Origin of the sequence: Cognatishimia sp. SS12, from assembly GCF_028369055.1 — a bacterium.
Taxonomy (GTDB): domain Bacteria; phylum Pseudomonadota; class Alphaproteobacteria; order Rhodobacterales; family Rhodobacteraceae; genus Cognatishimia.
This window is the reverse complement of sequence record NZ_JAQNCZ010000003.1, coordinates 390,979-446,577: the sequence shown is the minus strand read 5'-3', so window position 1 is coordinate 446,577 and position 55,599 is coordinate 390,979. Positions and strand designations below refer to the sequence as shown.

Here is a 55,599-nt window from a genome sequence, read left to right as displayed (position 1 = left end):
CCTCCTGCAGGTCGTGCGTGACCATAAAGACCGTCATGTTGGTCTCGTCCCGCAGTTCCAAAAGAAAATCGTGCATCTGTAGACGTGTGCCCGGGTCCAGCGCCCCAAAAGGTTCGTCCAGCAATAAAATGCGCGGCTTGGCCGTCATGGCCTGACCGATGGCGAGCCGCTGCTGCATGCCGCCCGACAGCGCGGCCGGGTATTGATCGGCCACATGATTGAGGCCAATGCGCTCCAGCATGGCGTCGGCACGCTCTAGCGCAGCTTTGCGTTTCGCGCCGGACAGGCGGCCAAATCGGGTGTCAAAGCTTTCGGCGGCCACAAGGTTTTCGCGCACCGAGAGATGCGGGAAAACCGAATATTTCTGAAACACCACCCCGCGTTCGCGGTTGGGTTCTTTGGCGGTGGGACCGCCATCAATACTGATCGTGCCGCGGTGGGGGCGTTCCTGCGCCAGCAGCATCCGCAGAAAGGTCGACTTCCCGCAGCCTGACGCCCCGACGATTGAAATGAACTCCCCTTCGTGGATTTCAACATTCACGCGCTCTAGGATCGATCGATTTCCGTATTTCTGCCAGACATTTGAAACGCTTACAAAACTCATAGCCCGGCCTCCATCCAAGGAAAGGCTTTGCGCGACAGTGTCTTGAGCAGCCAGTCGATCACAAAAGCCAGCAGCGTAATCCAGATGACGTAGGTCAGAATGACATCCATCGCCAAATATCGCCGCACCAGAAAAATGCGGTACCCAAGACCGACGTTTGAGGCGACAGCCTCGGCGGCAATCAGGAAGAGCCAGGCCGAACCAAGCGACAGGCGCACATTTGAGATCAACCGTGGCAGAACCTGCGGCAGTGCTACGCGCAAGGCGATCACCCCCGACGAGGCACCGAGGGTCTGCGCTTTGACGATTTGCTCTTGCGGGATTTCAAGCACCCGCTGTGCCAAATCACGTGTCATAAAGGGTGTGATCCCGATGACGATCAGGACAATTTTTGAGGTTTCGCCAAGCCCAAAAACGATGAACAGGATCGGCAGCAACGCCAGTGGCGGCACCATCGACAGCACCGCTATGAAGCTGGAAAAGGCCGAGCGCGAATAAGGCAGCAGACCAATGGCGAGGCCGATCATCAGCGACAATGCAGCCGAGATGCCGACGCCGCCCAGCAAGCGCGTCAGGCTTGCAAATGTGTCTTTCCAGAGCAGAATTTCTTTTGATCTTCGGTCTGGCTCGGTGAACAAACGCTGCGCAGTTTCGGCAATTGTCGAGGGGGCAGGAAGCAGTTTGTCTTGTGGATTGGCTTCAAGCCGGATGTCAGAGCCGATTGCATAGGCGATGAACACCGCAACAAAGGGCAGCGCGGCCAAGAGGACGACCAAAGGGCGAGCCGGTATTTGGTTGATCAAGCGCATTCTGGGCCTCCTGATAGGAGGAAGGGCCGCACAACCGGCCCTTCCGCTTTGCGAAATGGGCCTACAGCGCGCCGTCTGCGGCCATCTGCATATAGGTGGTGTCAAAGCGGAACTTGACGTTGCCCGCATCCCCCGTGGTGGTGCCATCCGGATAGGCGATGCCGACGAAATCCGCGCTTGGCGCGCCTTCGCCCAGAATGCCTTTGTCAAACAGGAATGCGGCGACATTGGTCATGGTGCCCGGCAGGTCCGCCGCGCTGGCCTGAGCGACCGCAGCGGCCGGGTCAAAGAACATTTCGGTCGCGGCCAATTGCGCTTTGTAGCCGGCCAGATCGGTGCCGGAGGCTTCGGCCATGGCGGTCAACGCCGCCTCGTCGCCTGCGGCCATCAGCGCCATCAACTCATACCATGCGCCTGCCACGGCCTTGCCAAAGGCCGGGTTGTCGGCCAGCGTTTCGGTGTTCACCACCATCAGGTCAAGGATCTCGCCCGGTATGTCCGCGCTGTCAAACAACACGTTTGCATCTGCGTTCGAGCCGGTGATTTCAGAGACCAATGGGTTCCATGTGACGACAGCTTCGACATCATTTGTGGCGTAAGCGGCGATCATGTCGGCATCGGAAGTGTTGATCACCCCGGCCAGATCGGATTCTTCCATGCCCACGGTGTCGAGCGCCCGTGCTAGCAGGTAATGCGACACAGAAAGTTCGACCAAATTAACCGGCTTGCCCTTCAAATCCTCAATGCCACCCGCACCTTTCAGGATCAGCGCGTCGTTGCCATTGGAATAATCGCCGACGATCAAGGCCGTGGTATCAACGCCGCCGCCTGAAGGAATGGACAGCGTGTCCATGTTTGTCGCCGACACACCGTCAAAGGCACCGGCGGTATATTGGTTGATTGATTCAACGTAGTCGTTGAACTGCACGATCTCGACGTCGATGCCGTATTTATCGGCCCATTTGTCCATGATCCCGCTGTCTTCCAGATAGCCCCAGGGCATCCAGCCAACGTAGATGGACCAGGCCAGTTTGAATTCTGTCTTTTCTTCTGCTGCGACAGGGGCGTAACCCCCGGCCAGAACACCCATCGCCAGGGCGGTGGCGGACATCAGTTTGGTGATCTTCATGTCTTTCCCCGTTGTTGCGTCCCGCCGAGGTCTTGGGTTTTTGGGCCGCTGGCGGAACAAAGAGATCGGGCGCGGACAAACCTGCGCAGTAGTCTCCCGGGATTTTGCCCCGCCGTGTGCCTTGCTGGAGTTTGCCAACAAAGTGACGCTTCTCGGACCTGGCCTGCGGCTAAGCAGCGGAACCCTAAGCGTCCTGCACCTTTATGCTGCGACCTGAGCCGATCGCATTTCAATCTTGATGGATAACATAAGTCGCGCCGCTCAAGAGATTCGCCCAATTAATGCCCGACATTCGGCGGATTTGATGAAAATATAGACGAATATTCGGTCGAACTGCGGTGCGCCGGGCCTTCTGCCGCTTGCGTTGCCCGGCGAGTTTTCAGCGTTTATTGCGGCGCTGAGGCGCAATTGTCCGGATGTGCGGCCACAAAGGCCGGATGCGCGGCGAGATTCGCGGCGATACTCGTGAGTTTCGGCATGGCATGCATGTCGACGCCCCAACGCTCTGCATTATAGATCTGCGGCATCAGGCAAAGATCGGCCAGCGTGACGCGCGTGCCAAAGCAATAGCCATTGTCACCCACCATCTGTTCCACCGCGCGAAGGCCCTTGCTGATGAAATGCTGCATCCAGTCTTTGGTTTCGATGGCACTGCCAGAGGCCTGCACAGCATATTTCGCGACATTCAAGTTGCAGATCGGATGGATGTCCATCGCAACGGCGTGTGCAATGGCCCGCACGCGGGCGCGGTCAATTGCGCTGCTGGGCAAGAGGCCCAGACTGCGGGTTTCATCCAGATATTCGATGATCGCCAGCGATTGGGTCAACGTCACTTCATCAATGGCCAGCGCCGGCACATAGCCTTGGGGGTTGCGCGCCAAATGCTCTGGCGCACCCTGCGCGCCTTCCACCAGATTCACGATTTCCGTGCTCCACTCATCACCGCAAAGGGCCAGGGCAATGCGAACGCGGTAACTCGCGGAGGACCGCCAATAGTCAAACAGTGTGGTCATGGGTCAACTCGGTCTTAAGGATGCCTAGGGTGTCGCTGAGCTGGTCAAGGTCCGCGCTCAGGCGGCGTTTTAGGGCCGCTTGGAAGGATTGGGCGATCGGCACCAATTGGGCGACCAGCGCCCGACCTTCCGCTGTCAGTTCGAGGTCAAGCAGGCGCTTGTCCGATGCTGAGATGCTCTTGGTCAGAAGCGCACGTGATTCCAACCGCGCAACCGCGCGGCTGACCTTGGGTTTGTCCAATGTCACCCGTGCCTGAATGTCTTTGACAGAGCTGCGCTGCGCATTTTTGTCGGCATAGGCCAGATTGATCAGAATGCGCCATTCAGCGGTGCCCAAGTCAAACTGTGCGCGATATCTTTTCGCCAATTCCTTGCTAAGCTGCTCTGCAATAACAGAAAATTGATAGGGCAGGAATGTTTCTAGGTCAAAGTCGGGCAGGGTCATCAGGGGCAACTTCTATCGCTAACTGGCGGCATCCTGCGGTATGAACGTTGCATTTGCAACAAATTTCTTGACTTCATTTCATTTGCAACGAATATTCACCGGGACAGTGCCCATCGCGGCCAACGACGAAAGTGGAGGAACGCATGCGTGACATGACATTGACCCAATCGCAGAATACGCAAGGGACGACACCTGGGTATATGCCGGGCTTCGGCAATGACTTTGAAACAGAGGCTTTGCCCGGGGCCCTGCCGCAGGGCATGAACAGCCCGCAACGATGCGCCTATGGGCTGTATGGAGAGCAACTGACCGGGACGGCCTTTACCGCGCCGAGCCATCAGAACGAGCGCACCTGGTGTTATCGCATCCGCCCGTCGGTCAAACATGTGGGCCGCTTTCAGAAGATCGACATTCCGTTTTGGAAATCGGCCCCCAATGTTGTGGAGGATGTGATTTCTCTGGGGCAATACCGTTGGGATCCCGTCCCCCATACCGACGAAAAACTGACATGGGTCACAGGGATGAAAACCATGACCACGGCAGGTGATGTGTACACGCAGGTCGGCATGGCAACCCATGTCTACTTGGTGACGGAAACCATGCAGGATGAATATTTCTTCTCGGCTGATTCAGAACTGCTGGTGGTGCCACAGGAAGGACGCCTGCGTTTTTGCACCGAATTGGGTGTGATCGACATCGAACCGAAAGAAATTGCCATCCTCCCGCGCGGGCTGGTGTATCGCGTTGAGGTGCTGGATGGCCCGGCGCGTGGGTTTGTCTGTGAAAACTACGGTCAGAAACTCGAACTGCCCGGGCGTGGCCCGATTGGCGCAAACTGCATGGCCAACCGCCGGGATTTCAAAACCCCCGTCGCGGCGTTCGAAGATCGCGACGCCCGCTCGCGCATTGTCATCAAATGGCAGGGTCAATTCCACGAGACCTTTATTGATCACTCGCCGCTAGACGTTGTCGCCTGGCATGGCAACTACGCGCCCTGCAAATACGATCTGCGGGATTATTGCCCGATTGGCGCCATTCTGTTTGACCACCCCGACCCCTCAATTTTCACCGTTCTGACCGCCCCATCGGGGGTGCCGGGCACGGCAAATATCGACTTCGTGCTGTTCCGCGAGCGTTGGATGACGATGGAAGATACCTTCCGTCCGCCGTGGTACCATAAAAATGTGATGTCCGAGCTGATGGGCAATATCTATGGCGAATATGATGCCAAGCCTCAGGGCTTTGTGCCTGGCGGAATCAGCCTGCACAACATGATGCTGCCGCATGGGCCTGATAAGGCGGCCTTTGACAAGGCAAGCCATTCCAACCTTGGGCCGGAAAAGCTCGACAATACAATGTCGTTCATGTTCGAAACGCGCTTTCCGCAGCATCTGACGGAATTTGCAGCAAAAGAGGCCCCGTTGCAGGATGACTACATCGACTGTTGGGATGACCTTGAAAAGAATTTTGACGGCACGCCCGAAGGCAATTGGACGCGATAAGGAAACACCATGACATTGTTACAAAGTTGGGTCGAGAGCGCAAACAGCGCCGACACAGATTTTCCGCTGAACAACCTGCCCTATGGCGCCTTCTCCACGGGTGGCCCACGCCGCTGCGGCGTGGCGATCGGCGCGCAGATCCTTGATGTCACCGCATTGGAAGCGGCGGGCATCTTAACATTGGAGAACGGCCCCCTGCTGCAAGCCGGGGATTGGAATGCCGTGATGTCTGCAGGGCCAACGGTATGGGATGCGCTGCGCGGCTGGCTGCAAACTGCACTGGCGGCCGGCTCAGGCCAACAGGCCAACCTGGCACCGCATTTGGTGGATCAGGCCAATGCCCAGATGCATCTGCCCATCACCGTTGCGGAATACACTGATTTCTATGCTGGCAAGAACCACGCGGTCAATGTCGGGACGATGTTCCGCGGCGCGGAAAACGCTCTGCCTGCCAACTGGCTGTCTATCCCGATCGGGTACAATGGCCGCGCGTCTTCGGTCGTGGTGTCCGGCACCGATGTGGTGCGCCCCAACGGGCAATTGAAAGCCCCGGATGCCGAGCTGCCGCGCTTTGCGCCGAGCGCGCGCTTTGATCTCGAATTGGAGATGGGGGCCATCGTTGGCCAACCCTCCGAGGGGATGGTTTCGGTACAGGAAGCCGATGACATGATCTTTGGCTATGTGCTGCTGAATGATTGGTCGGCCCGCGACATCCAAGCCTGGGAATATCAGCCGCTTGGCCCGTTTCAGGCCAAAGCGACAGCAACCTCAATCAGCCCCTGGATCGTGACCAAGGCCGCGTTGGAGCCGTTCCGCACCAGCACGCCCGAGCGTGAGCGCCCGCTGTTGGCCTATCTGACCGAACCTGGCCCGATGCTTTATGACATTGACCTTGAAGTCGGCCTGACACCTTCTGGTAAGGGCGAAAGCATCATCGCGCGCACCAATTACAATCAGATGTATTACTCAGCAGCGCAGCAATTGTGCCATCACACCACGTCGGGCTGCGCCATGCGGGTGGGTGATCTGCTTGGCTCCGGCACAATTTCCGGGCCGAGCAAAGACAGCCGTGGCTCAATGCTGGAACTTAGCTGGGGCGGCAAAGAGCCTTTGACATTGGACAGCGGCGACAGCCGCAGCTTTCTGGAAGATGGCGATCGGTTGACCCTGCGCGGCGCGGCCCTCGGCGATGGCTATCGCGTTGGGTTTGGCGAATGCACCGGCAAGGTGCTGCCCGCGAAGCCTGTGCCAGACTGGGCACAATAAACGATCTGTGGCGCCCGCCGTGTCCGGCGGGCGCGCACCCGGCGCGGGCGTGGGTTTAGAACCGAAACTCGTCGCGCGCCAGCAACCCTTGTAGCAATATTTCGTCCTCTTGCGGGCTTGGCCGCTGCGGCGCGACATGTGGGGGGCTGCGTTGCCCTGCCGGGGCGGACGCAATCATCTGCTGTAGACCCGCGCCGTGCAGGCTTTCTTGAACGGCGCGTTGAATCAGGGTTTCCAGCTGCGCTGGCGCAGCGGATTTTGCCAGGTTCTGGCTGCGCAGGATGGCATCGCGCATCGCATCCGCGGTCATATCCTCTTTGTTGATGACATCATGGTAGCCGCGCCGAAATGCCGAAACCGCAATGTCCAGGCGCTGGTTGCCCGTCACCATGATCAGCCCGGCACCCGCCTGCGCGGGACTGGATTTGATGAGGTTCAGCGCGCTGAGCCCATCACCATCCCCCAGCTGATAATCCAGCAAGATCAGATCAAAAGGCCGCGCCGCGAGCAGCGGGCGCATGGCGCTGATTGAGGGCACATCTGTGACATCAATGGGCAGCGCGGCGCGCTGGCTGATCCGGCGGATACGTTGCCTGTCAAAATCGCTGTCATCGACAAGTAACGTCTGCAGCGGCGCGTGCAGCTGCGGCATGTCCGGGCTGAGGGTTTGCATCATTCTGGCCTTTCTGGGCATCCACTCGGCGTGCGTGCGGCGCGCCGTGGCGCCGGGTTACACGGCGGGGTCTGCGCGGGGCAGCAGCACGTCGATCTGCAACCCGCCGGTTTCGGCGTGCCGGGCACGCGCGGTGCCGCCATAATGGGTTGCGATCCGCCTGACCTGCGCCAGACCCATCCCGCTGCCGGCGGCCTCGTCGCGCCGTTTGGAGGTGAACATGAGATCGAAAATCTTTTCATGATGCGCTGTCGGGACACCGGGACCATTGTCGACAAAGCTGAGTTTGGCGTGCTCGCGTTCCTGGGTGATCGCGACATGCAGGTGTTTGTCTTCCGCTGGATTGTGGGCGGCCGCATTGCTGATCAACGCATCAAACAGCAGCGCGAGGTCCCGTTCGCTGATTTTGCTGTGCACTTCCTTGCCTGCGTCGCTGAGGGCGAGCCCTTTGGGCAAGCCACATTGTTTCAAATGAGTTTGGAAGGCTTCGTAGAGGGCAAGACGGCGGGCCCCTTCAAGCCGCCCGACCCGCGAATAGGCCAAGAGATCAACCAACATCTGGTCCATACGCGCGCTGTGTGATTTCAGGAATTGCAGGTTGCGACGCATATCTTTGTCAAGCGCGATGCCCGCCTCTTCAAGGTCCTCCTCAATCCAAAGAGGAACCTCGGTCAGTGCCCGCAATGAGGCGCGAATGTCGTGGGTGAGCACATAGATAAACTCATCCAGCGCATCCGGTGGGGCAAGCCTGAACTGATCAGTCATCTGCGGCACCTGCTTGCGCTTTTGCGCGCGGCACTTGCGCCAGTAGGCCACAGATATCGGCCAGCGCCGCCTCGGTCAGCGGTTTTTCCTGAAAGGCGATGATTTGGCCAAAACCGTCTGCCTCAGCCTGCAGTTTTGGCGGCAATTGCGCCCCCAACATCAGAACAACGGGCAGGCTGCGCGCGTTTTCGGGCAGCACTTGCAGGCGGGTGAGAAACGCAAAGGCATTCATGCCGGGCATATTGACATCCAGCAGGATCAGGTCGGGCAGATCCGCATCGCGGGCCAGCGCCACGAGGGCCTGTTCCGGCTCGGCGAATTCGCTCACAGCCTTCACACGGCCCGAGCGGGTCAGTATGCGGCGGGTCTGAAACAGATCAAGATCGGAATCATCCACCACCATAATTTTGGGCAGCGGATCTGAAGCCGCAGCAGGTTGCGCGACCTCAGCCATGGTTGCGATACTCCGGACTGGGGTTTTCGCATTTGGCCCAGAAGGCATAAAGCGCGTCCAGTATACTGGTCAGATCTTTGGAATTGCTGGGCTTTTTGATATAGCCGCTGGCGTGTTGCGCATAGGCTTTGGAGACATCCACCGGGTTGTCCGATGTGGTGAACACAAAGACGCGGGCGTCGGCGATCAACTCTGTTTTGCGCAGCTCTTCCAGAAATTCATGCCCGTTCATGCGTGGCATGTTGATATCCAGTAGCACGACGAAAGGCGAAGGCAGGGCGCGCCGCAAGTCGTCTGATTGGAGGATATCCAGCGCCTCGAGCCCATCCTGCGCGCGCACCATCGTGCCGGGCATCCCCATTTTCTTGCGCGCCCGATGAAGAATTTCAACATCCAGATCGTTGTCTTCGACCAGCAGTATGTTCATGATTTCTTTCATCTTATGCCGCCTGATGTTCCATATGAAAGGGGGCCTGCGCTGTCAGCGGCCAGTCAAAGCAAAACTCTGCCCCGGCACCGATATCTGATGTGATCCGCACGGTGCCGCCGTGCAGTTCGACCGACTTTTTGACAATCGCCAGGCCAATTCCGGTCCCGTCCTGCCCCTCGCCAGACTTGAGGCTTTGGAACATGTCAAAAATGCGCTCATGAAAGCGCGGATCAATGCCCGGGCCGTTGTCTTTGACCGAAACGCTGCACATATCACCCTTGCGGTGCACCGTGATGGTGACAAAGAGTTTGGACAGATCTTCATGATATTTCACCGCGTTTGAGACGAGGTTTTCGACCACGCGGCGGAAATTCATCGGATCAAAGGTGATCTCTTCGATATCGCTGATCAGCAGGATCTGGTTCTTGCTCAGGCTGAAATCACTCAGCAGCGTGTCTACGAAATCCGGCAGAGAAAACGGGTCCGCATGTTTGGCGCTGCGCCCGATACGCGAGAATTCCATGACCCCGCGCGTCAGTTCATTCATCCTGTCGACGCGGTTCATGATGCGGTTGAGGTTGGTCTGCACATCGGGGTTGGCCTTTGGCGAGGCGAAGTATTCTTCCAGATCCTCTTGGATCATTTCCGTCAGCCCGCCGATCCCACGGATCGGTGTCTTAAGGTCATGGGAGGTGACATAGGCGAATTGTTCAAGCTCTTCGTTGATGCGCGCGAGCTTGTCTTTCTTGTGCCGCAAGTCGGCAGAAACTTCGGCCGCATAAGAAATGGCGCGGCGATTGGCGCGGGCAAGCAGGACAATCAGCAGGATCACCAATACCTCGATCACGAGCCCCCCGGCCAGAATGAAATAAGGCTGGGCATAGGTGTTTTGGTCGCGAAAATGCAGGTTGGTGCGCACGTCCAATGTCCAGACGCGCCCATAAATACTGATCGAATATGTGCCCTCATACATCGGATTTGGGTCAAGGCTATCGTCGGTATCAGAAAACTCATCATAGATGGCCTGCCCGGCGTCGGTGATATTGAACCGCAGTTGCCTTTGGGTTTTCTCCAGCAGACCTTCCATCAGTTTTCTGACGACAAATGGGGCATAGACAACGCCAATCCCGTTTTCCCGCCGCTCCGCAAGCGTGGTGCTTTCGGCGGCGTAAAAGGGGGCGTAAAACAAGAAACCGGCTGTGCTGCCTTCGTCCTGCACCAGAACGATCGGGCCCGTGATACGCGCTTTCCCGGTGTCGCGGCTGGACAGCGCGGCGAGACGGCGGTTTGCTTCATGCGCCACATCCAGGCCCACCGCTTTCGCATTGGGTGCCCTGGGCTCGATGAAGGTGATCGGCATAATTTCGGGGTTCTCGTGCGCCGGAAAAATCGTGAAATTCGGATTTTCAGCCCGTTGCTTTTCAATAAATGCCGGGACCTCTTCAGGTGCCAGAAAATAGATCACGCCAATACCGTTGATTCCCGGGTATTTCTGCGGCAGGGCCAGGCTGTTTTCGTAGGCGCGCCATTCTGGTCCGGAAATGTCACCCTCTTTCACCGCAAGCAGCGCCACACCCGCCCAGAGCGCATCTTCATAGTTTTCCATGCGGTCTTCTAACAGGCCAATGGTACGTTCCACCGCCAGCTCAAAACGCTGTAAGGATCTGTTCTTGATCTGTTGTTCGGAAAATTGCCAAGCGGCAATTGTCATCGCGAGCGAGAGCACAATAATGAGGATGTGCAAGATCGACAGCCTGGCCCCAAAGGCCGTCAGGCCGCGCCGACCCGCCTCTGCGGGAAATGTTTGAATCGTTTCCATACCCGCGATTTTTGCGGATATTCCTTAACGTTTGGTTGCGCTCGCTGGCATTGCAACTGCCCAAAGAAACGCAAAACGCGCAAGGCGGGACCCTGCGCGTTTCACGATTGTTTTGTTGTGCCCTCTTAAGAGTGAGAGCCGTCGATCTTGCCAATATTCTTGAAGATCGTTTCACCGGAGTGGTCATCCACGCCGTCGTTGTCGGTCGAGAAATAGGCGGTGCCGTCCTCAAAGATCGCAAGACCTTCGACTTTGTCCAGCACGTAACCACCGGTTGCCGTCAGATCTGGCAGCAGGTCGCGGACCAGTTCCTTTTTGACGACAGGCAGCTCGCCACCCAGCGGTGCGGGGGTCATTTCAGACAAAGCAACCTTATAGATCTTTTTGGTCACGGCGCGGGCGTCATGCTGGTTGTCACGTTCGATGATATAGACGTGCTCGCCATGGGCAACGATCTCAGACAGGCCAACCCAGCCTGTGTCCGGCGCGGCTTTCGGATAGTGGACCGCACCCCATTCCTGGGTGTCCAGATTGTAGGCAACCAGTTTCACGTGGTTCTTGGGGTCGTCTTTCCATTCACGCTGCACGGCCATCCACAGGGTGTTGCCAACCTTGGTGATCCCTTCAAAGCCAAAGCGTTTTTCAACGGCGGCCAGCTCTGGCGGAATGCCGATCTCACCCTTGAGGTTCTTGATCTTGCCTTCGGCGGAGACATGGTAAATTGCATGCGGGATCAGGCGTTCGGTCCGACCTTCGGAGGCCACATAGAACCCACCTTTGCCGTCCAGCGTGATGCCCTCAAGGTCCAGTTTTTGCGCTGGGCCAGAAGTGCGCTCAATGCGGATCACATCGACAATTTTGGCCGGGGTGCTGTTGGTGTCGATCTTAAAGATCGACGGCTGGAAGCCATAGAAGCTGTCGTTGACCGCCCAGATGATCCCGTCTTTGTCAGCAACCATGCCGGAAATTGCGCCCCAACCGATCAGCTCATCTGCGCCAGCAGAGGTCAGATGCGGATAGGCCGCCGGGGCCTCCTGACGTTCAAACAGCATGACATGCGCACGGGCACCGCCATCTTCGATCAGGTCTTTTTCGTTGGCGGAAACCAAGAGGTTGCGCTCTGGGACAACGGCATAGCCTTCTGGGCCAACGCCCGATGGCAGCAGTTGGGTCAGCACAGGGGCCGCCGGGTTGGTCACATCATATACGCCCACCACTGAGGCACGTTCTGCGCCGACGAACACGTAAGGTGTGCCGCCAAATTCACCGAAGGTGACGGATTCAGGCTCAACCCCTTTGGCGTCGGAGCGTTTGTCAGGGTAGTGGCCGATTTCGATGATGGCTTTTTCGAAATCTGTGCCGGATTCATAAACGACAGTGCCGTTTTTATTGAAGATCGTCCAACCGCGGGAGCCGCCATTATAGTCGCCTTCGTTGGCCGTTGCGAAGTGATCTTCGTCAATCCAAGTCACGGCGTCCGGTTCGCGCAACCGGCCCATTTGGTTTTCAGTAAAGAGCAGCGCGCCACGTTCGTCGGTGGCGTCGATGCCGTAAAGATCCACGCTGCCTGCAGAGAAATGGTTCAGGATGTCGCCTTTGGGCGACACCACCACAAGGTGGTTGTTTTCCTGCAGGGTCACAACGGTTTCACCGCGTGCGTTGATCGAGACATATTCCGGCTCTGGGTCGGATGGCGCGATCTCGGCGAGGCCTGTCAGATCCACCATTTTCATTGAGCCGCAATCCAGACCGCCTTCATTGGTGTTGACCAGGATGAGGTTGCCGGCGGGCAATTGTGGGATCACACCGTCGTTCAGGTCTTCGTCGCGTTCGTTTTCAATGGCGACCGCGATGAAGGCCCCATCTTTAGAGGCGGCGATGGAATCTGGCTGACCACCCAGATCGCAAGATGCGGTGATCTCGCCGGTGGCAACGTCGATGGCTTGCAGCAGGCCGGATGGGGCGGTGTAGCTTTCGGAGGTGTTTACACCGGCATAGGCCGTGGCACCCACGATCGCGACAGATGTCGGCTCACCCGCCAGGGCGATGTTGCCCAGTGGCTTTGGGTTGGCGGCGTCTGTGATATCAATGCGCCCCAACGCGCCCAGCGGGCTATCTGTGTATACCAGCGTCATGCCGTCCGCAGTGGCGGCGATGATTTCTGGCGATGTTTCGCGGGTCGTATCTTCGCCTGCGGCCATGTTCAGCGGCGTCGCAAAAGAGGCGATACGGTTAAAATTCATTTCGGCGTTGGCCAGACCAGCGGTCAGGGCACATACCGATGTCAGGCAGATCAAGCGCGCAGACATCCTTAGCTCCTTTATCAATGGGTGCTGGGGACATGGCGGCTCGGAGTGACCGGCGCGTGACAGTTGCGCTTCAGTTTTGTGACAAATCTCCAAAGCGCGTCTGGTAGGTCGGCAGGCTGTCGCCGGGGGCGGGGGTTGCGCAATACACACCGCGCGCAATCGCGCGGGCGAGGCAGGTTGCGGCGGCGTGCCCCAGATAAATAGGGTCTAACACTGGGTCTTTGAGTGGTTTGGCATTGGTGCTGGCGGCAAAGACAAGATCGCCGTCCATGGGGGTGTGGCTTGGCATCAAAGCCCGCGCCATGCCGTCGTGTGCTGCAGTGGCAAGGCGGGTGCATTCGGCCTGCGTGAGATCAGCGTCGGTTGCGACAATGGCGATGGTGGTATTCTGACCGCCAAATTTGGTGGCCGGCCAGTCAGGCGGTGCGCTGGGCGCTGGGCCAAATCCGCCAAACTCAGCATTGATCTCATGGGCGGCGGCCCAGAAATGGGGCGTCTCCCCGACGATGGCATCCCCCAGCGCGTTGACCGCCACCAATGCGCCGACTCTGTGGCCGCTGGGCGTGATCACCGACGCCGACCCAAGCCCACCCTTGAGGCTGGCGGTGGTGGCACCGAACCCGGCCCCTGCGGACCCCAGTGAAAAATGCGTTTTGGCCTGTGTTAGAGCCTGTTGCCCAAGGTCATAGTAGGGGCTGCGCTGCCAGGATTTGTCGCCGCCGTTTGTCAGATCAAACAGAATGGCCGCCGGAACGATGGGCACAATCTGATCCGCCACCGCAAAGCCGCGCCCTTGCTGGCGCAGTAGATCGGCAACGCCGGACGCGGCATCAAGCCCAAAAGCCGAGCCGCCCGACAAGACCAGCGCGTTCACCTTTTGCACGGTTTTGTCCGGCGCAAGCAGGTCGGTTTCGCGTGTGCCCGGCGCGCCGCCCATGACATGCACCGCAGCGGTGAAGGCGTCGGGTGCTGTCAGCACTGTGGTGCCAGATTTCACCTTTGCGTTCTCGGCATTGCCGACGCTGAGGCCGGTGATATCGGTGATCAAGTTTAGGGGGCCTGTCTGCATATCTGCGTCCCTTTCTGTTGGCACCGCGTCACTTTAGAAGATGTAAATTTTGTTTACACGCCCCATATTAGGGCATGGGTGCGCCGTAACCGCCGGAGGGCATATGTTTGGATTGATGCGATTGTTGGTGATCGGGTTTCTTGTGCTGACGGTTGTCTACTTCTGCCTGTTGCTTTATTCGCGCGCCGTGCGCCGCGAAAAACTGGAGGCGGACTGGGAGGCGGGCAATCAGGAATTGGATCGCGACAATTTTGTGCGCACCGGCCTTGAGGACTACGATCACAGCTTGCGCCGCAAGTTGATCTGGGGTGTGTATGTCGTGCCAACTGGGCTGATGATTTTGATCATCTATCTGACGAATTTTCACTGAGGGGGCCAGACATGGCGTTATTCAAATGGGTTTTCTGGGGCACCTTCTGGCTGCTGATCGGGGCGTTCTTGCATTATACTTTGCCGCAAACCGATATCGTGCGGATTGCAGATACCTATGAAAAGCGCATTGATTTCGGTGAGAATTCGATTTTCTGGGCCTCTGCGGACAGCGGCAATGCCACCGGGCCGGTCAACCGCGATGTGTTTTTCATCCAGACCTTCCGGTCCAATGACAAACCCATGGTCTACCGCAATGAAGATACCGGCTGGGGCTGGCCGCCTTATTTCAAGTTTGACACCTCAAATCTTCAGGCAGAGGCGGGCGATTTGAAGTCCACCAAAACGGCCCCGCAATGGGTGGCCGTGCGGCACTATGGCTGGCGCAATGAATTCCTGTCGATCTTCCCAAATGCGGTCAGCGTTCGACCCGTTGAAGGACCGGATGTGCGGATTATTCCATGGATCAAAATCATCTTTCTTGTGCTTTTTCTGGCCTTGGCCTGGGCGATCCGCGTGCGCTGGGTCCGCTTTCGCGAGGCCCGGATTGATCCGGTGGTTGAAGATGTGGGCGATAGCCTCGCGGAGCGCCGCAGCCGCATCGGCCGCTGGCTGGATCGCCGTCGCTCAAGGTGAGCGTGGTGCGCGCGCAAAGGCGCGGGTGATCGGGATTACGGAGACCCCGTGCAGCACGGCACTGATCCACACTGCGTTGGCGGCGAAATCCACCACATATTGACCCATGTCACCGGGCAGGCGGTCGGCGAGGATCAGTGCAAAGAGCGCTGTCGCAAGACCGCGCGGGCCGAACCACCCGAGCAACAGCTTGGTGCGCATGTCCGCATCACTGCCGGTAAACGCGGCAAGGATGCTGGCGGGGCGCACCAGACAGAGACTGACCAGAATGGCCAACGCCATCGGCAGCGTCAGGGCGCTGAGCGCCTCGGGAACTAACAAAGCCCCGATCAAGAAAAACGCGGCCCACGACAGCAGTTGCCCGTCACCGTCAAGGAACTCATAGACAAAGCTGCAGCGCCCCGCTGCGACATACCCAAACCCCGCCCCGCAGCAGAACGCAGCAATCAGCCCATTGCCGCCAACCGACGTCGCCGCCAGATAGGCGCAGGCCGCCAGCGCCAACGTTGCGATGCCTTCGTATAGCTCTGAGGTATAGCCTTGGCTTTGGGCCCAAAGCATGACGCGCGCCATGGCCACACCCAGCGCCGCGCCGACAATCGGCCCAATCAACAGCTGCGAGGCCACAAAAAGCCCCCAGCCGCCGTGCTCCGCCGGGGCATGTGCCGCCAATGCGGCGCAGATCAGGATCGCTGGCAGGGCAATGCCGTCGTTCAGCCCACTTTCCACCACAAGGGCGCGCCGCGTTCGTTTGGGCAGCGCTTCGTTTTCAACCAGAGACTTGCCCAAAGCGGCATCCGTGGGCACCATCAATGCAGCGAGCAGCATCACGAGGCCGATCTGCGCATCGGGCAGCACGACCCAAAAGGCCGCTGTTCCCAGCAGAAAGCTCAGCGGCATGCCCAAAACTATCGCGCGCAGGGGCCAGACATGTTTGCTGAGAAGCCCGCGGACATCGGTGCGCGCCGCATCGAGAAACAGCAACACGACCAAGGCCACTTCGGCAAAAAGATGAAGGTGATGCAGCTGCAAACTAAGCGGCGCTGCCCCCGCATAGGAGAGGCCTGCTCCGGCGGCCAGCATGACGATGGGGGCGGTCAAGACTGCGCGTGTGACCAACCGCGCCACCAGCGCGAATGCCATCAGCCCGGCGGCAATGATCAGGAAATGAATTTCTTCGCTCATGAATGCGGGCTCAGTCTTTCTATGCTGCCGTCGCTGCTTTTGTACCTATTCAAACCCGGTCGTCAGGGTTTTCATAGTCAAATCAGCAGCCCGCCTTCCACGCAGTGCGGTTGTTGCCTTCCTTCGGCAGCCCCCGATACTCCACCATGGCCATTCCTTTCTCAGTCTGGGGCAGCTGGTTGAAAGCTAGTGCAAAAAGCCACACAGCCCAGAGCGCGTGGCGGATGCGCATTATGACTTTAGTGGGGGAAGCGTGCAGAAATGGGTGTCGCGTGGGCTCTTGGGGGCTTCGTTGAAGTCAGCGGCGTCGGGAATGCGGCCAAAGACAATCTTTGCCCCCAGATAGCCGCCGGGTATTTCGGTGCGCGGCCCTAGGGAAATCACTTCGGGGCCATGCCGCGCGCGCAGCAGATCGAGCGTTTCGCTCACCCGTTCCCATTGCGCGCGGCGCTGCGCGGGGGCGGTGCCTGCGACCGGGTGCTGGTCAAACAGATCGTCCGTCATTTCATCTGCATGTCGCAAGCCGTGCAGCATTACGGTCACGCTGCGCGGCCGAAACCCGAGCGCCCGCCGCGCTTGGGCCAGTCCCGACCTGAGCGCGGTCAAAAACGCCTGATCGTCTCGGGCCGGCAAAAAGTGTTCCTGGTGATCCCACCGCAGGTATTCCTCACCGCGCCGGGTCTGCGGGGCCGGGCGGCGGCCGCTGAAGCTGAGGGTCAATTTTGTGGCGGACATATCGGTGCGGCGCAAACGGCGCGCGGCACTCAGGCACAGCTGTCGGGCGCAATCACCGGCCTTTTGAGGATCCTGCCAATCATGGGGCAGGTTGCGGCTGTGGCCGAACATGCCTTTGCGCTGGGCTGGCCGTTTCACATGATAGCCATGCAGACCATTCCAGAAGCGTTCGCCTTCGACATTGCCCCAGAGTGCGCGGGCCTGCTTGGGGGCGAGGGACCAGAGATCGCAGAAGTCTTGCACCCCCGCGGCCGCAAGCCGTTTGCTCATGCCCCGCGAAATTCCGGGCAGATCATCCAGCGAAAGCTGCGCGAAACGTTCCGGCAATTCCTGCGCCTGCACCAAGGCAAACCCATCAGGTTTGCTGGCCTCAGCGGCGATTTTGGCGAGGAGTTCGGTGGGGGCCATGCCAATGGAACAGGTCAGCGCCGCGCTGAACCGCTTGCACAGGGCGCGTTTGATCCGCGCCGCCAAGGCGGCTCCTTCTGCGGCTTCGCTGGGCAGCAATTCGCACACCAACTCGTCGATAGAACGTACCTGCGAGATGGGCAGGCAGCTTTCGATCACCTCGAGAATGTCGTTGTGAAGGTCGACGTATACATCGTGACGCGCGACCACAAAAATCATGTCGGGCACCCGCGCCCGTGCCTCTGCAATGGACAGATGCCCCGACAGACCCAGCGCCTTGGCCTCACGGCTGATGGCGATGCAGCTGGTGTGCGGGCTGTCCAGCGGCACGACTCCCAGCGGCTTGCCCCGCAGCGCCGGGTTGAAATGCTGCTCTGCCGAGGCAAAGAAACTGTCGAAATCCAAGAACAGTCGTTCCACACCCCGGGCGTGCCCGCGCATATGATCTTGCTGTGCGTCCTTCATGGTGTGAACATAACAAGAACATAAGCCGAGTCGCTATAGGCTATGACATCGTCGGGGTCGAAAAAAAACGGGCCGAGAGGCCCGCTTCGTTGATGTGGTGCACAGATGTGTCAGCGCGCGCCGTAGTAAATGCCGACCGTGTGCTCCGCCTCAGCAAAGAAAAGCCAACGAGATGCGGCAACACCTGCGATATGGCTCAGGACCGCGAGCAGGGCAAAGACGTGCTGAAACGGCAACATCAGCAGCACAAAGGGGGCGACCGCCATCAGCAGAAAGGAGATCACCCGCAGTTTTTGCGCGTGTTTGCGCCCGATGACATGGATGAACTCGCGCATCAGATAATTGGGTGAGGTGTGCGGATGCGCAACAGAGCGCACGGTGCCCCGCGCGCCCAGGCCGGTCGCTGTGCCCAGATCAGAGCCCCGCGCGGCAAAGGCACCATCGCCATTTTTCCACCAGACCAGCTGCACCAAAGCCGCCACCAGCAGCAGCACGAGCGCTGCGGTGACGCGGCCCGAAAGCAGGGCCCCCCCGGTGACGGCGTAGGTCAGATAGAGCAGTGAGGTCAGCGGCGTGTTCCAACGCGGAATGGTCGCCAGTTGCGCGTAGATCATCGAGGTTGTGAACACGGTCAAAAGGCTCAACGCGGCCCCGGCCCACCCCAGCAGTGGGATGTGGGCACCAAAGAACACCAGCGCCGCCGCATAAAGCCCCATGATGATCAGCGCGGCCACGGCGCAGACCCCTTCGCGGCTGAGCCAGCTGGTGCGCCATTGGCTAAAGGCTTTCATGGCGCGTTCGGGATGGCCAAGGTGAAAGGTCGAGGAAATCAACCCGCCGCAGGCCAGAGCAAAGGCGATGGCAAACCACCAGAAGGCGGCCCAGCCCGTCGGGGCGGCGGCGTCAATGCCGAGCCAGGCCAGCAGGCCAAAGCCCAGACCGGACAGGGTAGTGAAAATAATGACGGATGGTGCGGGGTGCATTACTCAACGCCCTCCATATCCTTGACGTCGCCGGGCAGGCGCGAGAGTTGCTTGTCAATCCAGCCCAGAAAGCCTTTTGGCTCGGCGGCCACAGGTTCCAGGAACGGGGCCAAAATGCTTTCCTCGTCCCAGCTGTCTTTGGGGCGTGGCGGCAGGTATTTGTTAACCGGGGCGGTGCCCAGTTCGGGCATCAGATCCATGCCGCCGCGCTCTGCCGTCAGCTTGGACACATTTGAATTCGGATCGGCAAAATCGCCAAAGTGCCGCGCGCCTGCGGGGCAGGTGCGCACGCAGGCCGGCGTGCGGTCCACCTCGGGCAGGTTTTCATTATAGATCCGGTCCACACAGAGGGTGCATTTTTTCATCACCCCTTCGGCTTGATCCAACTCGCGCGCGCCATAGGGGCAGGCCCAAGCGCAAAGGCCGCAGCCAATACAGTTCTGTTCATTGACCAGAACAATGCCATCCTCGGCCCGCTTATAGCTGGCACCGGTTGGGCAGACGGTCACGCAGGGCGCGTTTTCGCAATGCAGGCAGGATTTTGGGAAATGCACGGTCTGGGCCGTCTGGCCGGGCGCGGTGACTTCGTAGGAATGCACGCGATTCAGAAAGGTTCCCATTGGCTCTTCGCCATAGGGGCGTTGGTCTGACAGCGGGGCCCCGTAATTTTCGGTGTTCCAGCCTTTGCAGGAAATCACGCAGGCATGGCAGCCCACGCAGGTATCAAGGTCGATCACAAGGCCGAGCTTTTTCTCGGTGCGGGTCGGAAGGTCGGTCATTTTTGGCTATCTCCGAAGGCTGGGAGAGGGCTGGACTGGGGTTTCACCCCAGACCCCAGAGTATTTTGGCAAAGGTGAAGGGACAGAGGTCGGCTCATTTGCCCACCTTCCATTCCAGATGATCTGGACCCTGGCCAACGGGTGATTTGATCGGCGGGAAGGCGGGCTGCGCTTGATCGGCGGTGGGGGCCTCGGCCTTTTCGATCTTGACGCGCAGATCAAACCACGCGGCCTGCCCGGTGATCGGATCAGAGTTGGAGACCCGAAGCCCATCGCCCTTGGCAGGCAGCAGTTCGTGGATCAGGTGGTTGAGCAGGAAGCCTTTGTTGGCCTCGGGCGCGTTTTCATCCAGAGCCCATGCCCCTTTGCGTTTGCCGATGGCATTCCAGGTCCAGACGGTGTTTTCATTCAGCGCCGCCTGCAGTGCCACCGGCACCGTGATGGTGCCATGGGTGGAGCTGACTTTGGCCCAGTCACCGTCTTTGAAGCCATGCGCGTCCCAGATCTTGGTGGGCAGATACAGCGGGTTGGTGCCATGCAGCTGTCGCAGCCAGGCGTTCTGCGTGCCCCAAGAGTGATACATTGCCATTGGGCGCTGCGTCAGCGCGTGAATGGGGTATTCCTCAAGGTCGATGGCCTTGTCTTCAAAGGGTTCGTACCAGAAGGGCAACGGGTCCATCACATGTTTGACCCGCGCGCGCAGATGTTCCGGCGGCTGGCGGTCGCCATGGCCTTCGGCGGCGCGTTGGAATTTGCGCATCGGCTCTGAATAGAGCTGGAAGAGATAGGGCGAGGGCGCGTCATAGATGCCCATGGATACCGCCCAATCCTGATAGGCTTTGTTCCAGGGTTTGTAGTAATCCGCGCCTTCGGGGATATGCGCCACGAAGAAACCGCCGTTTTCGATATAGCGGTTGAGCTGGTCCGGGTTTACGTCACCGCGGCCGACTTTGTCGCCATCTTTGCCGCGAAAACCGGCCAGCGGGCCAATGCCCGGTTTGCGTTCATGGTTGACGATATAATCCGCGTAGTCCTGCCATTTGGCAGAGCCGTCCTCATGGACAAAGCCCTGCATGCCAAGCCGGTTGGCGAGGTGGATCAGCGTGGATTGAAAGCCGCGTACATCGCGATCCGGTTCGATCACCGGCCAGCGAATGGCATCCGCGGCGGCGTCGGCCTCGCAGATCGGGCGATCGAGCAGCGAAATGCAATCATGACGCTCCAGATAGGTGGTGTCGGGCAGGATCAGATCGGCATAGGCCACCATTTCAGAGCTATAGGCATCCGAATAGATGATGTTGGGGATCACATAATTGCCGACGGCGTCTGTGTCGGTCAGCATGTCGATCACGCCGCGCGTGTTCATCGACGAGTTCCAGGACATATTGGCCATATACATGAACAGCGTGTCGATCTTATAGGGATCGCCCGCATGGGCGTTGGAAATCACCATATGCATCAGCCCGTGGCTGGACATCGGATTTTCCCAGGTAAAGGCTTTGTCGATGCGGATGGGGGAGCCATCGTCTTTCAGCATCAGATCCTCGGGACCGTGGGTGAACCCAAGGTGCGGGCCATCAAGGGGTGAATTACACGTGACCTTGCCGTGCGGCTTTGGATGCTGCTCAAGCGGTTTTGGATATGGCGGTTTGAAGCGGAAGCCGCCGGGCACTTCGACCGTGCCAAGCAGGATTTGCAGCACATGCAGCGCGCGGCAGGTCTGAAAACCGTTGGAATGGGCCGAAATGCCCCGCATGGCGTGCATCGCGACGGGGCGACCGATCATCTTTTGATGGGTCTCGCCGCGAAAGTCTGTCCATTCCTGATCAAGTTCAAAGGCCTCGTCAAAGGCGACGCGCGCCAGTTCAGCGGCAATCGTCTTGATTTTGGTGGCGGACACGCCGGTTTTGGCGGCGACGTTTTCCGGGGCATATTGTGGATCGAGGTATTTTTCGGCCATCCGCGCCATGACGGTGCTGTGGGTCTTGCCGTCTTTTTCATAGCTCGCGCCGAGATTGGGACGCACGCCTTTCTGGTCAAAGGGCGCGGGCTGGCCGGTCACACTGTCGATCACCAGCGGCTTGCCATCCGCGTCGCGCAAGAACAGCCCTGTGTCTGCATCCAGCAGCACCGGTGCGTTGGTATATTGCGCCAGATACTCAAGGTCGATCTTGCCGGCCTTCATCAGCTCATGCACCAGCGCCAGAATGAAGAGCCCATCCGTGCCGGGGGTGATGCCAACCCATTCATCGGCCACCGCATTATAGCCAGAGCGCACCGGGTTCACCCCGATGACCTTGCCCCCACGGCCTTTGATTTTGCCAATGCCGATTTTGATCGGGTTGCTGTCGTGATCTTCAGCCACGCCAAACAGCATAAAAAGCTTGCTGCGGTCCCAATCGGGCTGACCAAATTCCCAAAATGCGCCACCCATCGTGTAGATGCCACCAGCGGCCATGTTGACCGAACAAAAGCCCCCGTGGGCGGCAAAATTCGGCGTGCCAAAGCTTTGCGCCCAAAACCCTGTGAAGCTTTGCGATTGGTCGCGGCCGGTGAAAAACGCGAGTTTCTCAGGGGTCTTGTCGCGCAGGGGTTTCAACAGCCCCACGGCGATATCCAGCGCCTCGTCCCAGGTGATTTCCTGAAACTCGCCAGAGCCACGCGGGCCGACCCGTTTCATCGGGGCCTTGAGGCGCGAAGGCGCGTTCACTTGCATGATGCCAGCAGAGCCTTTGGCACAAAGCACCCCCTGGTTCACCGGGTGATCGCGGTTGCCTTCGATATAGGCAACTTTGCCGTCTTTCATGTGCACATTGATGCCGCAGCGGCAGGCACACATGTAACAGGTCGTCTTGCGAATCTCGTCTGAGACTTTCGGAGATGTGTCAATCTTCGGCTGCTGGAAAGTCATCTGGCGTCCTTTTCAAAACGATACGGCGTTGGAAAATAGGGGGGTACTGCGTGGTTTTTGCGCTATCGGCGCGAAGATCGAGGTGCCAAAATAATCTGCTTTTGTGGAACAATTTGGCAATTCTAACGCTTCCCTTGGTCTAGTTTCCTTTGTTTTTGTCAATGGGCAGGAAATTTCGCCAAATCGTCAAGGCAAAGTTTCCCTCAGCCCGCTAATTTATGCTTTGCAGAACGGTCACGGCGATCATCTCGGCGACATCTTCGGCGCTGCATCCGCGCGAGAGATCGTTGGCGGGGCGCGCAAGCCCCTGCAGGACCGGACCAATCGCCATGTAGCCACCCAGGCGCTGCGTGATTTTGTAGCCGATATTGCCGGCATCAAGGTTTGGAAAAATCATCACGTTGGCGTGCCCCGCGACCGCAGAGTCAGGTGCCTTGCGCTGCCCGACCGCAGGCACAAAAGCCGCGTCAAATTGCAGCTCGCCGTCAGCTTCGACATCGGGTGCCATGGCTTTGAACTGCGCGAGGCCCGCGCCGACTTTGTCGACAGCGGCATGGCGGGCGCTGCCTTTGGTGGAAAACGACAGAAAGGCCAGTTTGGGGGCCTCGCGCAGCAATGCTTTGCAGGACTGGGCGGAGGCTTTGGCAATCTCCGCGAGGTCGGTCGCGCTGGGGTCAATCACCAGACCGCAGTCCGAGTAAAGCATGGCGCGACCGGTTGCGGCTTTGGCGGGCGGGTACATCAAGAAAAAACTTGAGACCATCGCCGTATCGGGGGCCATGCCAATCACTTGGATGGCGGCGCGGACAATTTCGCCGGTGGTGTGCACAGCGCCGCCGACGGTTCCGGCGGCATGGCCTTCACGCACCAGCATGGCGGCGTAGGTCACGGGGCTTTGGACCGATGTCAAAGCGGTCGCGGCATCGACCCCCTTGTGTTTGCGCAGCGCATGAAAGCTGGCGGCAAATCCTTCGGTCAGCGGGGATGTCAGGGGGTCGTGCACGTCCACGCCATGGCCTTCGGACGCGCCTTGGGCCCGAAGTTCAGCGCGGATGGCCCCCGCATCGCCGACAAGAATAACATTGGCCAGTTCGGCCTGATGGGCGGCCAGTGCCCCCGCAACAATGCGGGGATCACTGCCTTCGCTTAACGAGATAACAGCACGTTCGGACGGAGCTGACTGGCGCAGCAGTGCTTGCGGCAAAAGGGTCATCAGATCCGTCCTTGTCGTCTGTTATTGCGCGCGCATGTCTTCGCGATTGATGCCAGCAACCTGCACCGGCTTTTTCATCGCGTCGCGGCGGAAGGGTTCACCCAGCTCTTGGTTCAGCAGAACTTCGATAAAGGTGGTTTCCTTGTCTTCCATCTGACGTTTGATCGCTTTGTTCAGCTCATCGGTCAGCTCATCCATGGTGGTGACAGCCACGCCGTGCACGCCGCAGGCCTTGGCGATGCCAGCGTAGGACACTTCTTTGGACAGCTCGGTGCCGACGAAATTGTCGTCAAACCACAGCGTGGTGTTCCGCTTTTCCGCGCCCCACTGATAGTTGCGGAAAATCACCATGGTGATCGGTGGCCAGTCATCACGGTTCACCGAGACCATTTCGTTCATCGAGATGCCAAAAGCACCGTCACCGGCAAAGCCGACAACAGGGGTGTCCGGGCAGCCAACCTTTGCGCCGCAGATGGCCGGGAAGCCATAGCCACAAGGGCCAAAGAGACCCGGTGCCAGATATTTGCGCCCGTCATCAAACGATGGATAGGCGTTGCCGATGGCGCAGTTGTTACCGATATCCGAGGAGATGATCGCATCCTTGGGCAATGCGGATTGGATCGCGCGCCATGCCATACGGGGCGACATCTTTTCAGGCTCGCGGCCGCGCGCGCGTTCGTTCCAGCTGGTGCCGGGATCGTCGTCCTCATGGTCCATCGAGGTCAGCTGTTGTGCCCAAGATGATTTCGCATCGGCAATGGTGTTCTTGCGGCTCTCGCGCCCTTCGTCGCCTGCGGTGTCAGAGAGCTGCGCCAGAATGCCACGCGCCACTTTCTTTGCGTCGCCGACAATGCCCACACTCACAGGTTTGGTCAGGCCGATGCGATCTGCATTGATGTCGACCTGAATGATCTTGGCGTCACGCGGCCAATAATCGATGCCGTAACCGGGCAGGGTGGAGAAAGGGTTGAGGCGCGTGCCGAGCGCCAGAACGACGTCTGCCTTGGAAATCAATTCCATGCCGGCTTTGGAGCCGTTGTAGCCCAGCGGACCTGCGAACAGCGGGTGGGAGCCTGGGAAAGCATCGTTGTGCTGATAGCCGACGCAAACAGGGGCGGTCAGGCGCTCTGCGAGTTCAGCAGCATCCCCGATAGCGTCTGCCAATACAACGCCTGCGCCATTCAGGATCACTGGGAACTTGGCGTTTGACAGCAGTTCGGCGGCTTTCTTCACGGCCTCTTCGCCGCCCTGTGGGCGCTCAAATTCAACAACCGCTGGCAAGTCGATGTCGATGACCTGAGTCCAGAAATCGCGTGGTACGTTGATCTGCGCTGGGGCAGAGGCACGTTTGGCCTGCATGATCACGCGGTTCAGCACTTCGGCGATACGCGAGGCGTCGCGCACCTCTTCCTGATAGGCCACCATATCTTCCAGCAGCGCCATTTGCTCCACTTCCTGAAAGCCGCCCTGACCGATGGTCTTGTTTGCGGCCTGCGGGGTCACGATCAGCAGCGGGGTGTGGTTCCAATAGGCGGTCTTGATTGGCGTCACCAGCGAGGTGATGCCCGGGCCGTTCTGGGCCACCATCATCGACATCTTGCCGGTGGCGCGGGTGTAGCCGTCCGCCATCATGCCGGCGTTGCATTCGTGCGCGCAGTCAAAAAACTTGATCCCCGCCGCAGGAAACAGATCGGAAATTGGCATCATGGCCGAACCGATAATCCCGAAGGCATTATCGATACCATGCATCTGAAGCACTTTTACAAAGGCTTCTTCGGTGGTCATTTTCATGGGGTCATCTCCTGAGAACGAGAAAAAAGGTTGAGCGTAAACTACGGCGCGCGTGATATATCCAGTAGGCCCAATATTGCGCACGGAGTATAGCCAGAGTCATAATTTTTGGCTGAACGGCCTCTTGCCCATACCGGCGAGCGCTTATGGAAAACTAGTTGATTTTTGACACTTTTAGTCTCAAAAGTCAACATTACGACTGCGCGCAGCTCGGCCGCCGCCATGGCGGGCGCAACCGTTGCTGCGATGAATGCAGGCCTAGTTTCTGAGCGTTTCCGCGATGAGGCGAATCCCATCTGCGATTCGCGTGGTCGGAATCGAGGAATAGGCCAGACGGTAGAATTCGCGGGGTCGGTTGTTTCCGTTAAAGAACGGGCGACCGGGCTCGATCAGAACCCCTTTCTGCGCAAGGCGTTTGGCCAGTTCCTCGGTGTCCGTGCCCTGCGGCCCCCGCATCCAAAAGGACGACCCGCCATGCACACCATGGCCGGCAATGGTCAGCCCGTGATCGGCGATCGCCGTGCGCATGGCCTCGCTGCGTTCCTTCAGCGCTACGCGCTGTTTGCGGATCAGCGCGTCATAGTGGCCAAGGGACAGGAAGTAAGCAGCGGTGCGCATTGTGTGCCCGGGCGGATGGCGCAAAACAGAGGCCCGCAGCGCGCGCGCTTCGCGAATAAAGTTTGCTGATCCAACAAGATAGCCAAGGCGCAGGCCCGGAAAAATTGATTTTGAGAAGCTGCCCACATAGATAACCCGCCCATCCTGATCGAGCGATTTCAGCGCCGGGGAGGGGGCGTTGAGGAAGGACATCTCAAATTCATAGTCGTCTTCGACAATCAGCGCGTCTAACTCGCGGGCCCGATCCAAAAGCGCCTCGCGGCGTTCCATCGGCATCGTGGCCGTTGTCGGGCATTGGTGGCTGGGGGTTGTGAAAATAACGTCTGTTTCCGGCGGGATGGCGTGCGGCGGCAGCCCGTCGCGATCCACAGGCAGCGGCACAAGATGGCAGCGCGACTGGGTGAGGATGTCACGCAGCGCGTGATAACAGGGATCTTCGATGGCGGCGGTGCGACGCTGGGTCAGCAGGACTTGCGCCGTGAGCCACAGCGCATTCTGGGCCCCCAAGGTAATCAGAACCTCCTCGGGCCGGGCAATAATGCCACGCCGAGGCAAGGTGTGGCGCACAATAAATTCAACCAGCCGTTCATCATCCAGGTCGGAATAATCTGTGGTCAAGGCGGCAAAGTCTTTTTGACCGAGCGCCTGAATGGCGCAGAGGCGCCAGTTGCCGTGGTCAAAGGTGCCGGGGTCGGTTTGACCGTAGATAAACGGATATTTGAATTTTGCCCAATCCAAAGGTTTGCGCGGGGTGTCCCCGCCGGTAAAGCGCCGCCCAATCGCGCGCGACCAATCAACGATGTCTTCGTCCCGACGCTGGGCCGGAAAGGGCGGTGGTTCCGGCGCATTTTCCGAGACGAAATAGCCAGACCGCCCCCGCGAGGACAGATAATCATTGGCCAATAGTTCAGTGTAAGCGAGCGTCACCGTGATCCGGCTGACCCCAAGGTGTTTGGACAGCTTGCGCGTTGAGGGCAATTTTTCGCCCTGCCGAAAGCGCCCAGACAAGATCCCTTCGGCAATCATCTGCTGAATTTGCGATTGCAGCGTGCCTTGAAACTGTGGGTTCAAGAAAAACGTATCTACCGAAATCGACATGACGTTCCCTCTGGACTGAATTCAGCTTTGTACTGGCCTTATGAAACCATGAATTCGTTTCCGAGCCTTGTCGAGGAAAAATCCCTTTTTGGCGGCGGTCGGCAAAAAATACTTCACCGTGCATCAAATTTTGGCAGGCGGTTAAAATATGCGCGCAACCAAAGCTTCGCGCGATTGCGCCCATTCGGATGCAACAAAGGAATAGACCGCCATATCCACAGCGCGGCCATCCTTGGCCAACCGCTGCCCTCGCAACACCCCATCCAAATGCGCACCCAATGCCTCTAGCATCTGCCGATGCGCGGAGGCGTTGCGCGGGGCGTGCATTTGGATGGTTTGCGCCCCGGCCACGTCGAACCCAAAGGAGAGCAGCATCAGCATCATTTCACTATAGGCCAGTTCCGTTGTTTGCCTGAGCCACGTACCGCCAATCCGCAGCCGCTTGTGCGCGCGGTCAATTTCGTCAAACCCCGTGACGCCAAGGATGTAGTCATCAGGCGATTGCACACAAAAAAACAGCGCCTTGCCATCAGCCTGCTGTTCAAGCGCCAGGGAGATTTCGCCATCCATGTCCTGCGCAGGCGGAACACGGCAGCCACCGGGCATGTGGCGTTTGGCAATGCTGGCCAGCACCAGCCCGTCTGTATGACGGTGGCGGATCGGGGACAGGGTGACATGTTCACCACAGAGCATTTTTGGGGCTGGCCACATGAGATTTTCCAGAAATAGCGCTCGCGCCCCAAAGGGGAAAGGCGCGAGCGCGCGGCTTTAGCCGAAGACCTTGGTCAGGGCAACGTCTACCGCATCACAAATGGTATCGATGTCCGCTTTGGTTGCGATCAGGGCGGGGCTAAAGCACAACGTGTTGTTGCGCCCCGGGATCGAGCGATTGGTCACGCCGATGATCACACCCTGGGCACCGCAGTCCGCGACGACTTTCTGCGCGTCAGCTTCGGCCACAGGCTCTTTGCTGTCGCGATCTTTCACCAGTTCAATCCCCTGGAATAGACCTTTGCCGCGCACGTCGCCAATCACGGCGTGCTTTTTCTGCAGCTCGTGAAAGCGCGCATTCATATGGGCACCCATTGCGGTGGTGTTTTCCAGCAGGTTTTCATCCTCGATGATCTGCATGTTGGCGAGGGCCGCCGCAGGGCCGGCGGTGCAGCCGCCAAAGGTGGAAATATCGCGGAAATAGGCGAGCGGGTCGCTGGCATCTTCTTTGAAAATGTCAAAGACACGTTCGGTTGTGACCACGCAAGCGATTGCCGCATAGCCGGAGGCAACGCCTTTTGCCATGGTGACAAAATCAGGCTCAATGCCAAAGTGTTGATATCCGAACCATTTGCCGGTGCGGCCCACACCGCAGACCACTTCGTCGATGTGCAGCAGCACGTCGTATTTGTCGCAGATCTCGCGAACCCGTGGCCAATAGCCTTCGGGCGCTTCGATGACGCCGCCGCCTGCTGTGATCGGCTCAAGGCACAATGCGCCGACGGTTTCTGGGCCCTCGCGCAGAATCACCTCTTCGATCTGATCCGCTGCCGCGCGGCCAAAGTCTGCGCCGGACAGGTGCTCTAGACCCAGTTCGTGTTTGCGATATTCCATGCAATGCGGAACCTTGACGAAATCCGGTGCGAATGGCCCATATTGCGCGTTGCGCTCATCCTGACCGCCGGCGGACATCGTCGCCAGGGTGGAGCCGTGATAATCACGGTCGCGGTACAGGATCTTGGTTTTCTTGCCGTCGTATTTTTTATGCGCAATCTGGCGCACCATTTTGAACACCTTCTCATTCGCTTCAGAGCCGGAGTTGGTGTAGTAAACGCGGCTCATGCCGGGCATTTTTTCAATCAGCTTTTCGGCAAACAACGCCCCAGGGATCGAGCCAGCGGTCTGCGCGAAATAGCACAGTTTCATCAGCTGGTCTTTCACGGCATTGCAGATGGATTCGCGGCCATAGCCAACATTCACCGTCCAAACGCCGCCGGAGACAGCATCAAGATATTCTTTGCCGTTCTGGTCCCAGACACGCATGCCTTTGCCTTCAACGATGATGCGTGGATCGGTCGTTTCAAAGGGTTTGTGTTGAACCAAGTGGTGCCAAACATTGGCTTTGTCTGCAGCGATGACGTGAGACAGATCGTTTTCTGTAAGAGTACCGTCCATTTAGGATCACCATGAGTTGAGGCGCTTGCGGCGCGGCAGAGAGAAACCAGATTCACTGGTTGGCTGATTGTGATATTTCGCTGGATTCATGTGCAATTAAATAGGGCCAGAAGTATGTCTAGTTAGATCCAGATTACGTTTGCAATTTGCCAAATTTTTTTGCTTATTTCCGGTATGCATCTGTTTTTTTATGATAATTATGTCGCGAATGGGTGCCAATTTGATAATCTTTCGTCGTTGCCGATTACGTTTTGGGCAAAAAAAACGTTGATTGGTGAGGTCTTTTCCGCTCGGATCGGGATGACCCGGTCAAGCCGGGCCCCCCGATGGCCAATCGCAAAAAAATCATGGCCACGGGCATTTTTCGCCCATCGTTTCGACGGGTGAGTAACTGTAACGGGAGCAATTGAAGATGAATATCAAGACCACATTTGCGGCCTTGGCCGCCACGACAGCCCTCTGCGCCACAGCGCAAGGCGCACTGGCTGAGGGGCATGGCGAAATCACGGTCGCATATTTCCTTGAATGGCCGATGCCATTTCAATACGCCAAGGAAACCGGCATGTATGACGAGGCGCTGGGCGTAAAAGTCAACTGGGTCAGCTTTGACACCGGCACCGCGATGAGCGCAGCGATGGCATCAGGCGATGTGCAGATTTCGGTCAGCCAAGGGGTGCCACCCTTTGTTGTCGCGGCATCAGCCGGCCAGGACATTCAGGTCGTTGACGTGGCTGTTAGCTACTCTGAAAACGACAACTGTGTCGTGTCCGAAGCGCTTGAAATCGACAAGGACAGCGCGGGCGAGCTTGCAGGTAAGAAAGTGGCTGTGCCGCTTGGGACCGCAGCGCACTTTGGTTTCCTTGAGCAGATGAACCATTTCGGCGTTGCATTGGACAGCCTGGAAATCGTTGACATGGCCCCGGCGGAATCGGCTGCGGCGCTGGCGCAAGGGTCCATCGACATGGCCTGTGGCTGGGGCGGCGCGCTCCGCCGGATGCAGGAATACGGGAACGTGCTGCTGACCGGTGCCGAGAAAGAAGCGCTGGGCATTCTGGTGTTTGACGCCACATCTGCCCCTGCAGATTTCATCGCTGAAGAAGGCGAAATGCTGAGCAAATTCCTCGCGGTGACGGCCAAGGCCAACGCGATGTGGAACAGCGGCGAAAACGCCGAAGAAATGCTGGCTGTGATCGCAAAAGATGCGGGTATGGACGAAGCGGATGCGAAAGCAACGCTCGACAACTTCATCTTCCCAGGCGTCGACGAACAGCTGGGTGACAAATGGCTTGGCGGCGGTGTGCAGACCTTCATGAAAGGTGTGGCAGACGTCTTCGTTGAAGCGGGCAGCATCAGCAGCGCGCTCGACAGCTATGACGGTGCGGTGAATGCGGCACCGCTGACTGCGGCAAGTGGAATGTAAATTGCTTCTGGCTGCTCCGCCCGATCACGGGCGGGGCAGTCTGCTGGCGCATCTGTTGCCGAATTGACCTCGGTGATCTCAATTCATTTCTATCAAAGAAAGGCGGACCATGTCGGGACTGTCGATCGATAATATTTCCATGCGCTTTGATTTGCCCGATGGGGGGCATGTTCAGGCGCTCAAGGATGTTTCCTTGGACCTGCAGGCGGGCGAGCTGCTAAGCGTGCTCGGCCCTTCAGGCTGTGGTAAAACCACGCTCTTGAACATCGTTGCGGGGTTTCTCGCACCAACCGAAGGCCAGATCGTTCTGAATGGTCACCAAGTCACCGGGCCGGATGCGGAACGGGGCATGGTGTTTCAGCAGGGCGCACTTTTTGAATGGATGAGTGTCCGGGACAATGTGGGTTTTGGTCCCAGCATGAAAGGCATGCCATCAAAGGAAAAAGCAGAGATTGTTGATCACCTGCTGGATGTTGTTGGCCTGCAAGACTTTAAAGAAAAAGCGGTCTATGAATTGTCCGGCGGGATGCAGCAGCGTGTGTCGCTGGCGCGCTGCCTGGCCAATGATCCGGATGTCATCCTGATGGATGAACCGCTTGGCGCGCTGGATGCGCTGACCCGTGAAAAAATGCAGTCGCTGGTTCTCAAACTTTGGAAAGAAACCGGCAAGACCATCATTCTGATCACCCACTCCGTCGAAGAAGCGCTGCTTTTGGGCGAACGGCTTTTGGTTATGGCACCGCGTCCTGGCCGCATTCACAAAGAATACCGCCTGCCTTTTGCCGACCTGGGCGTTGGCCAGGATCTGCGCGAAGTGAAAAAACACCCTGACTTTGCGGTTAAGCGCGAAGAAATCCTCGGGATGATCTGGGATATGGAAGAAGAGATTATGGGTCGCTCGGAGGATGCCGCATGATACCGTTTCTGGTTTATATCGCGATCTTCGTCGCGGCCTTCTATGTTGTCAGTTACATCGCTCAGAAAACGGCGAAGCGGGATTATACCTCGCTGAAGACCGTGACCTTCGGCGATGAAAGCGCAGTCCGGTCAAATCGTGCCGCGTCCTTCATTTCCATTGTGACGCTGTTCGTGATCTGGGGTGCCTTCACCGGTTCAAAAATGTTGCCGGGCTTCATGCATGCGCCGGGCCCCTTCTTTGGCGACACCTCCTTTACCTACACCGCAGAGGCAAACGGCCAGCGTGATGATGCCGAAGTGCATTTCCGTGTGCACCGCCCGGATGAAACACCCGAGCCGATTGAAATCGACCCGGGCGAAGGCTTTGCCAAGAACGATAGCGAATTGGTTGTCGCCTGGCGCTCCAAGCTGCTGCGGGTTGATCGCAATGACGAGATTTCCAAAAGCGACGGTGCCACGGTTGTCGCAATCAACGGCGAACCGATCGCGCCCGGCGGCTCGGTCGCGGTGAACGGCGGGATTGTGACCTTGTCGGACAAGGGCACGCCAAGCTTTGAGCCGGACTCAGGGCTGCAGATGGAGCCGATTTGGCTGCCGTCACCGGAGGGCGTGGTTCTGCGGACTGTGGAAATCGCGAGCACGGGTTTTCAGGGCAGCACCCTGTGGGAGCATTTGGGCTTCTCACTCTACCGGGTTCTGCTGGGCTTCCTGTGCGGGGCGCTGGTCGGCATCCCACTGGGCTATGCGATGGGCCTGAGCGATTGGTTCCGCGGTTGGTTTGACCCGATCGTTGAATTCATGCGTCCGGTGCCGCCTTTGGCGCTGATCCCCCTGGTGATCATCTGGGCCGGGATTGGTGAAACCGGCAAGATCATTCTGCTGTTCCTGGCAGCACTCTGGATCATGGCGATTTCGGCGCGGTCCGGCGTGTCAGGTGTGAAAATCTCCAAAGTGCATGCGGCCTATTCGCTTGGGGCCAGCAAGTGGCAAATCATGCGCCACGTGATCATTCCGAACTCCTTGCCCGAAATCTTCACAGGTGCGCGTGTCGCCATGGGGGTTTGCTGGGGGACAGTTGTGGCCGCGGAACTTGTGGCTGCGGAAAAAGGGGCTGGCAAGATGATCGTGGCGGCCTCCAAATTCCAGAACACTGATATCGTGATCATGGGGATCATCCTGATCGGCATCATCGGTTTTGGCATCGACGTTCTGATGCGCTATGCCGAGAAAATCCTGGTGCCGTGGAAGGGCAAAGGCTAAGCGCCTGACACCAAATCAACAGGAAAGGGCGGCCCAGGGGCCGCCCTTTTCCGTATGTGATTGCAGTTATTTTGTCAGAATCAATTTGCCAGCACGGGTGATGCGCAGCGTATAGACCTGATCCCGCAGCACGATACGCGCGAGGCCGTTTTGGTTGGTCATCTGGGTGGCGTCATGCACGGGGGTGTCCGTGAAAAGCTCGGACACAGGTGTTTGAATATTCATATGAAACCTCTGAGCTGTGGTAGGTAATCCATACTAAAATAATCAGGAATGTCAATTCCTGATCAAAATACTTTGGTAATATTGATCTTATGCGGGAAGAAATCCACTGTGAGGCAGCCTTAAGGTAATATATCCCTGCGTCGCTTGCGGCGCTGGGCTATGAAAACGGTTCGGTTCGGTGCATGTGGATTCTAAAACACTGGAACGCAGGCAAAAAGCGTCCTATGAAGCGTCTATGGTAGCGCTAACAAGTTGATTGGGAGAAGCTCATGACCGGAACCTTGCTCGTCGCCGATATCGGGGGCACCAATATGCGTGTGGGGCTGGCGGATGCGACGGGGCTGCGGATCGACAGCACCCGCAAATTCTCAAACGCCGAGTTTCCAAGCTTTGAAGCCGTGATCGAGGCTTATGTTGCTGACATGACGCCTGGGCGGCTTTCCGGGGCCTGTGTTGGCGTGGCGGGGCCGGTGCAGGATGGGGCCGCGCAGATGACCAACCTCAGCTGGCGCATTGATCGCGAAACCCTGCGGCGCGTCACCGGCGCGCCGATTGCGGATGTCATCAATGACCTTCCCGCGCAGGGGTTGGCGCTGGGCGATATGACGGCCGACAGTATCGAAACCCTGCGGGGTGGCGTTGTCGGCAAGGGGCCGCGCCTGGTCGTGGGGCTGGGGACTGGGTTCAATATCGTCCCCGTGCATAACGCAGGCGACATCCTTATTGCGCCCTCTTGTGAAGCGGGGCACATGGGGTTGCCTTATCGCGCCGAGCAGGCCGCGCTCTGCGATTGGCTGCGCTCAAATTGCGGTTTCCCGTCGCTTGAGGTGGCTTTGGCCGGGCAGGGGATTGAGAATATCTATCGCTTTCACGCAGGGCAGCGCTGCGCGGCCAGCGAGGTGATGCAGAAACTCGCTGCAGGGGATGACATGGCCCAAAAGGTGATGTCAGATTATGCCGCGCTCCTGGGGGCGGTGATCGGTGATTTCTGCTTGGCGCATTTGCCCTTCGGGGGTGTGTTTCTAACCGGCGGAGTGGCCCGCCATGTTGCGCCGTATCTTGGCAAGTTGGGCTTTGAGGCCGCGCTGTCCGACAAGGGGCGGTTTTCCGACTTGGCGCGCCAGTTTTCCCTGTCGCTGATCACCGATGATTTTGCGGCCCTGAAAGGGTGCGCGCGGCATCTGCGACAACTTGAGGGAAATGCCGCGTAAAGAGGCAGCACCGCTAAAAGTGTAAGAATTGCATTCCTTTGTGCCGCGCCGCAAAATAGGCGGTACGCGCCTGGCGTGTCGGGCAAATGAGGAAGCGCATTAGAATGCAGGCCTTGCAGATAGACTGGACTCCGCTCCGTGCGGAGCTGAAGCGATGGCATCGCAAGCAGCTGACTTTGCCGGTCTGGTGGCGGGATGACGACGCCACAGCGCCAAGCGCTGCGCTTGATCACCTGATCCGCCTCTCAGAAGAGGTCAACATTCCCGTGCATCTGGCGGTGATTCCGCGCGATGCGACGCCAGCACTGGCCGCAACGCTTAAGGGCAACGATCAGATGATCCCTGTTGTGCATGGCTGGGCCCACGCCAATCATGAACCGGAAGGGGAAAATCGCTGCGAGTTTGGTCTGGGGGCCCCGCTGGCCCAACGGCAAGAACAGGCCGCCGAAGGGCTGCGTCGTTTGCGGGGCCTGATGGGCGCAACGGTTGCGCCGATGTTTGTGCCGCCGTGGAATCGCGTCGCAGATGATGTTTTGCCACATCTGCCAAGCTTGGGGTTTCAATCGATCTCCGGTGCTCACCCGAATGCGCAAGCTGCTGAAATTCCGGACCTCGCGCAGATCAACACCCATGTCGATCCGCTGTACTGGCGTCCGTCGCGCCGCCTGTCAGAACCGCAGCTGCTGGTGGATCGCTGCGTCAGGTTGCTCAAAAGACGTCGGCAAGGCAAAACCCCAAATGAGCCGCCATTTGGCCTCCTGACGCATCATCTTGTGCATGATGATCGGGTTTGGGAGTTTTGCCGCCAGTTCTGGCTTGAGATGTCAGAGGCCCCGATCAGCCGGTTCCGCCACCCGGTCAGCTAGGCGATTGCGCTTGCTTTGTGCCGGGCGCGTTCTTAACAGTACCGCATGGCGCACGCGACCAAATTGACCATTTCTGACCACATCGCCGAGGTATTGGCCGAGCAGATTGTGCGCGGCGAATTGACTGCGGATGAAAAGCTGCGTCAGGATCATATTGCCAAGACATTCAACACCAGCCACGTTCCGGTTCGCGAAGCTTTGCTGCGTCTTGAAGCCCGCGGCCTCGCTGTTAGCCTGCCCCGGCGCGGTGTGCGTGTCGCGCCATTTGATCCGTCCGATATGGTCGAAGTGCGCGAAATGCGTCTGGCGCTAGAACCTGTGGCGCTGCGCCATTCGATCCCGGTGCTGACGCCAGAGCAACGCGGCGCGGCTGAAGCGGCGCGCATCGCCTGTGACACGTCAAAGGACATCGTCAGCTGGGAGCAGAACAACCGCCGGTTCCATCTGGCGATTTTGGCTGGCTGCCGCATGCCGCGCCTGCTGGCTGAGGTGACGGATCTGCAACTGCTCAGCGCGCGGCATCTTTTGGCGAGCTATTCCAAAAACTGGGTGGAGCGGACAGACCGCGATCACCGCGCGATCATGCTGGCTATTGGCAAGCGTGATGTCGAAGCGGCGGTGTCGGTTTTGCAGCGCCACCTGAGCCGACTGGCCTAGCGCTCAGCTTTTGCGTGCGATGACCCAGACGGGATCATAGGTCAGCGGCAGGCCCTGCGGCGTGCCAAACCGTCGCCGATAGTCGCTTTCAAATGTTTTCAACGCCTGCGGCCCCCAATGTTGTGAGGCCCCGCCATTCACGCCGGTTTCGCGCAGATGCCGCAACAGGGCCCGGGCGTCCGCAAACCAGGCCACTTGCCGCCCTTGGGACAGATGTTTGATTGTCATGTCGCTTGGCAGGACGTCACGCCAGGCCTCAGCGTCGACATAGCTTGGGGCCGCCGCCGTGGAGCCAAGTTCGCGCAATTCGTGGAACTGCGCTGCGCCAAAACCCGACAGGGCGATCCAGCCACCCGGCGCAAGATGCGCGCAGAGCCGCTTGATGGTGCCGGGCAAATCTTCGATCCATTGCACGGTGCTGGCCGAGCAGATGAGATCCAGTTTGCCCGGCAGCACCAATGTTTCGATCGGCCCGGGTAGAAACGTCGCCTCTGGCGGCGCGAAGCCGGCGCTTTCGGGCACGAGATCATTGATCCAAAGCGTTTCAATTGAAAGACGCTTCGTGATCTGCTGGGTCAGATGCCCGGTGCCTGCGCCAAATTCCAGCACCCGGCCCAGGTGTTTGGGGGCCAGATCGCTCAGGCGATGGCCCAGCTGCGCGGCAATATCGGCCTGATGGGTGGCGGCCTGATGATAGCTGTCCAGCCCACGCCGAAAGCTTTGCTGAACTTTGGTTTGGCTGGGGCGTGGCAGGGCGGGACGACGGGATAGATCAGTCATGTGCGGCCCCCTTCGGCCTCGGCCAAAAGATCGACCCATTTATCCCAGCGCGCAAAGGGGACATGCGGGGCGTCAACCTCAATGGGCGCTGCACCGTGGCCAGCCCAAGCGCGGCGCAGGTTGGCGGCGGGGAAAATGCGATCTGCCGTAGAGATTAGGGCGGCGTCAAACCCGGGGTTTGGGGCGGGCCCGCGGGCTGCAACCGCGGCGAGTTCGGCCCTGCGAGCGGCGGTATCAATCGCGTGGTGTGGCTGCTCGGTGCCAAAACACAGCGTCACAAACTCCTGGAAACTTTCCTGGCTCAGCCCGTCATGGGTGGCTTGGAAAATTGCCGGTGGTATCCCTTCGCGCCGGTGCACGGGGGTGAGGCTGCCATTGATGGCGATCTTTTGATCAAACTGCCCCTGATACTGCGCCTGCCAATGCCCAAATGCCGCAACCCCAAACGAATATGCAATAAGCGACCGCTGGGTATATTTGCTGAGATCCGGAAGCGGCGCGAGCGTGCGGTAATCATCGACATAAAGCACATCACAAGCCCCTGCGAGATGAGCAAAAAGACCCGGTCCCAGCGCCCAGCCGCCAAAAACAACGATCACCTGGTTGGCGTCGTCCTGATGCAGCCAGCGGCACTGCATCACAGCGCCTCTGCGAGGTGCAGCAGCGCAGCGCTGATTTTGCTGATCTCATCCTGCGTGCAGATGAACGGCGGCATCGTATAGATATTGCGTCCGAAGGGCCGCAAATAAACCCCGGTGTCGCGCGCCAGACCATGGGCGTGATCCGCGCTGACACTGTGCTGCATTTCAATCACCGCGATGCCGCCTAGAACGCGCACATCCGCAACCTGCGGCAGGTCGCGTGCCGGTGCCAATTCATCACGGAGCTGAGCTTCGATGCTCGCGGTCTGCGCCTGCCAGTTATTTTGCGCCAGCAGCTCTAGCGAGGCTTTTGCCGCCGCGCAGGCCAGCGGGTTGGCCATGAACGTGGGGCCATGCATGAAGACCCCCGGGGCACCATTGCCGATGCCCTCGGCCACGCGGTCATTTGTCATCGTGCAGGCAAAGCTGATGTGCCCGCCTGTCAGCGCTTTGCCAAGGCAGAGAATATCAGGCTCTATATTGGTGAATTCGGTCGCAAAAAGCTTGCCAGTGCGCCCAAAGCCGGTGGCGATTTCGTCAAAGATCAGCAAAACGCCATGGGCGTCACACAGCGCGCGGGCCTGCTTGAGATATTCGGGATGGTAAAAATACATCCCGCCTGTGCCTTGAACGATCGGCTCCAGTACAAAGCCCGCGAGGTTCGGGTTTGTCTCCAGCGCCTCGCGCAACGCGCCCAGACCATTCTGGGCCTCATCTTCAATCCAGTCTTGGCCAAGGCGAATGGGCGGTTTGGGCACGAAGGTTTCAACCGCAAGCGCGCCCTTAAAGAGGTGGTGCATCCCTGTGTCCGGGTCGCAGACGCTCATCGCCTTCCAGGTGTCGCCGTGATAGCCCGATTTAATGGTGACGAATTTCTGCCGCTCGGGATGGCCGGTGGCGTGCTGAAATTGCACAGCCATTTTCATGGCCACTTCGACAGCGACAGAGCCGGAATCACAGTAAAAGATCCGTTGCAAACTGGCCGGGGTCATATCAAGCAGCATCTGCCCCAGCTCGATCGCCGGATCATGTGTGAGACCGCCGAACATCACATGCGGCAGCCGGTCAAGCTGTGCGTGTATCGCGCCAGTGATATGCGGGTTTCGATGCCCATGCAGCATGCACCACCAGCTCGACATGCCGTCAATCAGCCGCGTGCCATCATCCAGCGTGAAGCTGGCACCTTCGGCTTCACGGACGCGAAAGGTCGGGCCCGGCTTTACGACATTGGTGTAAGGATGCCAGAGGTGGCGCTGATCAAACTCAAGCGGGGTCATGCCATGGCCTCGCGAATGCGCGGCAGGTCAATGGCCGCAAATGCCCCGCGCAGCGTGTCGGAGGACAGTGAATTGATCTGCGGCAGGCAGCCCAGATGCGGCACGCGGGCAAAATCAGTGATGGTTTCTTCCACCTCGGGCGCTGGATCGCCAATAAAGGCAACGCCCGCAACCTGGCACCCAGCGGCCTGCAGGGCACGCAGCGACAAAAGGCTGTGGTTGATCGTCCCAAGCGCGGTGCGCGCGCAAAGAATGATGGGCAGCTGCCAAGTGGTAAAGATATCGAGGTAAAGCGTCTTGCGGTTCAGCGGCACCATCAGGCCACCGGCCCCTTCGATCACCAGAGGTCCGTCGACCTCAGGTATTTGCAACTGCTCTGGCGCAATCTCGGTCCCTTCCGCCTCGGCCGACAGATGCGGCGAGGCTGGCATCTGCAGGCGATATGCCTCTGGCAGGGTAGGGCGGCCGGACAGGCGCGCCACGATCTGACTGTCGGTTTCGTCCTCCAGCCCGGATTGCACCGGCTTCCAGTACCGCGCGCCAAGCGCTTGGGTCAGTCCAGCGGAAAACACCGTCTTGCCGATGCCCGTATCGGTGCCTGCCACGATAATCTTAGTCATGGGGCGCATCCTCCATCAGGCGGGCCAGGGTGGCGAACATCTCGGTGATAATTGCGGCGCTGACATTACGGGTGATTGAAATACGCAGACGTGATCCGCCGCGCGGCACTGTTGGGGGGCGAATGCCGCGAATGTCATATCCCGCCGCTTGCAGGCCTGCCGCCAGCGCCATGGTGGGGGCGTCTTTGCCAATCACAATCGGCATGATCTGGCTTTGAAAATCGCTGAGCCCACAAAGACGCTGCGCCTCGGCATGGGCGTGGGATTGCAAGTTTAGCGCCGCATCGCGGTGTTCGGGGTGGCTGCTGAGGCTCGCCAGCGCTGCGCGCACCAGCGCGGCATTCAACGGCGAGGGTGCGGTGGCAAAGATGAAGCCGCGCGCTTTGTTGATCAACGTGTCAATCAGGGCGCTATGGCCACAGATCAGCGCGCCCGAAACACCAAGCCCTTTGCCGCAGGTGTGCAATGTCAACAGGTTTGCGTTTTGGGAAAACTCATGCGTCAGGCCCAGGCCGCCTTGGCCCCAGAGTCCGGTGGCATGCGCCTCATCCGCCACCAGCACCGCATCATGGCGCGTGGCCAAAGCCATAAAGTCTGCGACCGGTGCCCTGTCGCCATCCATTGAATAGAGTGTTTCGATGGCGATCCAGACCCGGCCATCATTCTGGGCTTTCCAGTTCAGAATGGCCGCGTCTGCCGCGGACACATCGTTATGGGCAAAGCTTTGGGTTTCAGCGCGGCCAAGCCGCATGCCGTCATGGACGCTGGCGTGGACCAGCGCATCATGCAGGATCAGATCGCCCTGGGCCGGGAGGGTGGCAAAAATCGCGGTATTGGCCTGAAAGCCGCCGCCCATAAAGAGCGCGCGTTGCGTGCCAAACAGCGCGGCGGCCTCTTCCTCAAGGCGGCTGTGTTCATCATCATTGCCGCGCAGCAAACGCGAGCCGCCGGCCCCTACGGGCACACCCCGCGCCAGCGCGGCTTGCGCCGCCTCACGCAGCAGGTCAGAGCCCGCCAGGCCCAGGTAGTCATTGGAGGCAAAATCATGCCCCGCGCGGGGCATGAGGCTGCGATAGCGGGACCGCTGCTTTAGCAAATCCAGCGCGCCCTGATGCCGCGCAAAACCCGTCATTTTTTGCCGTCACACCCAACGGCCATCGCTTTGATGCCGAGTTTGTCAAACAGCTTGCTGTCGTGATCTTCTTCGGGGTTGTCGGCGGTCAGCAGCGTGTCGCCCACAAAGATCGAATTGGCACCGGCAAAGAAACACATTGCTTGCAGCTCATCGGTCATATCGGTGCGGCCTGCAGACAGGCGCACATGCGATTTTGGCATCAGGATACGGGCCAGCGCGATGGTGCGGACAAATTCGATGGGGTCGAGTTTTTCGACATCCGCCAGCGGCGTGTCTGCAATCGGGATCAGCATATTCACCGGCACGGAATCTGGATGTTCTTTCAACGTGGCCAGCGCCAGCAGCATGTCCACTCGGTCCATCTGCTTTTCGCCCATGCCAACGATCCCGCCAGCGCAGACCTTAATTCCCGCCTCGCGCACGCGGTTCAGCGTGTCGATCCGATCCGCAAAAGTACGGGTGGTGATGATTTCGGAATAATAGCGTTCCGACGTGTCGATATTGTGATTGTAGTAATCCAGCCCGGATTCCTTGAGGCGGAAAATCTGATCATCTTCCAGCATGCCGAGCGTCATGCAGGTTTCCATGCCGAGGTCTTTTACCCCTTGCACCATGGCCTCCAGCACATCCATGTCGCGATCTTTGGGCGAGCGCCAGGCCGCGCCCATACAGTACCGGGTGGCACCGCCCGCTTTGGCTTTCTTCGCTTCAGCGATCACGCGCTCCACCTCGATCAGCTTGCTGGCAGAGAGCTTGGCACCATTGCGTGCAGACTGGCTGCAATAGGCGCAATCCTCAGCGCAGCCGCCGGTTTTGATCGACAGCAGTTTGGACCGCTGGACCTGATTGGGATCAAAATGCGCACGATGCACCGTTTGTGCGCGATATAGCAGATCCATGAAGGGCAGGTTGTAGATCGCGTCGGCCTCTTCGCGGGTCCAGTCGGTGCGGAGCTGAGAAGGTGTATCTAGCATAGGCTCACTTTTTATAGATAATTTTTCGGGTCACATGGTGTCTTGATGACTTTTTATCTATTTTTGATCTTGGATCAAGTCGACGCCTTTGGAACCTCGCGTCTAAACCTGCATTTTTGATGCGGCACGCACTATTTTGTGGCCATAGGCCTGTATTGCGCATAGGGACGCGGCATGTCTGATATCAAATCTTTTCCGATTTTTCTGGCCTGCCCACCGGGATTGGAGCCGGTCTTATGCGCGGAAGCGCAGGAGCTTGGCTGGGGTGCCGCGCAAGCGGTGCCCGGTGGGGTCGAGTTTGAGGGCACATGGCGCGATATCTGGCGCGCGAATCTTGAATTGCGCGGCGCGACCCGTGTGCTGGTGCGGATCGGCAGTTTCATGGCCTTCCACCCGGCTCAGCTGGACAAGCGTGCCCGGAAATTTCCTTGGGGCGATGTGCTGCGCCCAGATGTGCCTGTGCGCGTTGAGGTCGTGAGCAAACGCTCAAAGATCTATCATGCCGGGGCCGCGAAACAACGCATTGAGCGCGCGATTTCCGAAGAGCTGGGCGCGCCCCTTTCGGCTGAAGCTGCCGTAGCGCTGAAGGTGCGTATTGACGATAACGTCGTGACGATCAGCGTCGATACCTCTGGCGAGTCGCTGCACAAACGCGGGCACAAAGCGGCGGTGGGCAAAGCGCCGATGCGCGAAACCCTTGCTGCGCTCTTTTTGCGATCCTGTGGCTATCATGGCGATGAGCCGGTTCTGGACCCGATGTGCGGGTCAGGGACATTCGTGATCGAGGCCGCAGAAATGGCGCTGGGTCTGCAGGCCGGGCGCGCGCGCCACTTTGCCTTTGAGCATCTGGCCAGCTTTGATGCTGCCGCGTTCGAAACATTGCGCCGCGCGGGTGGCACCGAGAGCGCGCAGCGGTTCTTTGGCTCTGATCGCAACACCGGCGCCGTTCAAAATGCCTCTGACAACGCCGCGCGTGCGCAGGTGGACGGCGTGACGTCCTTTCATCACGCTGCGATCAGCGACCTGAAACGCCCCGAGGGGCAAGCGGGCCTCGTGATCGTAAACCCGCCATATGGCGCGCGGATCGGCAACAAAAAGTTGCTCTTTGGCCTCTATGGCGCGCTAGGCCAAAAGCTGAAGGAAGAGTTCTCCGGCTGGCGTGTCGGCATCATCACCAGCGACAGTGCTCTGGCACGGGCCACGGGGCTGCCCAATCTGACGAATGGCGCGCCGATCCCGCATGGCGGTCTCAAGGTGCGGCTCTTTCAGGCCGGACCGCTCTAAGCGCAGTTTACTCCGCCGCAAGCGGCATGTCGGTCTCTTTGGACAGGAAGCGATTGGCCGCTTCGCCGGTCAGGTGCACGATGCGCCCGGCAGAAATAGTCGCTTCGATCGCTTTGGTATCTGCGTTGACAATCGCAAGGTCGGCGCGCTTGCCATAATCGATCACACCGCGGTCATGCAGGCGCATGATCTGGGCGGGGCGCGTTGAGATCATGGCCCAGGCTTCTGGCAAAGGCAGAACATCTTCGCTGACCAGTCGGAAGGCGGCCTGCGCCAAAGATGGATAATAGTAATCCGACACCAGCGCGTCGCACAGGCCGGATTTGATCAGTGACATGGCCGAAATACCGCCGGACTGGCTGCCACCGCGCACCACATTCGGCGCCCCCATCAGCACCGGATCACCCACCGCCTTGGCCAAGGCTGCGGGCGCGCGCGCGGTTGGGAACTCGCATATTTTCGCACCGATCAGCGAATAGGTCTCGCGCGTGTCACCATCGGGATCGTCGTGGCTGCCATAGATCACGCCCATGTCGTCAAATCGTTCAGCCAGATTGCAGAGAAAGCGCGGCACCTCGCGTGAGACCGCCTGCACCCGGCGCACCAAAGCCAGCTGTTCATCCGCTGTGCGCCCGAATTTACGCGCCCAATGTGCCAACTCGTCGGGGCGGTTGTCGGCCAGATCCAGATACTCGTCGAGGTGATTGTTAAAGACGACGAAATCCACGCCATAGCGCGCGACAACCTCCAGCAGACGATCCTTGCTGTCTACAGTATGGGTTTCACAGCGCAATTGCGTCCGAAGGTCCACCTGCATCTGCGCGCGATAGGCCGCGAGTGCCTGAAGAAAACTTTCGGCCCCATCAGGGGCGCGACTGCCGCCTTCCCAACTCCAGCCTTGCGCAAGATAGGCGGTTGTCACCCCATTGGAAGCGGCATCCATATCGGTCGCGCGCAGGCCCGTCGCCATGGGAAAGGGCGCAGTTGGGCGCGGGGCGATATGACGCTCAAAGGCGTCGCCATGCAGGTCGATGATCCCGGGCAGGATATAGTAGCCGCTGAGGTCAACCGCCGGCAGCGGCCCTTTGGTGATCGTGCCGCGCGCAATCGCAACAGAGCGTTGTTGCAACACACCGTCGCGCAGAATGGTTGCGCCCGTCAGGCGCAGGGGTGGCAAAGGATAGGACATCGGGCTGCTCTCACATTTTATGGGCCTTTTAGGCGGTCAATGTGAATGGCAGGTGACAGAAATGCCCCTTAAGGGCGCTTTTGGCCAATTATTTCACGGCGAGCGCAAACCGTTCGATTTCATGAAAGCGCCCGTCATAGGCCTCGCCGACAAGGGTGAGATCAGGTACCTCAAAAGGAGCAAGGGGCACCTGCGAAAGCATCTCGGTCAAATGCGCTTTGACCGGCGTGTCCCAAGCGCGCTTGAGCGATCCGGTCAGGGTCAGGTGAAAGCGAAACTCTTCCAGAACATAGGGGTAGCCCCAGGCCAGCAGATTCTCGTCCTGCCGCGCAGTGAGCCCTGCTTTGCGACGCTTCGCCAATTCGGCCTCTGAGGCGGGCGCACGAAACGGGTCAAGCTCTTGCACGATTGCAGCCGCCAATTCGGCCAGTGCGCGGGTATCGCCCACCGGGGTGAGGGCCAGAAACGAGGCAATCTGATTAAGTTCCAGACCCGCGCAACGCACCGCGTTCTGCGCGGCACACAGGCGGGCAATGGCAGCGCGCAGGCCATTGATGCTTTGACCTTCTTTCAAGCGAAATGGCGGTTTCAATGTGCCGTGAAACCCGTATTTGCGCGGTGTCCTTGTGATATTCTCAATCGCGATGTCGTCGCACGGCAGCTCGGTCTGCCCCCGCGTTGTGCCCGTGGCAATGTCCCATCCGAGCCAGCGCGCGCCAAAATCAGCGAAAGGGCCGGGGCGCGGCGTGTAATAGACGGCGTATCTTTGAAATTCGGTCATAGAATGCTGCTCTTGCTGTCCCCCGGGGTAATGACGACGGGCCGTGACAGTTTGATGACATATTCGCGCAGCCCCGCATAGCCAGCCGGGGTGTGACTCCACTTTTTTGCCGAACTTCAGGCCAGCCTGAATGTGTTGTTGCGTCACGGGTGCCGAATTGATAGGCACATTGCATCCGTTGGGGTGCTGTCTGACAGCTGAGAGGCCTTTGCCAACCCATCGAACCTGATCCGGTCAGTACCGGCGGAGGGAACGGAACTTACGCTGCGCCAGCCCGCAGATGTTGCCCCCCCGCCTGCAGACCATGAAACCGACGTGAGGGGTGCGCTATGGCACATGTTGCAATGACAATCGCTGGGTCTGACAGCGGTGGCGGTGCGGGCATTCAGGCCGATCTCAAGACCTTCTCGGCATTGGGTGTTTTTGGGACATCGGCTATTACCGCCATTACTGCGCAGAACACGCAGAACGTCACTGCGGTCGAAGCTGTATCGAACGCAATGGTGGCGGCCCAGATTGCTGCGGTTCTCAGCGACATTAAGGTGGATGCAATCAAAATCGGCATGTTGGGTGCGCCCGACCTTATCGACACTGTGGCAGAGGCGCTGGGCGGGTTTCCTGGCCCGATCGTCATTGACCCGGTGATGCTGTCCAAATCCGGGGTGGCGCTTTTGCCGGATGACGCCGTGCAGGCGCTGATCACCAAATTGGTGCCGATGGCAAGGGTGGTAACGCCCAACCTGCCGGAAGCGGCACGCATGTTGCAGATGCCGGTGGCGCAAAGCGATGATGAGATGATCGCGCAGGGGCAGAAAATCCTCGCGCTTGGCGCTCAAGCTGTCGTTATGAAAGGTGGCCACGCCGAATGCGATATCTGCCGCGATTGGCTTGTGACCAGCGAGGCTGTCACCCCATATGAGGCGCCGCGCATTCAGACGCGCAACACCCATGGCACCGGATGCACGTTGTCATCGGCGCTCGCGGCCGGGCTGGCGCGCGGGCAGGACCTGCCAGAGGCCATGGCACGTGCGCACAGCTGGCTGCATCAGGCGATTTCTGCGGCGGATGAGATTGATATCGGCTCAGGCCACGGGCCGGTGCATCATTTTCACGAGGTTTGGACATGAGCCTGACGGTCACGGTACTTGGCGCGGGTGTAGTGGGGCTCGCCGTTGCGGCAGAGCTTTCGGCGCGTGGTGCTGCGGTGCAGGTAATTGATCCCAATGGCCCCCCAGGTGCGCATGGCTGTTCGTGGTGGGCCGGCGGGATGCTGGCGGCAGATTGCGAAGGCGAGGTTGCCGAGGAACAGGTGGTGAGGCTTGGCCGCGAGGCCGCTGGCTGGTGGCAGGCGCAGGGCGCGGAGGTCCAGTATCGCGGCTCCTTGGTGGTGGCACTTGGCCGGGATCGACGCGAGCTGGATCGCTTTGCCCGTCGCACGGAAAATCACACGGCGCTGGATCAAGCGGCATTGTCGGCACTGGAGCCTGACCTGGGCGAACGGTTCGACCGCGCGCTGCACATGGGAAAAGAGGCGCATATCAATCCGCGCGAGACGATCTTGGCGTTGCACGACAGGCTTGCCGCGCGCGGCGTGAGCTTTGGCACGGACGGCGCCCCCAGCGGGCAAGTCGTTGATTGTCGGGGCCTGGCGGCCCGCGATGCCTTGCCTGAGTTGCGCGGTGTTAAAGGCGAAATGGTCATCTTGCGTGCACCGGACGTGAGCTTGTCGCGCCCCGTGCGGCTGCTGCATCCGCGCTTTCCGCTCTATATCGTGCCGCGCGGTGATGGTGTTTTCATGCTGGGCGCGACCCAGATCGAAAGCGGGGAACGCCGCCGCGCCACAGTGCGCTCGGTGATGGAACTGTTGAATGCGGCCTATGCGCTGCATCCGGCCTTTGGCGAGGCAGAGCTGCTGGAAATCGGCGTGGATGCGCGCCCGGCCTTTCCTGACAACTTGCCACGAATCTCAGGCGGCAAAGACGGGCGCATTTATGTGAACGGGCTGTTCCGGCATGGATACCTTTTGGCTCCGGCCATGGCGCGCATGGTTGCGGATTGGCTGATGGACGGGAAGAAACCGGAGGTTTGGCATGAAACTCATCATTAATGGCGCGGCCAAAGAGGTCGCCGCCACAACGCTGGCGGAGGCTTTGACAGAGCTGGGGCATGGCGGCACCAAAGTGGCGACGGCGGTCAACGAAGATTTCGTACCCGCCGGGCTGCGCAGCACGCATGAACTGCGCGACGGTGATCGGGTCGAAATCGTCGCGCCGCGGCAGGGGGGCTGATCATGCCGATGTTTTATGGAACTGAAATCGCCTCGCGCATGATGCTGGGCACGGCGCAATATCCCTCTCCTGCCGTTCTGGCCGAGGCTTTCAAACGCTCCGGCGCGGGGATTGCCACGGTTTCGGTGCGCCGTGAGGCGGGCGAGGATCAGGCCGGGCAAGCCTTTTGGGAGCTGATCAAAGAGCTAAACGTTGCCTTGCTGCCCAACACCGCAGGCTGTCATTCGGTGCGCGAAGCGGTGACAACCGCACATATGGCACGCGAGCTGTTTGACACGCCCTGGATCAAGCTTGAGGTGATCGGCCATGCGGATACCTTGCAGCCGGATATCTTTGGTCTGGCCGAGGCGGCGCGCATCCTGAGTGAAGATGGCTTTCAGGTCTTTCCCTATTGCACCGAAGATCTCGTGTTGTGCGACAAGCTCTTGAACACGGGCTGTGAGGTTCTGATGCCATGGGGGGCACCCATTGGCACAGGATTGGGGTTGAATAACGTTTACGGGCTGCGCAGCCTGCGCGCGCATTTTCCGGATGTGCCGCTGGTCGTGGATGCAGGGCTTGGCGTGCCAAGCCAGGCCGCTCAGGCGATGGAAATGGGCTTTGACGCTGTCCTGCTGAACACAGCGGTTGCAAAGGCCGGTGATCCGGCTGCTATGGCGGAAGCTTTTGCCAAGGCCGTTGACGCGGGCGCAATGGCTCATGCGGCGGACCCAATGGAGCCACGCGATATGGCCGCGCCCTCAACCCCGGTTCTGGGAAAGGCATTTTTGGAATGAGCCTGCATCGTTTTTATCCGGTCTTTGATTCTGTTGAATGGCTGCGCCGCACTTTGCCGCTGGGCGTCAAACTGGTGCAGCTACGCATCAAGGATCAACCAATGCCGCGCGTGCGCGAGATGTTGATCGAAGGGCAGGCGCTTTGCCGGGACCACGGGGCCGAACTGGTGGTCAACGACTATTGGCAGCTCGCCATCGATTTGGGCTGCGACTGGGTGCACCTTGGGCAAGAGGATCTCGACACGGCAGACGTCGCTGCGATCAAGGCGGCGGGTCTTAAGTTGGGGATATCAACCCATGATCATGCTGAACTTGAACGCGCCATGGCGCTTGCGCCGGATTATGTGGCGCTGGGTCCGGTGTACCCAACCATCCTGAAAAAGATGAAATGGCACCAGCAGGGGGTGGAGAAACTCACCGAGTGGAAAGCCAAAATCGGCGCGACCCCGTTGGTGGCTATTGGCGGCATGTCGGTTGAGCGCGCGCAGGGGGCTTTTGACGCCGGGGCCGATAGCGTTGCCGCTGTCACGGATATCACGCTCAACGATGATCCCGAAGCGCGTGTGCGCGCTTGGCTGGAGGCCACCGCGTGAGCCGGTATAGCCGCCAGATCGCTGTGCCCGGCTTTGGGCCAACAGGGCAGGCCGCCTTGCGCTCAGCGCGGGTGCTGGTGATTGGCGCAGGCGGTCTGGCCGCGCCGGTCCTGCAATATCTGGTGGGTGCCGGGGTCGGCTTTATCCGGTTGGTGGACCCGGATCAGGTAGAGCTGAGCAATCTGCACCGGCAGACATTGTTTCGTGCCGAAGATATTGGCCAGGCCAAGGCCAAAGCGGCGGCGCGTCACATGGCGGCGCTGAATGAGGACTGCGAGATCGAGGCGCATGTCTCTCGCTTTGATCCGGCGACAGCTGCGGCGCTTTGTTCCGGGATGTCTCTTGTGTTGGATTGCGCCGACAGTTTTGCCGCCAGCTATGTGGCCAGCGATCATTGCCTCGGCGCGGCGCTGCCACTGATCAGCGCCTCGGTCGTTGGGACCGAGGGCTATTGTGGCGGATTTTGCGGCGGGCACCCGAGCCTGCGGGCGGTGTTCCCGGATTTGCCGGACCGCCTTGGCAGCTGCGATGCGGATGGGGTGCTTGGCCCCTCCGTTGGCGTGATCGGCAGCTTGCAGGCGCAAATGGCCATTGCGGTTTTGACCGCGCAGCACCCTTCGCCCCTTGGGCAATTGGTGAGTTTTGATGCGCGCAGCCTGCGGTTCGGCGGGTTTCGGTTTGACCGCGCCCCCGAGCCAAGTGGCGGCCCGCGGTTCATCGCGCCAGAGGCGCTGCGTGCGGGCGATTTTATCGTGGATCTGCGCGCTGCTGACGAAGCCGGACCGGCGCTCGCCGGGGCCGCGCGTCACAAAGTTGAAGAGTTTGGCGCAGAGGGCCCTTTGCCGGGCCATGCGCAACGTGCGGTGCTGGCCTGTCGGTCCGGCCTGCGCGCATGGCAGGCCGCCGAACGGCTGTCTGCTGTCTGGGATGGAGAAATTGCCCTGCTCGCCCTTGGCGATCAGGATGCGTGAACAGGAGAAGATATAATGAAGAAATTTTTGATGGCTGCGGCGTTCATGTCCGCAACACCCGCTTTTGCGGCGGACAAGATGACCGTGCTGCTGGATTGGTTCATCAACCCCGATCATGGCCCGATCATCGTGGCGCAAGAGAAGGGCTTTTTTGCCGATCAGGATCTTGAGGTTGAAATTGTCGCCCCGGCAGATCCGTCTGATCCCCCAAAACTGGTGGCTGCGGGTCAGGCCGAGCTGGCGATTTCCTATCAGCCCCAACTGCACCTGCAAGTGGCCGAAGGTCTGCCGCTGGTACGTGTTGGTACGCTGGTGTCCACACCGCTGAACTGTCTGCTGGTGCTGGAAGATGGCCCGATCAAAACCATTGCGGACCTCAAGGGCGGCAAAGTTGGCTATTCGGTGGCGGGCGTGGAAGAGGCGCTGCTGGGCACCATCCTGAACACCCATGGTCTGGGCATGGACGATATCGAGCTGGTCAATGTGAACTGGTCGCTGTCGCCGTCGCTGATGTCCGGTCAGGTGGATGCGGTGCTGGGAGCATACCGGAACTTTGAGCTGAACCAGATGCAGATCGAAGGTGTGGACGGCAAGTGTTTCTACATCGAAGAGGAAGGCGTGCCGACCTATGATGAGCTGATCTATGTCGCCAACAAAAACAGCATGGATGCCGGCAAGCTGCGTCGCTTCCTGCGCGCGACAGAACTGGCCACCCAATTCATCGTCAACCACCCGCAGGAAAGCTGGGAAATCTTTGCCGGCACCTCAGCAGAGCTGCAGGATGAGCTGAACGAAATGGCATGGGCAGACACCTTGCCGCGCTTTGCCCTGCGCCCCGAGGCCTTGGACGAAGGGCGCTATGTGCGGTTTGAGCAATTCCTGGCAGATGCCAATCTGGTGGAGGGCACGCGCCCTGTGTCCGAACTGGCCATCGATCTGGGCGCACAATGAGCTATGGGCGCGTCTTTCCCCTGATGCGCGCAGCGGCAGGCCAGTATTGGCCTGCCTATGTCGATCATGATTTTGTGCGCGGCCTGAAAGATGGCTCCCTGCCCAAGGGGGCGTTTCTGCACTATCTGGTGCAGGATTATCTCTTTCTGATCCATTTTTCCCGCGCCTGGGCGCTGGCCGTGACCAAGGCCGACACGGTTGCCGAAATGCGCCAATGCGCCGCCACAGTGCATGCGCTGATCGACGAAGAGCTGAAATTGCATATTTCCATCTGCGCAGAGGCTGGCATTTCCGAAGCGGCGTTGTTTGCCGCCGAGGAGCGCACCGAAAATCTTGCCTACACACGGTACGTGCTGGACGCAGGCCATTCGGGCGATTTTCTGGATCTGCTTGTGGCGCTTGCGCCCTGCGTCTTGGGCTATGGCGAAATCGGGGCGCGGCTGCGTGCCGAAACCCCGGATGCGACCTATGCGGATTGGATCAACACCTACGGCGGCGATGAATATCAAGCGGTTTGCCGCGATGTCGGCACATTGCTGGATGATGCTATGGCGCGCCGCCTGGGGGATGACCCGGAAGCGAGCCCGCGCTGGGCGCAGCTGTGCGCGCGCTTCAAGGTCGCGACGCGGCTTGAAGTGGGGTTCTGGGATATGGGGTTGCGCCCATGAGCACGGCACCATCGCTTTTTCTGCGTGGGCGCGCTGCGATTGATGGCACACCTGTTTTTGGTGCGCTTGATTTACAGGTGCCCGCCGGGCGATGGACGTGTTTGCTCGGCTCCAGCGGGGTGGGTAAATCCACTGTGCTGAAGCTTTTTGCCGGTCTGGCGGATCACGTCGATTTTGTCGGTGAGATTGGCGCGGCGGATTCTGATGACCTTGCCGGGCGGGTTGCCATGATGGCGCAGAGCGATCTGCTGTTGCCCTGGCTCAGTGTGGCGCAGAATGTCGCCCTTGGCGCCAAGCTGCGGGGGGAGGCCAGTGATGCCGCGAAAGTCAGCGATGTGCTGGCGCGCGTTGGATTGGCTGAAAAAGCCCAAAGCATGCCTGATGCCTTGTCCGGTGGGCAACGGCAGCGCGCTGCGCTGGCGCGCACCTTGATGGAGGATCGCCCGATTGTGCTGCTGGACGAACCTTTTTCAGCGCTGGATGCCAAGAACCGGGCGCGGATGCAGGAGTTGACAGCAGAGGTTCTGGCTGGTCGAACGGTCTTATTGATTACACATGAACCGGCCGAAGCCGCGCGCCTCGGACATTTTATTAAGATCATGACGGATCAGGGCATCGAAGACGTGCCGGCCCCTATTGGGGATGTGCCGCGTGCTGTGGATGCGCCTGATGTATTGGAAATTCAGGCCAGATTGTTGGCCAAACTGCGGGAGGACGCCTGATGCGCGCGACCGATCATTTACAATCCCTGGCCATCGCAGATTGGACGATGGCAACCTCGCACCCGTTCACCGACGCCCTTGCTGCAGGCACCTTGCCTGCCGAGAAAATGGCAGGCTATCTTCAGCAGGATTACCTCTTCATTGACGAGTTCGTGCGCCTCTTGGCCACAACGATTGCTCATGCGCCGACGCTGGCAGATTCTGTGCCCGCAGCGCAATTTCTGGCTGTCGTCACCGGGCCGGAGAACACCTATTTTCAGCGCAGCTTTGAAGCGCTCGATATCCCCGGCGAGGCCGCGCCCGCGCAAGCCACGCGCAATTTCAAGATGTTGATGGAAGAGGCGCGGCTGTCGGGGCGATATGAACTGATGTTGGCCGTGCTCTGTGTGGCTGAATGGGTATATCTGGAATGGGCGACGCCCCACGCGGATCAGGCGGAGGCGCTGCCCTTCTGGCTTGGCGAATGGATCACATTGCACAGCGGTGCGGGGTTTGAAGGGGTTGTGGCCTATTTGCGCGGCCAGCTCGATCAGACGTGGGAAACACTCGATCACTTGCAGCGCGACATGGTGCAGGATTTCTTTGTCGAAGCGGTGCGTCGGGAGCGTGCGTTTTTTGACGCCGCTTGGGAAGGCTTTGGCGTCGCGCGATGACAGGATGGCGGGCAGGATTGGCGTCGGCCCTTTTGGGCATCGCCCTATGGCAGCTGATTGTCTGGCTTGGCGATCTGCCCAAGTTTATTTTGCCCGGCCCCGGCCTTGTGGCCGAGACGCTTTGGAAGAGCCGCGTCACCCTGTTTGAGAATGCATTGGTGACAATGGCCGAGGTGCTTGTTGGCCTCTTTCTGGGCGCGGTGCTGGGTGGGCTGTCGGCGATCGGGCTGGCGGCATCGCCGATGGCGCGGGCGCTGGTCAGACCGATGTTGGTGTTCAGTCAGGCGGTGCCTGTCTTTGCCCTTGCGCCGATCTTGACGCTTTGGCTGGGCTATGGGCTTTGGTCCAAGGTCGCCATGGCGCTGATCATCATCTATTTCCCGGTCACATCCTCGTTTTTTGATGCGCTGATGCGGACCAATCCTGATTGGTTGGGCCTTGCGCGGGTGATGGGGGCCAGCAAGCATCGGATCATGTGGCGCATCCGGGTGCCAGCGGCGCTGCCGGGGTTTGCATCGGGCCTGCGCCTGGCGGCGGTCTATGCGCCCATCGGGGCGATCATCGGCGAATGGGTTGGGGCCAGCAAAGGTCTTGGATACCTGATGCTACTGGCCAATGGGCGGGCCAAGATTGACCTGATGTTTGCCAGTTTGATTGTGCTCGCCGTGCTCACCCTATGCCTACATGCGGCGACAGATTTATTCTGCCGCAAGTTTCTGGATCGCGCGCATAGCTAATGTGTGCCGCGCGCCACAACCGGCGCGTCTGTCAGGACAGTTTCACCCGGCTTGGCCGGGTTTGCGAGGCGTTCTTGCAGCAGGCGCAAAATTTGCGCCACCGTGTCGCGAATTGGGTTCTGCACCGTGGTCAGGTTGAAATTGGGCCAAGCTGCCATTTTCAAATTGTCAAAGCCGGTGATTGCGACATCCTCGGGCACGCGCTTGCCCAGCACGTCCTGAACCGCGGTGATGGCACCGATGGCGGTTTCATCATTGGCGCACATGATCGCATCCAAATCATGCTCGGCCAGCAGGGTCTGCGCCGCCTGAAGCCCGCCGTGATAACTGTAATCGGACGTGATGGTGGCAACAAAACTGAGCCCATGTTCAGCGAGGCCGGCCTTGGCCCCGGCGGGGCGCTCTGCCTTGGAGGCGCGGTTGGGCACCCCGTCAATAAAGCCGATCCTGCGCCGCCCGCTGGCGGCAAGCAATTTGGCCAAGGCAAACATGCCGTCAAAATTGCGGCACGACACACTGTCAACCAGCGGTGCCTTTACGATGCAACCTGAGATAATCAGCGGGATCTGCAGTTTGGCGCAGGCGTTGGTGACAAAAGGGTCGACGCTGCCGCCGCGCACGATCATCGCATCAACGGGAAACCCGAAAATCCCCTGCAGATTCGGAGCACTTGCCAGCTCTCGGCCACTTAGAACCATGGGCCATTTGCCAATCGCGAGTAGCCCTTTGAGCAGATGGTCCACCAATTCATGATCATATTGGCTGCGCATTTCACCGGTAATCACAGCCACGATGTTGGATTGCGTGGTCTGAAGCCCCGCCGCAAATGCATTCGGGTGATAGCCAAGCTCCTGGGCGCAAGCGAGGATGCGCTCCTTTTTTTCCTGGTCCAGATAGGCCCCTTGAGTAAAGGCGCGCGACACCGCGGATCGCGAAACACCCGCTGCCTTGGCCACATCGGTGGCGGTCACGCGGCGCGGGCGGTTCGGGGCAACGGCGTCTTCATTGTGCTTCATGCGCCTTAACATGCACACTCGTTCGGTCAGGTAAAGATGTCACATAACATTCATGAAGGGTCATAATCCTGTAACAGGCGATCCTTATGTGAACACGTGTGCATACAAGGTGCATAGCACCGTTTCTGACATTCGGAGAGACTCATGAAAATCAATACTGTATTGGCGACCGCAGCCGTTCTCGGCCTGACCGCGCCTGCATTTGCTGAAACCGAAATCACGTGGTGGCACGCGATGGGTGGCGCGCTCGGCGAGACGGTTGAGCAGATCGCAACAGACTTCAACGCATCGCAAGACGACTATAAGATCACCCCGATCTTCAAGGGCACCTACGAAGAAGCCCTGACCGCCGGCATCGCAGCGTTCCGCGCAGGCGAGCAACCCAACATCCTGCAAGTTTTTGACGCAGGTGCCGCCACAGTCATCGGCGCAAAAGGCGCGGCCGTTCCGGTCCAAGATCTGCTGGCCAACAACGACGTTGCGTTTGACATCAACGATTACATTGCTGGCGTGCGTTACTTCTACGCGGACAAAGATGGCAAGATGATCGGCATGCCGTTCAACTCTTCCACGCCTATCATGTATTTCAACGAAGACGCTCTGGCCAAAGCGGGCGTGACCGCGCCTGTCACCTGGGAAGAATTCCAGACCGTGACCGCGCCAGCGCTGAAAGAAGCCGGCTACATCCCAATGTCGCAGTCTCACCTGCCTTGGATCTTTACCGAGAACTTCTTCTCCCGCCACAACCTTGAATTCGCCAACAACAACAATGGCTACGACGCGCCAGCGACAGAAATCAAGGTGAACCACCCAGCGATCAAAGCGCACTTCCAAGCGCTGGTTGACTGGAAAGAAGCAGGCCTGTTCGAATGGTACGGCACCGGCTGGGGCGACAATGCAACCCCATTTGAAAACGGTGAAGTGGCCATGTGGCTCGGCTCTTCCGGCTCATTTGGTGGTCTGCAGGCCAAAGTGGATTTCCCTTTCTCCGCAGCCAAGCTGCCATATTGGGAAGCTGTCACTGCTGAGCCAAAGCAAACTTTCATCGGCGGCGCAGCCCTGTTCGCAATGGCCGGTAAATCTGCTGAAGAGAACAAGGCAACTGCCGAATTCTTCAAGTTCCTGACATCTGCAGACACCCAGTATTTCTGGCACCAGAAAACAGGTTATGTGCCGATCACCGAAGCGGCCTATGAATTGGCGCAAAAGGACGGTCACTATGACCGCTTCCCAGCCGCCGAAGTTGGCATTCAGCAGCTGTCCCTGCCAGCGGGTGAGTTCACCAAAGGCTACCGCATGGGCTTTTACGTGCAGATCCGCGACGTGATGAACCGTGAGTACG

The 55,599-nt window shown here is 59.2% G+C and carries 55 protein-coding genes and 2 riboswitches (2 of these 57 cut by a window edge); of the genes, 23 read left to right on the top strand and 32 right to left on the bottom strand.

The annotated features are described in order from the left end of the window. The 5 genes from N6L24_RS09330 to N6L24_RS09310 all read right to left on the bottom strand — a co-directional run. Positions 1-604, bottom strand: partial view of an ABC transporter ATP-binding protein gene (locus tag N6L24_RS09330; protein ID WP_271844401.1) — the 5' portion only. It extends 155 nt beyond the left edge of the window; the window shows 604 of its 759 coding nt (coding positions 1-604); its start codon is at positions 602-604; the stop codon falls past the left edge of the window. Next, a complete protein-coding gene (locus N6L24_RS09325) occupies positions 601-1,413 on the bottom strand; it encodes an ABC transporter permease (RefSeq protein WP_271844400.1) in 813 nt (270 codons plus the stop codon). Before N6L24_RS09325 ends, N6L24_RS09330 begins: the two co-directional genes overlap by 4 nt. 61 nt (positions 1,414-1,474) lie before the next feature. Further along, positions 1,475-2,542, bottom strand: coding sequence for a putative urea ABC transporter substrate-binding protein (locus N6L24_RS09320; protein ID WP_271844399.1), 1,068 nt, complete (start codon positions 2,540-2,542; stop codon positions 1,475-1,477). 91 nt (positions 2,543-2,633) lie between these two features. Beyond that, positions 2,634-2,741: riboswitch (guanidine-I (ykkC/yxkD leader) on the bottom strand. 187 nt (positions 2,742-2,928) lie between these two features. Further along, positions 2,929-3,555 carry a maleylacetoacetate isomerase gene (gene maiA, locus N6L24_RS09315; protein ID WP_271844398.1) on the bottom strand — a complete coding sequence of 209 codons (627 nt, stop codon included), beginning with the start codon at positions 3,553-3,555 and terminating at the stop codon, positions 2,929-2,931. After that, positions 3,539-4,000 (bottom strand): MarR family winged helix-turn-helix transcriptional regulator, encoded by a 462-nt coding sequence (locus N6L24_RS09310; RefSeq protein ID WP_271844397.1) that lies wholly within the window; start codon positions 3,998-4,000, stop codon positions 3,539-3,541. The genes maiA and N6L24_RS09310 overlap by 17 nt, the downstream gene beginning before the upstream one ends. 143 nt (positions 4,001-4,143) lie before the next feature. Between N6L24_RS09310 and hmgA the strand changes: the two genes are divergently transcribed. Both hmgA and fahA read left to right on the top strand, forming a co-directional pair. Continuing rightward, on the top strand, positions 4,144-5,502 hold the full coding sequence (gene hmgA / locus N6L24_RS09305) for a homogentisate 1,2-dioxygenase (RefSeq protein WP_271844396.1): 1,359 nt from the start codon (positions 4,144-4,146) through the stop codon (positions 5,500-5,502). Positions 5,503-5,511: 9 nt separating this feature from the next. Beyond that, entirely contained in the window at positions 5,512-6,768 is a 1,257-nt protein-coding gene (gene fahA, locus N6L24_RS09300; RefSeq protein WP_271844395.1) for a fumarylacetoacetase, read from the top strand. Positions 6,769-6,823: 55 nt separating this feature from the next. Here fahA and N6L24_RS09295 read toward each other — a convergent pair whose 3' ends face one another. The 7 genes from N6L24_RS09295 to N6L24_RS09265 all read right to left on the bottom strand — a co-directional run bounded on the left by N6L24_RS09295 (position 6,824) and on the right by N6L24_RS09265 (position 14,287). Continuing rightward, on the bottom strand, positions 6,824-7,441 hold the full coding sequence (locus tag N6L24_RS09295) for a response regulator (protein WP_271844394.1): 618 nt from the start codon (positions 7,439-7,441) through the stop codon (positions 6,824-6,826). A gap of 57 nt (positions 7,442-7,498) precedes the next feature. After that, positions 7,499-8,206 (bottom strand): sensor histidine kinase, encoded by a 708-nt coding sequence (locus N6L24_RS09290; protein ID WP_271844393.1) that lies wholly within the window; start codon positions 8,204-8,206, stop codon positions 7,499-7,501. Beyond that, a complete protein-coding gene (locus tag N6L24_RS09285; protein ID WP_271844392.1) occupies positions 8,199-8,660 on the bottom strand; it encodes a response regulator in 462 nt (153 codons plus the stop codon). Before N6L24_RS09285 ends, N6L24_RS09290 begins: the two co-directional genes overlap by 8 nt. Then, positions 8,653-9,099 (bottom strand): response regulator, encoded by a 447-nt coding sequence (locus N6L24_RS09280; protein ID WP_271844391.1) that lies wholly within the window; start codon positions 9,097-9,099, stop codon positions 8,653-8,655. The genes N6L24_RS09285 and N6L24_RS09280 overlap by 8 nt, the downstream gene beginning before the upstream one ends. A 1-nt stretch (position 9,100) precedes the next feature. Then, the gene (locus tag N6L24_RS09275; protein ID WP_271844390.1) at positions 9,101-10,909 is read right to left on the bottom strand and encodes a CHASE domain-containing protein; all 1,809 of its coding nucleotides are present in this window, start codon (positions 10,907-10,909) and stop codon (positions 9,101-9,103) included. A 125-nt stretch (positions 10,910-11,034) separates the two neighbouring features. Then, positions 11,035-13,218 carry an esterase-like activity of phytase family protein gene (locus tag N6L24_RS09270; RefSeq protein ID WP_271844389.1) on the bottom strand — a complete coding sequence of 728 codons (2,184 nt, stop codon included), beginning with the start codon at positions 13,216-13,218 and terminating at the stop codon, positions 11,035-11,037. Positions 13,219-13,288: 70 nt separating this feature from the next. Further along, the gene (locus N6L24_RS09265; protein WP_271844388.1) at positions 13,289-14,287 is read right to left on the bottom strand and encodes a P1 family peptidase; all 999 of its coding nucleotides are present in this window, start codon (positions 14,285-14,287) and stop codon (positions 13,289-13,291) included. A gap of 103 nt (positions 14,288-14,390) precedes the next feature. Here N6L24_RS09265 and N6L24_RS09260 point away from each other — a divergent pair, with 103 nt between their 5' ends. Together N6L24_RS09260 and N6L24_RS09255 are read left to right on the top strand one after the other, a co-directional pair. Next, positions 14,391-14,657 (top strand): hypothetical protein, encoded by a 267-nt coding sequence (locus tag N6L24_RS09260; RefSeq protein WP_271844387.1) that lies wholly within the window; start codon positions 14,391-14,393, stop codon positions 14,655-14,657. A gap of 11 nt (positions 14,658-14,668) precedes the next feature. After that, a complete protein-coding gene (locus N6L24_RS09255; RefSeq protein ID WP_271844386.1) occupies positions 14,669-15,292 on the top strand; it encodes a DUF1523 family protein in 624 nt (207 codons plus the stop codon). On the opposite strand, the gene N6L24_RS09250 is transcribed toward N6L24_RS09255, so the two are convergent. The 10 genes from N6L24_RS09250 to N6L24_RS09205 form a co-directional block, all read right to left on the bottom strand. Further along, on the bottom strand, positions 15,284-16,477 hold the full coding sequence (locus N6L24_RS09250) for a cation:proton antiporter domain-containing protein (RefSeq protein ID WP_271844385.1): 1,194 nt from the start codon (positions 16,475-16,477) through the stop codon (positions 15,284-15,286). The two genes, N6L24_RS09255 and N6L24_RS09250, sit on opposite strands and share 9 nt — an antisense overlap. 231 nt (positions 16,478-16,708) lie before the next feature. Then, on the bottom strand, positions 16,709-18,085 hold the full coding sequence (locus N6L24_RS09245) for a Y-family DNA polymerase (RefSeq protein ID WP_271844384.1): 1,377 nt from the start codon (positions 18,083-18,085) through the stop codon (positions 16,709-16,711). A 110-nt stretch (positions 18,086-18,195) separates the two neighbouring features. After that, a complete protein-coding gene (locus N6L24_RS09240) occupies positions 18,196-19,068 on the bottom strand; it encodes a dimethyl sulfoxide reductase anchor subunit family protein (RefSeq protein WP_271844383.1) in 873 nt (290 codons plus the stop codon). Beyond that, positions 19,068-19,847: a 4Fe-4S dicluster domain-containing protein gene (locus N6L24_RS09235; RefSeq protein ID WP_271844382.1), complete on the bottom strand. Its 780-nt coding sequence runs from the start codon at positions 19,845-19,847 to the stop codon at positions 19,068-19,070. The genes N6L24_RS09240 and N6L24_RS09235 overlap by 1 nt, the downstream gene beginning before the upstream one ends. A 94-nt stretch (positions 19,848-19,941) precedes the next feature. Then, entirely contained in the window at positions 19,942-22,758 is a 2,817-nt protein-coding gene (locus N6L24_RS09230) for a molybdopterin oxidoreductase family protein (protein WP_271844381.1), read from the bottom strand. A gap of 211 nt (positions 22,759-22,969) precedes the next feature. Continuing rightward, the gene (gene pta / locus N6L24_RS09225; RefSeq protein ID WP_271844380.1) at positions 22,970-23,971 is read right to left on the bottom strand and encodes a phosphate acetyltransferase; all 1,002 of its coding nucleotides are present in this window, start codon (positions 23,969-23,971) and stop codon (positions 22,970-22,972) included. A 21-nt stretch (positions 23,972-23,992) separates the two neighbouring features. Continuing rightward, positions 23,993-25,762 carry a sulfoacetaldehyde acetyltransferase gene (xsc, locus tag N6L24_RS09220; RefSeq protein WP_271844379.1) on the bottom strand — a complete coding sequence of 590 codons (1,770 nt, stop codon included), beginning with the start codon at positions 25,760-25,762 and terminating at the stop codon, positions 23,993-23,995. Positions 25,763-26,020: 258 nt separating this feature from the next. After that, on the bottom strand, positions 26,021-27,478 hold the full coding sequence (gene pdxR / locus N6L24_RS09215) for a MocR-like pyridoxine biosynthesis transcription factor PdxR (protein ID WP_271844378.1): 1,458 nt from the start codon (positions 27,476-27,478) through the stop codon (positions 26,021-26,023). Positions 27,479-27,619: 141 nt separating this feature from the next. Then, the gene (locus tag N6L24_RS09210) at positions 27,620-28,189 is read right to left on the bottom strand and encodes a GNAT family N-acetyltransferase (protein ID WP_271844377.1); all 570 of its coding nucleotides are present in this window, start codon (positions 28,187-28,189) and stop codon (positions 27,620-27,622) included. 57 nt (positions 28,190-28,246) lie between these two features. Then, the gene (locus tag N6L24_RS09205; RefSeq protein ID WP_271844376.1) at positions 28,247-29,644 is read right to left on the bottom strand and encodes an aminotransferase family protein; all 1,398 of its coding nucleotides are present in this window, start codon (positions 29,642-29,644) and stop codon (positions 28,247-28,249) included. Between the two features lie 412 nt (positions 29,645-30,056). Here N6L24_RS09205 and N6L24_RS09200 point away from each other — a divergent pair, with 412 nt between their 5' ends. From N6L24_RS09200 to N6L24_RS09190, 3 genes are all read left to right on the top strand, one after another. Then, positions 30,057-31,064 carry a taurine ABC transporter substrate-binding protein gene (locus N6L24_RS09200; RefSeq protein ID WP_271844375.1) on the top strand — a complete coding sequence of 336 codons (1,008 nt, stop codon included), beginning with the start codon at positions 30,057-30,059 and terminating at the stop codon, positions 31,062-31,064. Positions 31,065-31,173: 109 nt separating this feature from the next. Then, on the top strand, positions 31,174-31,980 hold the full coding sequence (locus N6L24_RS09195) for a taurine ABC transporter ATP-binding protein (RefSeq protein ID WP_271844374.1): 807 nt from the start codon (positions 31,174-31,176) through the stop codon (positions 31,978-31,980). Further along, on the top strand, positions 31,977-33,242 hold the full coding sequence (locus N6L24_RS09190) for an ABC transporter permease (RefSeq protein ID WP_271844373.1): 1,266 nt from the start codon (positions 31,977-31,979) through the stop codon (positions 33,240-33,242). Before N6L24_RS09195 ends, N6L24_RS09190 begins: the two co-directional genes overlap by 4 nt. A gap of 66 nt (positions 33,243-33,308) precedes the next feature. On the opposite strand, the gene hemP is transcribed toward N6L24_RS09190, so the two are convergent. Then, on the bottom strand, positions 33,309-33,467 hold the full coding sequence (gene hemP, locus N6L24_RS09185) for a hemin uptake protein HemP (RefSeq protein ID WP_271844372.1): 159 nt from the start codon (positions 33,465-33,467) through the stop codon (positions 33,309-33,311). A 269-nt stretch (positions 33,468-33,736) separates the two neighbouring features. On the opposite strand from hemP, the gene N6L24_RS09180 reads away from it, so the two are divergent. The 3 genes from N6L24_RS09180 (at position 33,737) to N6L24_RS09170 (ending at position 36,201) form a co-directional block, all read left to right on the top strand. Next, positions 33,737-34,678 carry a glucokinase gene (locus N6L24_RS09180; protein ID WP_271844371.1) on the top strand — a complete coding sequence of 314 codons (942 nt, stop codon included), beginning with the start codon at positions 33,737-33,739 and terminating at the stop codon, positions 34,676-34,678. Between the two features lie 104 nt (positions 34,679-34,782). Beyond that, complete coding sequence (locus N6L24_RS09175) at positions 34,783-35,544, top strand: polysaccharide deacetylase family protein (protein ID WP_271844370.1); 762 nt, start codon at positions 34,783-34,785, stop codon at positions 35,542-35,544. 45 nt (positions 35,545-35,589) lie between these two features. Beyond that, positions 35,590-36,201, top strand: a complete 612-nt coding sequence (locus N6L24_RS09170; protein WP_271844369.1) for a GntR family transcriptional regulator — start codon at positions 35,590-35,592, stop codon at positions 36,199-36,201. A 3-nt stretch (positions 36,202-36,204) separates the two neighbouring features. Here the strand turns inward: N6L24_RS09170 and N6L24_RS09165 are convergent, their stop codons facing one another. The 6 genes from N6L24_RS09165 to bioB are packed head-to-tail and all read right to left on the bottom strand — an operon-like array spanning position 36,205 to position 41,628. Continuing rightward, positions 36,205-36,981: a methyltransferase domain-containing protein gene (locus N6L24_RS09165; protein WP_271844368.1), complete on the bottom strand. Its 777-nt coding sequence runs from the start codon at positions 36,979-36,981 to the stop codon at positions 36,205-36,207. Next, positions 36,978-37,619, bottom strand: coding sequence for a pimeloyl-ACP methyl esterase BioG family protein (locus N6L24_RS09160; RefSeq protein ID WP_271844367.1), 642 nt, complete (start codon positions 37,617-37,619; stop codon positions 36,978-36,980). The genes N6L24_RS09165 and N6L24_RS09160 overlap by 4 nt, the downstream gene beginning before the upstream one ends. Then, positions 37,619-38,899 (bottom strand): adenosylmethionine--8-amino-7-oxononanoate transaminase, encoded by a 1,281-nt coding sequence (gene bioA, locus N6L24_RS09155; protein WP_271844366.1) that lies wholly within the window; start codon positions 38,897-38,899, stop codon positions 37,619-37,621. The genes N6L24_RS09160 and bioA overlap by 1 nt, the downstream gene beginning before the upstream one ends. After that, positions 38,896-39,519 (bottom strand): dethiobiotin synthase, encoded by a 624-nt coding sequence (gene bioD, locus N6L24_RS09150; RefSeq protein WP_271844365.1) that lies wholly within the window; start codon positions 39,517-39,519, stop codon positions 38,896-38,898. Before bioD ends, bioA begins: the two co-directional genes overlap by 4 nt. Further along, positions 39,512-40,651 carry an 8-amino-7-oxononanoate synthase gene (locus N6L24_RS09145; RefSeq protein ID WP_271844364.1) on the bottom strand — a complete coding sequence of 380 codons (1,140 nt, stop codon included), beginning with the start codon at positions 40,649-40,651 and terminating at the stop codon, positions 39,512-39,514. The genes bioD and N6L24_RS09145 overlap by 8 nt, the downstream gene beginning before the upstream one ends. Continuing rightward, positions 40,648-41,628 (bottom strand): biotin synthase BioB, encoded by a 981-nt coding sequence (gene bioB, locus N6L24_RS09140; RefSeq protein WP_271844363.1) that lies wholly within the window; start codon positions 41,626-41,628, stop codon positions 40,648-40,650. The genes N6L24_RS09145 and bioB overlap by 4 nt, the downstream gene beginning before the upstream one ends. Before the next feature lie 174 nt (positions 41,629-41,802). On the opposite strand from bioB, the gene N6L24_RS09135 reads away from it, so the two are divergent. After that, the gene (locus tag N6L24_RS09135) at positions 41,803-42,912 is read left to right on the top strand and encodes a THUMP domain-containing class I SAM-dependent RNA methyltransferase (protein ID WP_271844362.1); all 1,110 of its coding nucleotides are present in this window, start codon (positions 41,803-41,805) and stop codon (positions 42,910-42,912) included. A 7-nt stretch (positions 42,913-42,919) separates the two neighbouring features. Here the strand turns inward: N6L24_RS09135 and N6L24_RS09130 are convergent, their stop codons facing one another. Both N6L24_RS09130 and N6L24_RS09125 read right to left on the bottom strand, forming a co-directional pair. Beyond that, positions 42,920-44,101: an alpha-D-ribose 1-methylphosphonate 5-triphosphate diphosphatase gene (locus N6L24_RS09130; protein WP_271844361.1), complete on the bottom strand. Its 1,182-nt coding sequence runs from the start codon at positions 44,099-44,101 to the stop codon at positions 42,920-42,922. Positions 44,102-44,189: 88 nt separating this feature from the next. After that, entirely contained in the window at positions 44,190-44,882 is a 693-nt protein-coding gene (locus N6L24_RS09125) for a DUF1045 domain-containing protein (RefSeq protein WP_271844360.1), read from the bottom strand. Between the two features lie 169 nt (positions 44,883-45,051). Beyond that, positions 45,052-45,151: riboswitch (TPP riboswitch) on the top strand. 60 nt (positions 45,152-45,211) lie between these two features. Between N6L24_RS09125 and thiD the strand changes: the two genes are divergently transcribed. Genes thiD through N6L24_RS09070 form a run of 11 tightly spaced genes read left to right on the top strand, consistent with a single transcriptional unit; the run spans position 45,212 to position 53,241 of the window. Continuing rightward, on the top strand, positions 45,212-46,009 hold the full coding sequence (gene thiD, locus N6L24_RS09120; RefSeq protein ID WP_271844359.1) for a bifunctional hydroxymethylpyrimidine kinase/phosphomethylpyrimidine kinase: 798 nt from the start codon (positions 45,212-45,214) through the stop codon (positions 46,007-46,009). Continuing rightward, positions 46,006-46,989 (top strand): glycine oxidase ThiO, encoded by a 984-nt coding sequence (gene thiO, locus N6L24_RS09115; protein ID WP_271844358.1) that lies wholly within the window; start codon positions 46,006-46,008, stop codon positions 46,987-46,989. Before thiD ends, thiO begins: the two co-directional genes overlap by 4 nt. Further along, complete coding sequence (gene thiS, locus N6L24_RS09110) at positions 46,973-47,170, top strand: sulfur carrier protein ThiS (protein ID WP_271844357.1); 198 nt, start codon at positions 46,973-46,975, stop codon at positions 47,168-47,170. The genes thiO and thiS overlap by 17 nt, the downstream gene beginning before the upstream one ends. A gap of 2 nt (positions 47,171-47,172) precedes the next feature. Then, positions 47,173-47,946, top strand: coding sequence for a thiazole synthase (locus tag N6L24_RS09105; RefSeq protein WP_271844356.1), 774 nt, complete (start codon positions 47,173-47,175; stop codon positions 47,944-47,946). Further along, the gene (locus tag N6L24_RS09100) at positions 47,943-48,539 is read left to right on the top strand and encodes a thiamine phosphate synthase (RefSeq protein WP_271844355.1); all 597 of its coding nucleotides are present in this window, start codon (positions 47,943-47,945) and stop codon (positions 48,537-48,539) included. Before N6L24_RS09105 ends, N6L24_RS09100 begins: the two co-directional genes overlap by 4 nt. Continuing rightward, complete coding sequence (locus tag N6L24_RS09095) at positions 48,536-49,510, top strand: HesA/MoeB/ThiF family protein (RefSeq protein ID WP_271844354.1); 975 nt, start codon at positions 48,536-48,538, stop codon at positions 49,508-49,510. The genes N6L24_RS09100 and N6L24_RS09095 overlap by 4 nt, the downstream gene beginning before the upstream one ends. 15 nt (positions 49,511-49,525) lie before the next feature. Beyond that, positions 49,526-50,461 carry an ABC transporter substrate-binding protein gene (locus tag N6L24_RS09090; RefSeq protein WP_271844353.1) on the top strand — a complete coding sequence of 312 codons (936 nt, stop codon included), beginning with the start codon at positions 49,526-49,528 and terminating at the stop codon, positions 50,459-50,461. Then, the gene (locus tag N6L24_RS09085) at positions 50,458-51,129 is read left to right on the top strand and encodes a TenA family protein (protein ID WP_271844352.1); all 672 of its coding nucleotides are present in this window, start codon (positions 50,458-50,460) and stop codon (positions 51,127-51,129) included. Before N6L24_RS09090 ends, N6L24_RS09085 begins: the two co-directional genes overlap by 4 nt. Continuing rightward, positions 51,126-51,851, top strand: a complete 726-nt coding sequence (locus N6L24_RS09080) for an ABC transporter ATP-binding protein (protein ID WP_271844351.1) — start codon at positions 51,126-51,128, stop codon at positions 51,849-51,851. The genes N6L24_RS09085 and N6L24_RS09080 overlap by 4 nt, the downstream gene beginning before the upstream one ends. After that, complete coding sequence (locus N6L24_RS09075; protein ID WP_271844350.1) at positions 51,851-52,504, top strand: TenA family protein; 654 nt, start codon at positions 51,851-51,853, stop codon at positions 52,502-52,504. Before N6L24_RS09080 ends, N6L24_RS09075 begins: the two co-directional genes overlap by 1 nt. Continuing rightward, positions 52,501-53,241: an ABC transporter permease gene (locus N6L24_RS09070; RefSeq protein WP_271844349.1), complete on the top strand. Its 741-nt coding sequence runs from the start codon at positions 52,501-52,503 to the stop codon at positions 53,239-53,241. The genes N6L24_RS09075 and N6L24_RS09070 overlap by 4 nt, the downstream gene beginning before the upstream one ends. Here the strand turns inward: N6L24_RS09070 and N6L24_RS09065 are convergent. Then, positions 53,238-54,257 carry a LacI family DNA-binding transcriptional regulator gene (locus N6L24_RS09065; RefSeq protein WP_271844348.1) on the bottom strand — a complete coding sequence of 340 codons (1,020 nt, stop codon included), beginning with the start codon at positions 54,255-54,257 and terminating at the stop codon, positions 53,238-53,240. The genes N6L24_RS09070 and N6L24_RS09065 overlap by 4 nt on opposite strands. Before the next feature lie 144 nt (positions 54,258-54,401). On the opposite strand from N6L24_RS09065, the gene N6L24_RS09060 reads away from it, so the two are divergent. Beyond that, positions 54,402-55,599 carry the 5' portion of an extracellular solute-binding protein gene (locus N6L24_RS09060; RefSeq protein ID WP_271844347.1) on the top strand. 101 nt of this gene lie beyond the right edge of the window, so 1,198 of the gene's 1,299 nt are visible here — the first part of the coding sequence; the start codon lies at positions 54,402-54,404; its stop codon lies off the right edge, out of view.

Coding starts and splice junctions, on each gene's coding strand:
- N6L24_RS09065 (WP_271844348.1), bottom strand. CDS start 54,257: ATGAAGCACAATGAAGACGCCGTTGCCCCGAACCGCCCGCGCCGCGTG.
- N6L24_RS09325 (WP_271844400.1), bottom strand. CDS start 1,413: ATGCGCTTGATCAACCAAATACCGGCTCGCCCTTTGGTCGTCCTCTTG.
- N6L24_RS09270 (WP_271844389.1), bottom strand. CDS start 13,218: ATGTCTGCGCGCTTGATCTGCCTGACATCGGTATGTGCCCTGACCGCT.
- N6L24_RS09160 (WP_271844367.1), bottom strand. CDS start 37,619: ATGCAGTGCCGCTGGCTGCATCAGGACGACGCCAACCAGGTGATCGTT.
- fahA (WP_271844395.1), top strand. CDS start 5,512: ATGACATTGTTACAAAGTTGGGTCGAGAGCGCAAACAGCGCCGACACA.
- N6L24_RS09135 (WP_271844362.1), top strand. CDS start 41,803: ATGTCTGATATCAAATCTTTTCCGATTTTTCTGGCCTGCCCACCGGGA.
- N6L24_RS09295 (WP_271844394.1), bottom strand. CDS start 7,441: ATGCAAACCCTCAGCCCGGACATGCCGCAGCTGCACGCGCCGCTGCAG.
- maiA (WP_271844398.1), bottom strand. CDS start 3,555: ATGACCACACTGTTTGACTATTGGCGGTCCTCCGCGAGTTACCGCGTT.
- N6L24_RS09080 (WP_271844351.1), top strand. CDS start 51,126: ATGAGCACGGCACCATCGCTTTTTCTGCGTGGGCGCGCTGCGATTGAT.
- N6L24_RS09205 (WP_271844376.1), bottom strand. CDS start 29,644: ATGGACGGTACTCTTACAGAAAACGATCTGTCTCACGTCATCGCTGCA.
- N6L24_RS09210 (WP_271844377.1), bottom strand. CDS start 28,189: ATGTGGCCAGCCCCAAAAATGCTCTGTGGTGAACATGTCACCCTGTCC.
- N6L24_RS09165 (WP_271844368.1), bottom strand. CDS start 36,981: ATGACTGATCTATCCCGTCGTCCCGCCCTGCCACGCCCCAGCCAAACC.
- N6L24_RS09075 (WP_271844350.1), top strand. CDS start 51,851: ATGCGCGCGACCGATCATTTACAATCCCTGGCCATCGCAGATTGGACG.
- N6L24_RS09190 (WP_271844373.1), top strand. CDS start 31,977: ATGATACCGTTTCTGGTTTATATCGCGATCTTCGTCGCGGCCTTCTAT.
- pta (WP_271844380.1), bottom strand. CDS start 23,971: ATGACCCTTTTGCCGCAAGCACTGCTGCGCCAGTCAGCTCCGTCCGAA.
- bioB (WP_271844363.1), bottom strand. CDS start 41,628: ATGCTAGATACACCTTCTCAGCTCCGCACCGACTGGACCCGCGAAGAG.
- N6L24_RS09230 (WP_271844381.1), bottom strand. CDS start 22,758: ATGACTTTCCAGCAGCCGAAGATTGACACATCTCCGAAAGTCTCAGAC.
- N6L24_RS09285 (WP_271844392.1), bottom strand. CDS start 8,660: ATGGCTGAGGTCGCGCAACCTGCTGCGGCTTCAGATCCGCTGCCCAAA.
- N6L24_RS09255 (WP_271844386.1), top strand. CDS start 14,669: ATGGCGTTATTCAAATGGGTTTTCTGGGGCACCTTCTGGCTGCTGATC.
- N6L24_RS09085 (WP_271844352.1), top strand. CDS start 50,458: ATGAGCTATGGGCGCGTCTTTCCCCTGATGCGCGCAGCGGCAGGCCAG.
- N6L24_RS09145 (WP_271844364.1), bottom strand. CDS start 40,651: ATGACGGGTTTTGCGCGGCATCAGGGCGCGCTGGATTTGCTAAAGCAG.
- bioD (WP_271844365.1), bottom strand. CDS start 39,519: ATGACTAAGATTATCGTGGCAGGCACCGATACGGGCATCGGCAAGACG.
- N6L24_RS09280 (WP_271844391.1), bottom strand. CDS start 9,099: ATGAAAGAAATCATGAACATACTGCTGGTCGAAGACAACGATCTGGAT.
- N6L24_RS09175 (WP_271844370.1), top strand. CDS start 34,783: ATGCAGGCCTTGCAGATAGACTGGACTCCGCTCCGTGCGGAGCTGAAG.
- N6L24_RS09100 (WP_271844355.1), top strand. CDS start 47,943: ATGAGCCTGCATCGTTTTTATCCGGTCTTTGATTCTGTTGAATGGCTG.
- bioA (WP_271844366.1), bottom strand. CDS start 38,899: ATGACCCCGCTTGAGTTTGATCAGCGCCACCTCTGGCATCCTTACACC.
- thiS (WP_271844357.1), top strand. CDS start 46,973: ATGAAACTCATCATTAATGGCGCGGCCAAAGAGGTCGCCGCCACAACG.
- N6L24_RS09130 (WP_271844361.1), bottom strand. CDS start 44,101: ATGTCCTATCCTTTGCCACCCCTGCGCCTGACGGGCGCAACCATTCTG.
- N6L24_RS09070 (WP_271844349.1), top strand. CDS start 52,501: ATGACAGGATGGCGGGCAGGATTGGCGTCGGCCCTTTTGGGCATCGCC.
- N6L24_RS09310 (WP_271844397.1), bottom strand. CDS start 4,000: ATGACCCTGCCCGACTTTGACCTAGAAACATTCCTGCCCTATCAATTT.
- thiO (WP_271844358.1), top strand. CDS start 46,006: ATGAGCCTGACGGTCACGGTACTTGGCGCGGGTGTAGTGGGGCTCGCC.
- xsc (WP_271844379.1), bottom strand. CDS start 25,762: ATGAAAATGACCACCGAAGAAGCCTTTGTAAAAGTGCTTCAGATGCAT.
- N6L24_RS09250 (WP_271844385.1), bottom strand. CDS start 16,477: ATGAGCGAAGAAATTCATTTCCTGATCATTGCCGCCGGGCTGATGGCA.
- N6L24_RS09240 (WP_271844383.1), bottom strand. CDS start 19,068: ATGCACCCCGCACCATCCGTCATTATTTTCACTACCCTGTCCGGTCTG.
- N6L24_RS09260 (WP_271844387.1), top strand. CDS start 14,391: ATGTTTGGATTGATGCGATTGTTGGTGATCGGGTTTCTTGTGCTGACG.
- N6L24_RS09090 (WP_271844353.1), top strand. CDS start 49,526: ATGAAGAAATTTTTGATGGCTGCGGCGTTCATGTCCGCAACACCCGCT.
- N6L24_RS09195 (WP_271844374.1), top strand. CDS start 31,174: ATGTCGGGACTGTCGATCGATAATATTTCCATGCGCTTTGATTTGCCC.
- N6L24_RS09105 (WP_271844356.1), top strand. CDS start 47,173: ATGCCGATGTTTTATGGAACTGAAATCGCCTCGCGCATGATGCTGGGC.
- N6L24_RS09235 (WP_271844382.1), bottom strand. CDS start 19,847: ATGACCGACCTTCCGACCCGCACCGAGAAAAAGCTCGGCCTTGTGATC.
- hmgA (WP_271844396.1), top strand. CDS start 4,144: ATGCGTGACATGACATTGACCCAATCGCAGAATACGCAAGGGACGACA.
- N6L24_RS09180 (WP_271844371.1), top strand. CDS start 33,737: ATGACCGGAACCTTGCTCGTCGCCGATATCGGGGGCACCAATATGCGT.
- thiD (WP_271844359.1), top strand. CDS start 45,212: ATGGCACATGTTGCAATGACAATCGCTGGGTCTGACAGCGGTGGCGGT.
- N6L24_RS09245 (WP_271844384.1), bottom strand. CDS start 18,085: ATGAAGGACGCACAGCAAGATCATATGCGCGGGCACGCCCGGGGTGTG.
- N6L24_RS09320 (WP_271844399.1), bottom strand. CDS start 2,542: ATGAAGATCACCAAACTGATGTCCGCCACCGCCCTGGCGATGGGTGTT.
- N6L24_RS09200 (WP_271844375.1), top strand. CDS start 30,057: ATGAATATCAAGACCACATTTGCGGCCTTGGCCGCCACGACAGCCCTC.
- N6L24_RS09275 (WP_271844390.1), bottom strand. CDS start 10,909: ATGGAAACGATTCAAACATTTCCCGCAGAGGCGGGTCGGCGCGGCCTG.
- N6L24_RS09170 (WP_271844369.1), top strand. CDS start 35,590: ATGGCGCACGCGACCAAATTGACCATTTCTGACCACATCGCCGAGGTA.
- N6L24_RS09290 (WP_271844393.1), bottom strand. CDS start 8,206: ATGACTGATCAGTTCAGGCTTGCCCCACCGGATGCGCTGGATGAGTTT.
- N6L24_RS09125 (WP_271844360.1), bottom strand. CDS start 44,882: ATGACCGAATTTCAAAGATACGCCGTCTATTACACGCCGCGCCCCGGC.
- N6L24_RS09265 (WP_271844388.1), bottom strand. CDS start 14,287: ATGCAGACAGGCCCCCTAAACTTGATCACCGATATCACCGGCCTCAGC.
- pdxR (WP_271844378.1), bottom strand. CDS start 27,478: ATGTCGATTTCGGTAGATACGTTTTTCTTGAACCCACAGTTTCAAGGC.
- hemP (WP_271844372.1), bottom strand. CDS start 33,467: ATGAATATTCAAACACCTGTGTCCGAGCTTTTCACGGACACCCCCGTG.